General features: G+C 70.5%; 58 protein-coding genes and 3 pseudogenes (2 of these 61 running past the window's edge). 28 read left to right on the plus strand and 33 right to left on the minus strand.

Going from position 1 to position 53,792, the window contains the following annotated elements; genetic code table 11:
• Nucleotides 1-807 carry the end of a S8 family peptidase gene (locus ACFSKW_RS17405; RefSeq protein WP_379573293.1) on the plus strand. It extends 2,592 nt beyond the left edge of the window, so the window shows 807 of its 3,399 coding nt (coding positions 2,593-3,399); its start codon lies off the left edge, out of view; its stop codon occupies nt 805-807.
• A gap of 3 nt (nt 808-810) precedes the next feature.
• Here the strand turns inward: ACFSKW_RS17405 and ACFSKW_RS17410 are convergent, their stop codons facing one another.
• The 5 genes from ACFSKW_RS17410 to ACFSKW_RS17430 form a co-directional block, all read right to left on the minus strand.
• Nucleotides 811-1,773: a helix-turn-helix domain-containing protein gene (locus ACFSKW_RS17410; RefSeq protein WP_379573294.1), complete on the minus strand. Its 963-nt coding sequence runs from the start codon at nt 1,771-1,773 to the stop codon at nt 811-813.
• Nucleotides 1,767-2,018, minus strand: coding sequence for a hypothetical protein (locus ACFSKW_RS17415; protein WP_379573295.1), 252 nt, complete (start codon nt 2,016-2,018; stop codon nt 1,767-1,769). The genes ACFSKW_RS17410 and ACFSKW_RS17415 overlap by 7 nt, the downstream gene beginning before the upstream one ends.
• Before the next feature lie 103 nt (nt 2,019-2,121).
• Nucleotides 2,122-3,393, minus strand: coding sequence for an RNA polymerase sigma factor (locus ACFSKW_RS17420; protein WP_379573296.1), 1,272 nt, complete (start codon nt 3,391-3,393; stop codon nt 2,122-2,124).
• The gene (locus tag ACFSKW_RS17425) at nt 3,390-3,728 is read right to left on the minus strand and encodes a YciI family protein (protein WP_379573297.1); all 339 of its coding nucleotides are present in this window, start codon (nt 3,726-3,728) and stop codon (nt 3,390-3,392) included. Before ACFSKW_RS17425 ends, ACFSKW_RS17420 begins: the two co-directional genes overlap by 4 nt.
• 41 nt (nt 3,729-3,769) lie before the next feature.
• The gene (locus ACFSKW_RS17430) at nt 3,770-4,168 is read right to left on the minus strand and encodes a VOC family protein (protein ID WP_379573298.1); all 399 of its coding nucleotides are present in this window, start codon (nt 4,166-4,168) and stop codon (nt 3,770-3,772) included.
• Nucleotides 4,169-4,445: 277 nt separating this feature from the next.
• On the opposite strand from ACFSKW_RS17430, the gene ACFSKW_RS17435 reads away from it, so the two are divergent.
• The 4 genes from ACFSKW_RS17435 to ACFSKW_RS17450 all read left to right on the plus strand — a co-directional run bounded on the left by ACFSKW_RS17435 (nt 4,446) and on the right by ACFSKW_RS17450 (nt 9,678).
• On the plus strand, nt 4,446-5,612 hold the full coding sequence (locus ACFSKW_RS17435) for a hypothetical protein (RefSeq protein WP_379573299.1): 1,167 nt from the start codon (nt 4,446-4,448) through the stop codon (nt 5,610-5,612).
• Between the two features lie 243 nt (nt 5,613-5,855).
• On the plus strand, nt 5,856-6,632 hold the full coding sequence (locus tag ACFSKW_RS17440) for a DUF899 family protein (RefSeq protein WP_379573300.1): 777 nt from the start codon (nt 5,856-5,858) through the stop codon (nt 6,630-6,632).
• 340 nt (nt 6,633-6,972) lie between these two features.
• Nucleotides 6,973-8,610, plus strand: a complete 1,638-nt coding sequence (locus ACFSKW_RS17445) for a LuxR C-terminal-related transcriptional regulator (protein WP_379573301.1) — start codon at nt 6,973-6,975, stop codon at nt 8,608-8,610.
• Between the two features lie 174 nt (nt 8,611-8,784).
• Nucleotides 8,785-9,678 carry an alpha/beta fold hydrolase gene (locus ACFSKW_RS17450; RefSeq protein ID WP_379573302.1) on the plus strand — a complete coding sequence of 298 codons (894 nt, stop codon included), beginning with the start codon at nt 8,785-8,787 and terminating at the stop codon, nt 9,676-9,678.
• 80 nt (nt 9,679-9,758) lie between these two features.
• Here the strand turns inward: ACFSKW_RS17450 and ACFSKW_RS17455 are convergent, their stop codons facing one another.
• Both ACFSKW_RS17455 and ACFSKW_RS17460 read right to left on the minus strand, forming a co-directional pair.
• Nucleotides 9,759-10,313, minus strand: coding sequence for an HPP family protein (locus ACFSKW_RS17455; RefSeq protein WP_379573303.1), 555 nt, complete (start codon nt 10,311-10,313; stop codon nt 9,759-9,761).
• Nucleotides 10,310-10,783: a carboxymuconolactone decarboxylase family protein gene (locus tag ACFSKW_RS17460; RefSeq protein ID WP_379573304.1), complete on the minus strand. Its 474-nt coding sequence runs from the start codon at nt 10,781-10,783 to the stop codon at nt 10,310-10,312. The genes ACFSKW_RS17455 and ACFSKW_RS17460 overlap by 4 nt, the downstream gene beginning before the upstream one ends.
• 85 nt (nt 10,784-10,868) lie before the next feature.
• Between ACFSKW_RS17460 and ACFSKW_RS17465 the strand changes: the two genes are divergently transcribed.
• Entirely contained in the window at nt 10,869-11,459 is a 591-nt protein-coding gene (locus ACFSKW_RS17465) for a CGNR zinc finger domain-containing protein (RefSeq protein WP_379573305.1), read from the plus strand.
• Nucleotides 11,460-11,762: 303 nt separating this feature from the next.
• Here ACFSKW_RS17465 and ACFSKW_RS17470 read toward each other — a convergent pair whose 3' ends face one another.
• Together ACFSKW_RS17470 and ACFSKW_RS17475 are read right to left on the minus strand one after the other, a co-directional pair.
• Nucleotides 11,763-13,031, minus strand: a complete 1,269-nt coding sequence (locus ACFSKW_RS17470; RefSeq protein WP_379573306.1) for an MFS transporter — start codon at nt 13,029-13,031, stop codon at nt 11,763-11,765.
• 168 nt (nt 13,032-13,199) lie between these two features.
• Entirely contained in the window at nt 13,200-13,982 is a 783-nt protein-coding gene (locus ACFSKW_RS17475) for an MBL fold metallo-hydrolase (protein WP_379573307.1), read from the minus strand.
• 85 nt (nt 13,983-14,067) lie between these two features.
• Here ACFSKW_RS17475 and ACFSKW_RS17480 point away from each other — a divergent pair, with 85 nt between their 5' ends.
• Nucleotides 14,068-14,667: a CGNR zinc finger domain-containing protein gene (locus tag ACFSKW_RS17480; protein WP_379573308.1), complete on the plus strand. Its 600-nt coding sequence runs from the start codon at nt 14,068-14,070 to the stop codon at nt 14,665-14,667.
• Nucleotides 14,668-14,802: 135 nt separating this feature from the next.
• A complete protein-coding gene (locus ACFSKW_RS17485; protein WP_379573309.1) occupies nt 14,803-17,958 on the plus strand; it encodes an ATP-binding protein in 3,156 nt (1,051 codons plus the stop codon).
• On the opposite strand, the gene ACFSKW_RS17490 is transcribed toward ACFSKW_RS17485, so the two are convergent.
• From ACFSKW_RS17490 to ACFSKW_RS17505, 4 genes are all read right to left on the minus strand, one after another.
• A complete protein-coding gene (locus tag ACFSKW_RS17490; RefSeq protein WP_379573310.1) occupies nt 17,940-18,776 on the minus strand; it encodes an ABC transporter permease in 837 nt (278 codons plus the stop codon). The genes ACFSKW_RS17485 and ACFSKW_RS17490 overlap by 19 nt on opposite strands.
• The gene (locus ACFSKW_RS17495) at nt 18,773-19,789 is read right to left on the minus strand and encodes an ATP-binding cassette domain-containing protein (RefSeq protein ID WP_379573311.1); all 1,017 of its coding nucleotides are present in this window, start codon (nt 19,787-19,789) and stop codon (nt 18,773-18,775) included. Before ACFSKW_RS17495 ends, ACFSKW_RS17490 begins: the two co-directional genes overlap by 4 nt.
• Nucleotides 19,790-19,880: 91 nt before the next feature.
• Nucleotides 19,881-20,597, minus strand: a complete 717-nt coding sequence (locus tag ACFSKW_RS17500) for a response regulator (protein WP_379573312.1) — start codon at nt 20,595-20,597, stop codon at nt 19,881-19,883.
• Nucleotides 20,594-21,808, minus strand: coding sequence for a sensor histidine kinase (locus ACFSKW_RS17505; RefSeq protein WP_379573313.1), 1,215 nt, complete (start codon nt 21,806-21,808; stop codon nt 20,594-20,596). Before ACFSKW_RS17505 ends, ACFSKW_RS17500 begins: the two co-directional genes overlap by 4 nt.
• Before the next feature lie 135 nt (nt 21,809-21,943).
• On the opposite strand from ACFSKW_RS17505, the gene ACFSKW_RS17510 reads away from it, so the two are divergent.
• Complete coding sequence (locus tag ACFSKW_RS17510; RefSeq protein ID WP_379573314.1) at nt 21,944-23,143, plus strand: serine hydrolase domain-containing protein; 1,200 nt, start codon at nt 21,944-21,946, stop codon at nt 23,141-23,143.
• A gap of 118 nt (nt 23,144-23,261) precedes the next feature.
• Here ACFSKW_RS17510 and ACFSKW_RS17515 read toward each other — a convergent pair whose 3' ends face one another.
• The 5 genes from ACFSKW_RS17515 to ACFSKW_RS17535 form a co-directional block, all read right to left on the minus strand.
• Nucleotides 23,262-24,047, minus strand: a complete 786-nt coding sequence (locus ACFSKW_RS17515) for an aspartate/glutamate racemase family protein (protein ID WP_379573315.1) — start codon at nt 24,045-24,047, stop codon at nt 23,262-23,264.
• Between the two features lie 81 nt (nt 24,048-24,128).
• The gene (locus tag ACFSKW_RS17520) at nt 24,129-24,938 is read right to left on the minus strand and encodes a 2-keto-4-pentenoate hydratase (RefSeq protein ID WP_379573316.1); all 810 of its coding nucleotides are present in this window, start codon (nt 24,936-24,938) and stop codon (nt 24,129-24,131) included.
• Nucleotides 24,935-25,957 carry a 4-hydroxy-2-oxovalerate aldolase gene (dmpG, locus tag ACFSKW_RS17525; protein WP_379573317.1) on the minus strand — a complete coding sequence of 341 codons (1,023 nt, stop codon included), beginning with the start codon at nt 25,955-25,957 and terminating at the stop codon, nt 24,935-24,937. Before dmpG ends, ACFSKW_RS17520 begins: the two co-directional genes overlap by 4 nt.
• Nucleotides 25,954-26,835, minus strand: coding sequence for an acetaldehyde dehydrogenase (acetylating) (locus ACFSKW_RS17530; protein ID WP_379573318.1), 882 nt, complete (start codon nt 26,833-26,835; stop codon nt 25,954-25,956). Before ACFSKW_RS17530 ends, dmpG begins: the two co-directional genes overlap by 4 nt.
• A gap of 30 nt (nt 26,836-26,865) precedes the next feature.
• Complete coding sequence (locus tag ACFSKW_RS17535) at nt 26,866-27,327, minus strand: RidA family protein (protein WP_379573359.1); 462 nt, start codon at nt 27,325-27,327, stop codon at nt 26,866-26,868.
• A 64-nt stretch (nt 27,328-27,391) separates the two neighbouring features.
• Between ACFSKW_RS17535 and ACFSKW_RS17540 the strand changes: the two genes are divergently transcribed.
• Nucleotides 27,392-28,324: a LysR family transcriptional regulator gene (locus ACFSKW_RS17540; protein WP_379573319.1), complete on the plus strand. Its 933-nt coding sequence runs from the start codon at nt 27,392-27,394 to the stop codon at nt 28,322-28,324.
• 104 nt (nt 28,325-28,428) lie between these two features.
• Here ACFSKW_RS17540 and ACFSKW_RS17545 read toward each other — a convergent pair whose 3' ends face one another.
• From ACFSKW_RS17545 to ACFSKW_RS17555, 3 genes are read right to left on the minus strand one after another with little or no spacing between them, the layout of a single operon-like run.
• Nucleotides 28,429-29,889: a multicopper oxidase family protein gene (locus ACFSKW_RS17545; protein WP_379573320.1), complete on the minus strand. Its 1,461-nt coding sequence runs from the start codon at nt 29,887-29,889 to the stop codon at nt 28,429-28,431.
• A complete protein-coding gene (locus tag ACFSKW_RS17550) occupies nt 29,886-30,233 on the minus strand; it encodes a hypothetical protein (RefSeq protein WP_379573321.1) in 348 nt (115 codons plus the stop codon). The genes ACFSKW_RS17545 and ACFSKW_RS17550 overlap by 4 nt, the downstream gene beginning before the upstream one ends.
• Nucleotides 30,234-30,245: 12 nt before the next feature.
• Nucleotides 30,246-30,728, minus strand: coding sequence for an anthrone oxygenase family protein (locus tag ACFSKW_RS17555; RefSeq protein WP_379573322.1), 483 nt, complete (start codon nt 30,726-30,728; stop codon nt 30,246-30,248).
• 423 nt (nt 30,729-31,151) lie between these two features.
• Here ACFSKW_RS17555 and ACFSKW_RS17560 point away from each other — a divergent pair, with 423 nt between their 5' ends.
• From ACFSKW_RS17560 to ACFSKW_RS17590, 7 genes are all read left to right on the plus strand, one after another.
• Nucleotides 31,152-31,346, plus strand: a complete 195-nt coding sequence (locus ACFSKW_RS17560; RefSeq protein WP_379573323.1) for a DUF5999 family protein — start codon at nt 31,152-31,154, stop codon at nt 31,344-31,346.
• 266 nt (nt 31,347-31,612) lie between these two features.
• Nucleotides 31,613-31,780 carry an ATP-binding protein gene (locus ACFSKW_RS17565; protein WP_379573324.1) on the plus strand — a complete coding sequence of 56 codons (168 nt, stop codon included), beginning with the start codon at nt 31,613-31,615 and terminating at the stop codon, nt 31,778-31,780.
• Nucleotides 31,777-31,977 carry a hypothetical protein gene (locus tag ACFSKW_RS17570; RefSeq protein ID WP_379573325.1) on the plus strand — a complete coding sequence of 67 codons (201 nt, stop codon included), beginning with the start codon at nt 31,777-31,779 and terminating at the stop codon, nt 31,975-31,977. The genes ACFSKW_RS17565 and ACFSKW_RS17570 overlap by 4 nt, the downstream gene beginning before the upstream one ends.
• Before the next feature lie 358 nt (nt 31,978-32,335).
• The gene (locus ACFSKW_RS17575; RefSeq protein WP_379573326.1) at nt 32,336-32,995 is read left to right on the plus strand and encodes a hypothetical protein; all 660 of its coding nucleotides are present in this window, start codon (nt 32,336-32,338) and stop codon (nt 32,993-32,995) included.
• Nucleotides 32,995-34,146 (plus strand): flavin-containing monooxygenase, encoded by a 1,152-nt coding sequence (locus ACFSKW_RS17580; protein ID WP_379573327.1) that lies wholly within the window; start codon nt 32,995-32,997, stop codon nt 34,144-34,146. Before ACFSKW_RS17575 ends, ACFSKW_RS17580 begins: the two co-directional genes overlap by 1 nt.
• Nucleotides 34,147-34,675: 529 nt before the next feature.
• Nucleotides 34,676-35,227, plus strand: a complete 552-nt coding sequence (locus ACFSKW_RS17585) for a carboxymuconolactone decarboxylase family protein (RefSeq protein WP_379573328.1) — start codon at nt 34,676-34,678, stop codon at nt 35,225-35,227.
• A 171-nt stretch (nt 35,228-35,398) separates the two neighbouring features.
• Complete coding sequence (locus tag ACFSKW_RS17590; protein ID WP_379573329.1) at nt 35,399-35,983, plus strand: TetR/AcrR family transcriptional regulator; 585 nt, start codon at nt 35,399-35,401, stop codon at nt 35,981-35,983.
• A 67-nt stretch (nt 35,984-36,050) separates the two neighbouring features.
• Here ACFSKW_RS17590 and ACFSKW_RS17595 read toward each other — a convergent pair whose 3' ends face one another.
• Together ACFSKW_RS17595 and ACFSKW_RS17600 are read right to left on the minus strand one after the other, a co-directional pair.
• Complete coding sequence (locus tag ACFSKW_RS17595; RefSeq protein WP_379573330.1) at nt 36,051-36,182, minus strand: hypothetical protein; 132 nt, start codon at nt 36,180-36,182, stop codon at nt 36,051-36,053.
• 239 nt (nt 36,183-36,421) lie between these two features.
• Nucleotides 36,422-36,940: a TetR/AcrR family transcriptional regulator gene (locus ACFSKW_RS17600; RefSeq protein ID WP_379573331.1), complete on the minus strand. Its 519-nt coding sequence runs from the start codon at nt 36,938-36,940 to the stop codon at nt 36,422-36,424.
• 111 nt (nt 36,941-37,051) lie between these two features.
• Between ACFSKW_RS17600 and surE the strand changes: the two genes are divergently transcribed.
• Nucleotides 37,052-37,927: a 5'/3'-nucleotidase SurE gene (surE, locus tag ACFSKW_RS17605; protein WP_379573332.1), complete on the plus strand. Its 876-nt coding sequence runs from the start codon at nt 37,052-37,054 to the stop codon at nt 37,925-37,927.
• Nucleotides 37,928-38,150: 223 nt separating this feature from the next.
• Nucleotides 38,151-38,633: pseudogene (locus tag ACFSKW_RS17610) on the plus strand (ATP-binding protein); the annotation flags it as partial.
• A gap of 213 nt (nt 38,634-38,846) precedes the next feature.
• On the opposite strand, the gene ACFSKW_RS17615 reads toward ACFSKW_RS17610, so the two are convergent.
• The gene (locus ACFSKW_RS17615) at nt 38,847-39,239 is read right to left on the minus strand and encodes a hypothetical protein (RefSeq protein ID WP_379573333.1); all 393 of its coding nucleotides are present in this window, start codon (nt 39,237-39,239) and stop codon (nt 38,847-38,849) included.
• A 25-nt stretch (nt 39,240-39,264) separates the two neighbouring features.
• On the opposite strand from ACFSKW_RS17615, the pseudogene ACFSKW_RS17620 reads away from it, so the two are divergent.
• A pseudogene (locus ACFSKW_RS17620) lies at nt 39,265-39,588 on the plus strand (transposase); the annotation flags it as partial.
• Nucleotides 39,589-39,687: 99 nt separating this feature from the next.
• Here the strand turns inward: ACFSKW_RS17620 and ACFSKW_RS17625 are convergent.
• A pseudogene (locus tag ACFSKW_RS17625) lies at nt 39,688-40,299 on the minus strand (recombinase family protein); the annotation flags it as partial.
• Nucleotides 40,300-40,583: 284 nt separating this feature from the next.
• On the opposite strand from ACFSKW_RS17625, the gene ACFSKW_RS17630 reads away from it, so the two are divergent.
• The 4 genes from ACFSKW_RS17630 to ACFSKW_RS17645 all read left to right on the plus strand — a co-directional run bounded on the left by ACFSKW_RS17630 (nt 40,584) and on the right by ACFSKW_RS17645 (nt 44,224).
• Complete coding sequence (locus ACFSKW_RS17630) at nt 40,584-42,104, plus strand: N-acyl homoserine lactonase family protein (RefSeq protein WP_379573334.1); 1,521 nt, start codon at nt 40,584-40,586, stop codon at nt 42,102-42,104.
• Nucleotides 42,101-42,769 carry a TetR/AcrR family transcriptional regulator gene (locus tag ACFSKW_RS17635; protein WP_379573335.1) on the plus strand — a complete coding sequence of 223 codons (669 nt, stop codon included), beginning with the start codon at nt 42,101-42,103 and terminating at the stop codon, nt 42,767-42,769. Before ACFSKW_RS17630 ends, ACFSKW_RS17635 begins: the two co-directional genes overlap by 4 nt.
• Nucleotides 42,766-43,698: an amidohydrolase family protein gene (locus ACFSKW_RS17640; protein ID WP_379573336.1), complete on the plus strand. Its 933-nt coding sequence runs from the start codon at nt 42,766-42,768 to the stop codon at nt 43,696-43,698. The genes ACFSKW_RS17635 and ACFSKW_RS17640 overlap by 4 nt, the downstream gene beginning before the upstream one ends.
• A gap of 208 nt (nt 43,699-43,906) precedes the next feature.
• On the plus strand, nt 43,907-44,224 hold the full coding sequence (locus tag ACFSKW_RS17645) for a hypothetical protein (protein ID WP_379573337.1): 318 nt from the start codon (nt 43,907-43,909) through the stop codon (nt 44,222-44,224).
• A gap of 292 nt (nt 44,225-44,516) precedes the next feature.
• On the opposite strand, the gene ACFSKW_RS17650 is transcribed toward ACFSKW_RS17645, so the two are convergent.
• The 6 genes from ACFSKW_RS17650 to ACFSKW_RS17675 form a co-directional block, all read right to left on the minus strand.
• Nucleotides 44,517-45,416, minus strand: a complete 900-nt coding sequence (locus ACFSKW_RS17650; RefSeq protein WP_379573338.1) for an FAD-dependent oxidoreductase — start codon at nt 45,414-45,416, stop codon at nt 44,517-44,519.
• 227 nt (nt 45,417-45,643) lie between these two features.
• The gene (locus tag ACFSKW_RS17655) at nt 45,644-45,817 is read right to left on the minus strand and encodes a DUF1883 domain-containing protein (protein WP_379573339.1); all 174 of its coding nucleotides are present in this window, start codon (nt 45,815-45,817) and stop codon (nt 45,644-45,646) included.
• 191 nt (nt 45,818-46,008) lie between these two features.
• Complete coding sequence (locus tag ACFSKW_RS17660) at nt 46,009-47,121, minus strand: FAD-dependent oxidoreductase (protein ID WP_379573360.1); 1,113 nt, start codon at nt 47,119-47,121, stop codon at nt 46,009-46,011.
• 21 nt (nt 47,122-47,142) lie between these two features.
• Nucleotides 47,143-48,393 (minus strand): FAD-dependent oxidoreductase, encoded by a 1,251-nt coding sequence (locus ACFSKW_RS17665; protein ID WP_379573340.1) that lies wholly within the window; start codon nt 48,391-48,393, stop codon nt 47,143-47,145.
• Nucleotides 48,390-48,770: a hypothetical protein gene (locus tag ACFSKW_RS17670; protein WP_379573341.1), complete on the minus strand. Its 381-nt coding sequence runs from the start codon at nt 48,768-48,770 to the stop codon at nt 48,390-48,392. Before ACFSKW_RS17670 ends, ACFSKW_RS17665 begins: the two co-directional genes overlap by 4 nt.
• Nucleotides 48,767-49,408: a sulfotransferase family protein gene (locus ACFSKW_RS17675; RefSeq protein WP_379573342.1), complete on the minus strand. Its 642-nt coding sequence runs from the start codon at nt 49,406-49,408 to the stop codon at nt 48,767-48,769. Before ACFSKW_RS17675 ends, ACFSKW_RS17670 begins: the two co-directional genes overlap by 4 nt.
• A 91-nt stretch (nt 49,409-49,499) precedes the next feature.
• Here ACFSKW_RS17675 and ACFSKW_RS17680 point away from each other — a divergent pair, with 91 nt between their 5' ends.
• Nucleotides 49,500-50,276: a TetR/AcrR family transcriptional regulator gene (locus ACFSKW_RS17680; RefSeq protein ID WP_379573343.1), complete on the plus strand. Its 777-nt coding sequence runs from the start codon at nt 49,500-49,502 to the stop codon at nt 50,274-50,276.
• A 328-nt stretch (nt 50,277-50,604) separates the two neighbouring features.
• Here the strand turns inward: ACFSKW_RS17680 and ACFSKW_RS17685 are convergent, their stop codons facing one another.
• On the minus strand, nt 50,605-50,784 hold the full coding sequence (locus tag ACFSKW_RS17685) for a hypothetical protein (protein ID WP_379573344.1): 180 nt from the start codon (nt 50,782-50,784) through the stop codon (nt 50,605-50,607).
• 64 nt (nt 50,785-50,848) lie between these two features.
• On the opposite strand from ACFSKW_RS17685, the gene ACFSKW_RS17690 reads away from it, so the two are divergent.
• The 3 genes from ACFSKW_RS17690 (at nt 50,849) to ACFSKW_RS17700 (ending at nt 53,140) form a co-directional block, all read left to right on the plus strand.
• Nucleotides 50,849-51,409, plus strand: a complete 561-nt coding sequence (locus tag ACFSKW_RS17690; RefSeq protein WP_090947018.1) for a PadR family transcriptional regulator — start codon at nt 50,849-50,851, stop codon at nt 51,407-51,409.
• 11 nt (nt 51,410-51,420) lie between these two features.
• Nucleotides 51,421-52,140 carry a VOC family protein gene (locus ACFSKW_RS17695; protein ID WP_379573345.1) on the plus strand — a complete coding sequence of 240 codons (720 nt, stop codon included), beginning with the start codon at nt 51,421-51,423 and terminating at the stop codon, nt 52,138-52,140.
• Between the two features lie 121 nt (nt 52,141-52,261).
• On the plus strand, nt 52,262-53,140 hold the full coding sequence (locus ACFSKW_RS17700) for a recombinase family protein (protein ID WP_379573346.1): 879 nt from the start codon (nt 52,262-52,264) through the stop codon (nt 53,138-53,140).
• Nucleotides 53,141-53,207: 67 nt separating this feature from the next.
• Here the strand turns inward: ACFSKW_RS17700 and ACFSKW_RS17705 are convergent, their stop codons facing one another.
• On the minus strand, nt 53,208-53,792 hold the final stretch of the coding sequence (locus ACFSKW_RS17705) for a long-chain-fatty-acid--CoA ligase (RefSeq protein ID WP_379573347.1). 951 nt of this gene lie beyond the right edge of the window; 585 of the gene's 1,536 nt are visible here — the last part of the coding sequence; its start codon lies off the right edge, out of view; its stop codon occupies nt 53,208-53,210.

A 53,792-nucleotide genomic window follows, 5' to 3' on the forward strand; every position in this document is an offset into this window, starting at 1 on the left:
CAGGCCTACTCCCTGGGCGCCCAGATGGAGACGCAGCGGATCGTGAAGACGCCGTTGCGGCGGGCCGAGTACGTCAGCGCCGACGGCTCCTTCTGGCAGCACATCGTCAACCACCAGTTCACCTGGGACGACATGAACCGGTTGCAGGACGGGCTCACCGAGCCGCCCCGCACCTACCAGCCCGGTCAGCAGGTCAGCGAGAGCTGGCACGCCCCCGTCGTACGGCCCGCCATCCCGGACTGGCTGGCTCCCTCCACCCGCACGGGCGACACCCTGGAGATCCGTGTCCCCGAGTTCGTCGACGCCTCCGGACACGTCTCCCGCGCAGGAGTCGACAACGACAGCACCTCGGCCAGGTTCCTGAGGGACGGCAAGCTCGTGGAGGAACGTGACGCCGCCTGGGGCGCCTTCCCCGCCGTACCTCAGGAAGCCGAGTACCGCCTCGAACTGTCCACCAAACGGACCTCCGAGGAATGGACGAGGGCGATCGCGACCGAGACCGCCTGGACGTTCAGGTCGACCCAGGGCCAGCAGGTGCTGCCGCTGCTGCAGGTCGACTACGACGTGCGGCCAGGCCTGCTCGGCTTCGCCGTACGGCACCAGAAGGGCGTGAGCGGGCTGACCGCCAAGGACCTGCGGCTGGAGCTGTCCTATGACGACGGCGCGACCTGGCGCAGGCAGCCGGTTCTCCCGCTCGGCCACGGTCGCTACAGCGCGGTCGTCCTTCGTCCGCATCCGTCGCTTCGCGTCACCGCGATCGACTCCGGCGGCAACCAGATCAGGCAGACGGTGATCAGGGCGTACTGACCGTCACAGCCAGTTCTCGCGGGCGGCGTGCCAGGCCAGCTGCATTCTGGTCTGGGCGCCGGCCTGCTCCATCAGATGGGTGATCCGGCGCTGGACGGTCCTGTGCGACACCTTCAGCTGCGTGGCGATCGACTTGTCGGGCACGCCCGCCACCAGCAGCGACAGCAGGTAGAGGTGGTCGGAGTCGAGCGGGCTGCCCGGCCTGGTGAGAACGACGGGCGTGGCCCGCTCCCAAAGGCTCTCGAACAGCGCCTTGAGCGCGTCCAGCAGGCTGCTCGGCCTGATCAGCGCCGCGGTGAGCTGGGTCAGCCCGCCGGTGTGCTGGATCAGCGGGAGCACGCCCAGCTCGCCGTCTGCGATGATCATCCGCACCGGCAGGGTGGGAAGGGCACGCGCCTGCTCACCCAGCTCGATCCCGTCGGCGAGGTTGACCAGCATGCCCGGCTCCTCGAGCAGGGCTCGTTCGTACAGGACGCGGTAGCCCACCCCGCGTCGCAGCGCGGCCAGCTCCTCGGTGTTCTCCTGCGAGGTCATCGCCACGTGCCCGGCCCGGCAGAGGCTGACGACCTCGCGGCGGGCGTTGTCCTGCAGCAGGCGCAACTGCTCGCGCAGCGCCGTCCTGCTGGTGATCACCTCGATCAGCTGGGCGGCCTCGCGGCGCCGCGAATGGGCCAGGTACTCCTCTGTGAGCTGCTCCACAGCCTGCCGGGCCCGGTCCACCTCCTCCTGCCGCCTGTGCAGCCTGGCCGCGAGTGCCACGTCGGGCGCGACCGCGGTGAACCTGTCGGACTCTCCTGGTACTGCTCGCGCCAGACCCTTGGCGAGCAGGGAGCCGAGCGCCCGCCGCGCCACCTCGTTCTCGACGCCGAGTTCTTCTGCCAGCTGGGTGGGCTCGACCCCGGCGGTTCTGACCAGGAGCCGGTAGGCGGCCTCCTCCTCGGCGCTCAGCCCTGCGGCGCTCAGCACGTCACTCGAGAGACCCGGTCGCGGATCCCCACCATGATCGGGCCCGAGGTGGCGAACGTCCGCACGAGATCACGCCTTTCCGTGAGGCCGGCCGGTACCGTCGGCTCCTCGCGCGCGAACACCTCGCCGGTCGCGCTCCGCGGGTCGACCCGCGGCAGGGGGCCGCATCCTGTCAGGTCAGGCTCCTCGCATCGGCGGGAGTCGCCGTCGGGCGGCATCGGGATGGGCGGGACCAGGCGGTTCATCGGGGCCAGCGTAGCGAGGAAGCGCGGGTAAAGGGGTGCGCACGTGGCCTAACAGGATCCGTAGGGCTTCGACCTGGTCAGGGGCGCCGGCCGTACCGGGACCTCAGCTCCAGGTGAGCCGCTCGGCCAGCAGCGCCTGCTGGGCGGGGTTGGCGGTCAGCGCCAGCGCCCGCTCGTCACAGGCCCGCGCCTGGTCGGCGCGGCCCAGCTCGCGCAGCAGCTCGGCGCGGGTGGCGTGCCAGAGCGCATACGAGGCCAGATCCTGCTCCAGCTCGTCGAGTTCGGCCAGTGCCGCCGTGGCCCCGTGCACGTGCCGCAGGGCGATCGCCCGGTGCAGCCGGGTGACCGGCGAGGGGGCCAGGTGGAGCAGCATGTCGTAGAGCACGAGGATCTGCGCCCAGTCGGTCTGCTCGAACGAGGCCGCCTCCGCGTGACAGGCCGCGATCGCCGCCTGCAACTGGTACGGCCCCGGCCGGCGATGCGCACGCGCGGCCCGCGTCAACAGCGCGGTCGCCTGCTCGATCGCCTGCCGGTCCCAGCGGGCGCGGTCCTGATCGGCCAGCAGCACCAGACGGCCGCCGGTGTCGAAGCGGGCCGGGCCGCGCGCCCGGTGCAGCCGGATCAGTGCCAGCAGCCCGGCCACCTCAGGCTCATCCGGCGCCAGGTTGGCGAGTAGCGCGGCCAGCCATTCGGCGTCGTCGACCAGGTCGCGCGCCTGCGCGCGTTCGGGCGTGCTGGACAGGTATCCCTCGTTGAACAGCAGGTAGACGACCGCCAACACGGAGCGCAGTCGCTCCGGCAGCTCGTCCTCGGTGGGGACGCGGTAGGGGATGCCGGCTTGACCGATCTTCTTCTTCGCCCGGGTGATGCGCTGCGCCACCGTCGTCTCCGGCACGACGAACGCCGCGGCGATCTGGGCCGTCGACAATCCGCACACCACCCGTAGCGTGAGGGCGATCTGCGCGGCCGGGGCGAGCGCCGGGTGGCAGCAGGTGAAGATGAGCCGCAACCGGTCATCGGCCGCCTCCGGCTCGGGCCAGTCCAGCTGGGCGAGCTTGGCCCGATAGTTCGACTCGCGCCGCAGCACGTCCAGGCCCCGCCGCCGCGCCACCGTGTACAGCCACGCCTGCGGCCGCTCCGGAATCCCCTCGACCGGCCAGCGGCGCAGCGCCGTCTCGATGGCGTCCTGCACCAGGTCCTCGGCCGCGGAGAAGTCCCCCAGCAGCGAGATCAGACTCGCGGCCAGCCGGCCCGCGTGCTCACGTACCACGCGGGCCAGCACCCGCCCGCTCTCGCCGCTGACGCCGTCGAGGTCGCCGAGGCCGTCGAGAGAACGGGCCGGGTGGCCGGTGGGCTGGTCCGCAGGGGGCGTCATGCGACGGGGCGGATCTCCACGATCGGGCACGCCGGCCACGAGCGGGCCAACTTCAACGCCTCGTCCAGATCGGCCACCTCGACCTCGGCGATGCCGCTCACCACCTCCTTGCCCTCCATGAACGGCCCGTCGGTGACCACCGGCTCAGCACCGTCCAGGCGGAGCGTGGTGGCGGTGTGCACCGGCGCCAGATGCGTATGGTGAGTGATCTTGTCGGCGTGCTCGGCGAACCACCGGCCCACCGCCTCATACGCCTGGCGCTGCTCGAGCTCGCCCATCGCCTCGAGTTCGCGGGCGAACTGCTCGGTCTCGATGAACATCAACACGTACTTCACGCTCTGGACCTCCTTCTCGACGATGATGTACCCGGGCGGGCTCAGCCGGCCGGAAGGGCGGCGTACAGGTCGACGCCGCCTCCGTCCGGGTCGGCCACCGTGGCATAGCGCATGCCCCAGAAGGCGTCGAACGGCTCGGCCAGCCCCTGATACCCGGCTTGGCGGAGTTCGGCGTACTTGGCATCGACGTCGGCCGGGGTCTCGAACTCGAAGCACAGCAGGGCGCGCGGGCCGCCGGACGGCTTCGTCCAGCCGGGCAGGAACGGGGTGCGGAAGCTCTCGGTGTCGAGCATCACGTGCATCCCGCCGGGCAGGTCGCAGCCGGCGTGCTCGGGCGAATGCTCGTCGATCTTGAACTCCAGCCCGAGACGGGCGTAGAAGGCGATCGAAGTCTGCAGGTCGGACACCACGATGTCGATGGTGCTGAGCGTCGGATTCATGATCGGGCTCCTGTGGTCCATGGTCGTGCCGGGCGCGCCGCCCCGCCGCGTCGGCGGTGGCGGGAACCGGCCCCTTTACCAGCACGACGATCGGGGCAGGCCCCGATACGACACCTTCGACGCGGACTTTCAACAGCGTTCTGCCCAGTACGGCCCCGGGCCCGTGCCCAAGGTCGTCGCCCATGGCCACGCGGCAGGAGCCGAACCGGCTGGGCGCGGCCCGCGCGCGGGGAAATGCGCTCGCTCGCTTCACCGGCAGCCCGCTAGTGTCGCGCGGATGAATGACGTGCGTCTGCCTCTGCTGTGGCTGTCGGGGCCCACGGGTGTCGGGAAGTCCTCGGTCGGCTGGGAGGTGTTCGCGCAGCTGAGTCGTGGCGGGGTCAAGGTGGCGTTCGTCGACGCTGACCAGATCAGTCTGTGTCACCCCATGCCGGAGGGTATGACGCATCGCATCCGCGCGCGGAGTCTGGCTGCGATGTGGCCGCACTTTCGGCAGGAAGGAGTGCAGTGTCTGGTCCTTGCGGGCTTCGTCGACACTCCCGAGGAGGTTCGTGAGTACACCGCCCTTCTTCCGGACGCCGCTTTCACGTTGTGCCGGCTGCGCGTCGACAGCGCTGAGCTCGAAGAACGGTTTCTCGGGCGGGGGTGGCGTCCGGATCTGGTGGAGGATGCGGTCGCGGAGGCGCAAGCCCTGGAACGCAGCGACTACGCCGACGTGTGCGTGGATACCGACGGCTTCGCGGTATCCGAGACGGCCCGGCTGATCCGTGAGCGAGCCGGGGGATGGCCGGGCGGCCTCCCCAGCGCGACGTTCCACGGTTTCGGCGACCGGCCGAGCCGCACGCCGACACCACAGGTGGACGCCGCACCGGTACCCGTGCTGTGGCTCTGCGGTGCCACGGCGGTCGGGAAGTCGACGGTCGGCTACGAGATCTTCACGCAGGTCTACCGGACCGGCGTGCGAGCCGCCTATGTCGATGTGAAGCAGCTCGCGGCGCTGCGTCCCGTCGCGGACGACGACCTGGACAGCCATCGCCTCAAATCGCGTAACCTCGCGGCCGTCTGGGCGGGATATCGCGCGGCCGGTGCCCGGTGTCTGGTCGTCTCCGGCGAGGCCGACTCCGACGACGCTGTCCGGGGTTACGCCGCGTTGCTTCCCGGAACCGCGTTGACCGTGTGTCGTCTGCATGCCGGGCCGGCAACGCTGGCCGAGCGCGTCACGCGGCGTGGCCGGGGAGGAGGACCGGCCATACCGGGTGACGAACTGCGAGGGCTGGGCCCGGCCGCCCTGCACCGGATCGCCGAACGAGCGGCGCGCGAGGCCGAGGCGCTCGACCGTGCCGGAGCAGGTGATCTGCGTGTCGACACCGAAGGCCGAACGGTGGAAGAGGTGGCCGCGGAGGTACGGGTTCGCAGCGGCGATTGGCCGGATCTCATCGGTTGAACCGTCCGTCCTCCCGAGAGGGCCGCTGCCGGGCAGACCTGCCCGGCCTGACAGCGGATCGTCTTCACCGTCCCCGCCACGGCAGCGACGCACCGCCCCGAGGAAGCGGGCCCGGCGGCACCGCGGCGAGTCGTTTCCGTGCGTTCTGGCCGGGCAGGCGTGAGTGAGCGCCTGCCCCGGCGAGGTGCCTCGCTCATGGCCGGCCGACGAGCATGGTCGCCGGAACGATTCGGGGGGACAGTCATGAAGGATGAATCAACGAACCTCGTCGGGCAGGCGGCCGGCGCCACCAACGCACCGAGCCTGCCCGCGGCCGTCGACCGGGCCACCTTCCAAGCCGAACTGGACAGGCTGCGGGTCCGGGAGAAGGCGCACACCCGGGAAGGCGACGCGATCGCCGCGGCCCGACGGCGCCTACCCATGGTCGAGGTGGCCGCGGACCTCACGCTGACCGGGCCGCACGGGCCGCTCACCCTGCTCGAAGCGTTCGAAGGGCGCCGACAGCTCATCGCATACTACTTCATGTGGAACCCCGGCCGGCCCGCGCCCGAGCAGTGCGAAGGCTGCACGGGGTACACCACCCAGGTCGCGGAGCTGTCCTACCTTCATTCTCGCGACATCACCTACGCGGTCTTCTGCCAGGGGCCCTACGACGAAGGCGTCCGCTACCGCGACTTCATGGGCTGGGACATGCCGTGGTACTCGGCACACGCCTCCCTCGACACGCTCCTCGTGGGGCGCCACATCGGCATGATGCACCTCGTGTGCTACCTGCGGGACGGCGACCGCGTCTTCGAAACCTACTGGACGACCCGCCGCGGCGTAGAGGCGATGGACTACAGCTACGCGCTCATGGACCTCACCGTGTACGGACGCCAGGAGCCGTGGGAGGACTCGCCTCCCGGCTGGCCACAACAGTGGCAGGTCGACGGCTCCAACCTGCGGACCGGCGGACGCCCCATCGCCCAATGGTCGCGACTCGAAGCCGGGCGCTCTGACGACCTCTCCGCCGGGCCCTGATCGTCACGTGCTCCTCAACACCGAGCGCAGCTTCCGCCGGCTCCCGGGCCACCACCAGATGCGGCGGCCGGGTCCTCCTCCAGTGCCGGCCCCTCAACCCCGGCGACCGGCCACGCGTCGCGCCGGACGACGGCGACGAAGCGGACGATCTCGCCGAGCCGAACCCGCTCAGCGCCCTTCCGGTCACGAGGGGCTTCTCACGACCGCGAGCAGGGCCGGGTTGAATAGAGGACATGGTCTCCGGCACGCACGCGTACCGGCATCCGTCCCCGGGGGAGTGTCGAGAATCGGGGAGGGGCCGGGTGTCCGCGGGGGACGGCTCTTGTAGTGGGGGACGGTGATGACGACGGCCGGCATCCTCGATCGGGCGCGCGAGTCCTTCGGCCGGAAGGCGTGGGCGGAGGCCTTCGCTCTCTTGTCGGCGGCGGACCGGGAGTCGCCGCTCCGGCTCGAGGATCTCCAGCGGCTCGCCACGGCCGCCTATCTGGTCGGCAGGGACGCTGACAGCACCGACGTGTGGGCGCGTGCCTATCACGAGTCACTGCGCCGGGGCGAGGCGGCGCAGGCCGTCAGGTGTGCGTTCTGGCTGAGCTTCGAGCTGCTGAACAAGGGTGATCTGGCCCGCGGCGGCGGCTGGATCGCCCGAGGGCAGCGGCTGCTCGACGACGGTCTGCGGGACTGCGTGGAACAGGGGTACCTGCTGTATGGGGTCGCGTTGCGGTGCATCTTCGGCGGCGACTCGGCGACCGCGCACGACACCTTCGGCTCGGCAGCGGAGATCGGCGAGCGCTTCCGCGACCCGGATCTGGTGACCCTCGCCCGGCTTGGCCAGGGCAGGGCTCTGATCCGCATGGGGGAGACCGCTCCTGGTGTGGCATTGCTCGATGAGGTCATGGTCGCCGTCACAGCCGGGGAGGTGTCCGCGGTCATCGCCGGGGACGTCTACTGCACGGTGATCGAGGGATGCCAGGAGGCTTTCGACCTGCGCAGGGCGCAGGAGTGGACGGCGGCGCTGAGCCACTGGTGTGCCTCCCAGCCTGAGCTGATCCTCTACCGAGGGCAGTGCCTGGTGCACCGCGCCGAGATCATGCAGGTGCACGGCGCGTGGTCGGACGCCATGGCGGAAGCCCGGCGCGCGTGCGAACCGCTCTCTCGGCCGACTCGCCAGCCGGCAGTCGGCGCGGCCCTGTATCTGCAGGCGGAGCTGCACCGGCTGCGGGGCGAGTTCGTGAAGGCCGAGGAGGCATACCGCCGGGCCAACCAACTGGGGCGAGAGCCGCAGCCTGGCCTGGCGCTGCTGCAGCTGGTTCAGGGGGACGTCGATGCAGCGCAGGGGGCGATCCGCCGCCTGGTCGCCGAGGCGCGGGACCGGGTGACCCGGTCCAAGCTGCTCGCCGCGCACGTTGAGATCATGCTGGCCGCCGGTGACGTGAAGGCGGCCGGCGTCGCCGCCGACGAGCTGCGGACGATCGCCGCTGACGTGGACATGCCGTTCCTGCACGCGGTGGCCGCGCATGCGACGGGAGCCGTCCTCGTCGGCGAGGGCGACGGGCAGGCCGCTCTGGAGGCGTTGCGACGTGCGTGGAGGACATGGCACGAACTCGACGCGCCGTACGAGACCGCTTGTGCCCGGGTCCTCATGGGACTCGCCTGCCGACTGCTCGGTGACGAGGACGGCGCGGCCATGGAGCTGGACGCGGCGCGCTGGGTCTTCCAGGAGCTCGGGGCCGGGCCCGACGTGGCCCGGGTGGAGGCCTTGTCCAGGAAGACGGCCGCCAGGACGACGAGCCCGCTCACCATGCGCGAGGCGCAGGTGCTCCGCCTCGTGGCGGCGGGCAAGACCAACCGGGCGATCGCCGCGGACCTGTTCCTCAGCGAGAAGACGGTGGCTCGTCATGTGAGCAACATCTTCGCCAAGCTCGGAGTCTCGTCCCGATCAGCGGCCACGGCGTACGCCTACGAGCACGGCCTCGTCTGATCCTCCAGAGAGCCCAGCCGCGGCCGCCGTGATGTCGAGTGTCAGCGAGAACCGACCTGCCGCTACACAGAAATACCCACGCACCGGATTGCGTGATCCTGCCGATGCGTCGTATCGGGCCCCTCACCTAGCGTGATGGTCGAGAGATGGTGAGCGCGTCACGAGGAGGCGGGGATGAAGGGCAAACTCGATGTGAGCGAGCGCGGCCGTGCTCTCGCCGATGACGGTTGCCGTAGGGCGCTGCTGGCCGGGGTCCCGGTCAGGGATCGGCGATTGCGCCTGGCCGGCGTCTCCACCGCGGTGCTGGAGGGCGGTGACGGTCCGCCGGTGCTTCTTCTGCACAGTTCAGGGGAGTTCGCGGCCCTGTGGACGCGTGTGATTCCTGACCTGGTGACGACCCGTCGGGTGGTCGCCCCCGACCTGCCTGGTCACGGCGCCTCGGTGGTGGTCGCCGGTCCGCTGGACGCCGCGCAGGTGCTCGCCTGGCTCGGCGAACTGATCGAACGGACCTGCCCGTCGCCGCCCACCCTGGTGGGGCACGGGCTCGGCGGCGCCATCGCGGCCCGGCTGGCCGGCTACCAGGGAGACCGGCTCGGCCGGCTCGTGCTCGTGGACTCCTTCGGCCTGGACTCGTTCGAACCGGCGCCGAGTTTCGGGGCCGCGTTGACCGACTTCCTCGCCGAACCGACCGAGCACACGCGCGACGGCCTCTTCCAGCAGTGCTTCGTCGATCTGGACGGGCTGCGAGAGCAGATGGGCGTGCGCTGGGAGCCGCTCGGGCGATACGCGCTCGAGCGGGCCCGCACGCCGAGCCAGCAGACCGCACTCGGCCGCCTCATGCCGCACATCGGCGTGCCCGCGATCCCATCGGCGGACCTCGCACGCATCGCCGTCCCCACGATGCTGATCTGGGGACGGCAGGATCTCCAGGTACGGCTGAGCGTCGCCGAGGCCGCGAGCGCCCGCTACGGCTGGCCGCTGCACGTGATCGAGAACTGTGGCGACGACCCGGCCATGGAACAGCCCGAAGCGTTCATGGCGGCGATGCGTCCCGCGCTCGGACGCTGACCGGCAAGGGAGGGAACCTGACGGCCGAGCGGCTGCGCAGCGAGGGCTGATCGGTTCACAGCCGGGCGACAGCTTCCCGGTCAACCCGTACGGCGAAGGCGGGCAAGGCGAGGGGCGATGGCCAGGACGGCCAGGGTGGCCGCACCGGCCGCCAGGGCGAGGGCGGGGACCAGCTGGCCGGTCACGCCCAGTAGCGCTGCCGACGCCGCGGCGGGGGCGTGGAAGGTGCCGGTGACCAGCATCGCCACGACTCCCACCCCCACCGCCAGCATCGCGGCCGTTGTGCCGGGCCCGGCGGCGAACGCCGCGCCGAGCCCTGCCGCGGCTGCCATGAGGTGGGAGAGCAGCACGGCGAGCGGGCGGGCCGCCGGGGTGCCGGGGGTGACGGCGATGAGTGCGGCCGAGGCGGCGAGCGGTGGTGCGAGCGTGGGCTCCCCGGCCACCGCCTGCACGACCGCCAGCGGCGCGAGCAGCACCAGCGTCATCCCCACAGGCCGCATCCGTCCGATCTTGGCCGCCCACTCGCCGCCCCCCACCCGGCCGCCCCCCATCCGGCCGGCGTCCGCCGTTCGGCCCGCCCGCTCTTTCCGGCCGGCGCCCTCGGCGCGACCGTCGTCCAGGCGCGCGATCGTCATGCCGCCGGCCAGTCGTTCTCGGTCTCCGCCACCTTGTTGACATAGTTCGTCATCGTCTGCAGGGCCACCAGCGCGATGATCTCCAGTATCTGCTCGTCGCTCCATCCCGCGGCCCGCGCCTTCGACGGGTCGGCGTTGCCGCGCGTCTCCGTCAGTGCCCGGGCGAACTCGACCGCTGCGGCCTCCTTGGCGTCCTCGGCGCTGCCCTGCTTGGCCAGCTCCACGTCGGCGTCGCTGAGCCCCGCCGCTGTCTTGCCGCTGTAGGTGTGCGCGGCGACGCAGTACGAGCAGGCGTTGGCCGCACCCACGGTCAGCGCGATGCGCTCGAAGGTGGTCTGCGGCAGCGTGCTCTTCTTCAGCGCCCGCGCCAGACCCTGGTAGCCCTCCAGCACGGCAGGCGAGTTCGCCATGACGCGCACCATGTTCGGCACCTTGTCCAGCTTGGGATCCCCATGCGCCGGCTTGATCATCTTCAGCTCCTTCTAACGGAAGCACTCTAACAATTCCGTTAGATTATCACGGCTTTACCGAAAAATACCCGTTAGAATGAAGGGTGTGGACGACGACCCGCTGGCGCTCCGGCTGGCCAGTACCATCCGAGCCCGCCGCGGGGGCCTCACCGACGCCTTCGCGACGGTCGACGGCCTGACCGCCTGGGTCCGCGGCCAGGACCTGTCCCCCTACCTCGACACCGCGACCTTCACCGCCGATGAGCGGATCAGGGTCAGTACGGTCGCCCTCCGTCAGGCCGTGCGCGCCCTCTTCGCCGAGGCCGTCTCCCCTCACCCGCCCAGCCCGGCGGATTCCGGAGCCCTGCCCCCGCTACCCGAGGCGCTCGCGCTGGTCAACAGCGCCGCCGCTCCCATGCACCGCCGCCTCGTGTGGTCGGACGCGCCGGAGCAGCACCTGGAGGTGCACGGCGACCGCCTGGCGGCCGCCCTGGCCAACGCCGCGGTCGACTTCTTCGCAGGACCCGGTCTTCCCCAGGTCAGGGTGTGTCCCGCCCCGAGGTGCGTGCTGTATTTCGTCAAGCGCCACCCCCGCCAGGAGTGGTGCTCGGTGGCGTGCGGAAACCGCGCCCGCGCCGCACGCCACTACCACCGTGACCGCCAGAGGGGTGGTTCCGATGCGGCTGAGTGGTCGTAGGCGATCCGGAAACGGAGTGACGGGTGCGCCGGTCGCCGCCGAGCGCGGCCACGGGCGGGCCCGCTGCGGAGATCGGGGCGTCGGCCAGGGCGACCCGCGTCGGCTACGCCCGGCGGGCGTCATCGGCTCACGGGGCGCAGCGGCCGGCCGCAGTGAAGCGGGGCGTGGCGGGGTCAGGCGTCCGCGGGGCGCCGGGCGGGGGCGTCGCCGTCTCGGCTGACCTGTCCGAACACCACGTCCGCGAAGTGCGTCCTTTGCGTCGTGCCGGCCGAGCCCGGAAGGAAGCGGGCCAAGGGCCGGCGCTCAGCGGCTGCGCGCCGCGACGACGACCGCCGGCAGGATGGCCAGCGCCAGGATTCCGCCGCCGGCGGCCAGGAGTGGATAGCCGGCGGCGGCGACGACCAGGCCCGAGGCCAGGCCACCCACGGCGCCCGCGATGGCGATGGAGACATCGACCAGGCCCTGGGTCCTGGCACGGGTGGCCAAAGGGACGGCGTCGGTGATGATCGCGGTGCCGCTGACGAGACCGAGGCTCCAGCCCACGCCCAGCAACGCGAGAGCCGCCGCCAACACGGCGACGGAACCTTCAGGGGCGAAGGCCGCAACGATCCCGGCGGCCAGCAGGACCAGCGAGGAGACGGCGGCGACCGTGAGCCGGCCGTACCGGTCGACGAGCCAGCCGGAAAGGGGCGCGGGCAGATACATCGCTCCGATGTGGATGGCGATGACGAGGCCGGAGGCGGCGGCGCCGTGGCCGTGGTCGTGCATGTGGACCGGCGTCATCGTCATGATCGCGACCATGACCAGCTGGGTGAGCGCCATGACCAGCGTCCCCACCAGTACTCCGGAGCGGTGCCATCCGACCGGCGGCCGCACCTCGCCGCCGTCACCGCCTGAACGTGCGAACGCCGCGGCGGCGCGCTCGGCCTCCAGCGTGCGTGCCAGCAGCAGCGGGTCGGGACGCAGCCAGATGGCCAGAACCAGGGCGGCCGTCGCGTAGGCGGCGCCTGAGAGAAGGAACAACCCGGCCAGGCGGGGGATGCCGAGGGCGTGAGCGAGGTCGCCGGCGGGCGCGGCGAGGTTCGGGCCGACCACGCCGCCCAGGGTGGTGGCGACCAGCACGATGGACACGGCGCGGGCACGGCGCTCGGGAGCCGCCAGATCGCCACCGGCGTAGCGGGCCAGCAGGTTCGTGGCCGTGCCTGCGCCGTAGACGAACATCGCGACGAACAGCAGCACGGAGCTGCCGGCGACGGCGGCGGCGATGACGCCCGCGCTGCCGACGGCACCGGTCAGGTACCCGGTGGCAAGACCGGGCCGACGGCCGCGAGCCTGAGAGATGCGCCCGACCGCGACGGCCGCCAGCGCGGAACCGGCGGTGGCCAGGGCGCTGAGCAGGCCGGCAAGGCCGGTGGAGCCGAGCATGTCCTGCGCGAGCAGGGGGCCCACGGTCACACCGGCCGCCAGTCCTGCGCCGCTGAGAACCTGGGCGGCGATCAGGACGATCAGGACGCGGCGCTGCGCCTGAGACTGCGGGAGATCCTCGATTCGAGCAGGCACGGTAGTCGTCACAAAAGAGTTCTTTCGTTAGGCGTGACCCGGCCGGGCGGCCCCAGCGGCGGATCGGGTTGTTCTGGAGAAGGCGTGCGGGCACCGCCGTGGCAGGCCGACCCGGGGGCCGCGAGCCGGCCGGCCCTGCCAAGGCGCCGGTCGTTTCGCCTGGCCGGCCCGGCCGCGCGGTCAGCCCCGGGCGCCGAGGTCGAGGCGGTCGAGCAACCCGGCGTCGGTGAAAGCGGCGACCAGTTCGTCGCGGCCCTCGGTGAAGTGCGCCCAGCTGTCGTAGTGGACAGGAACCACCCGGCGGGCACCGAGGATCGTGGCGGCGTCGGCTGCCTGCGCGCTGTCGAGAACGATCAGCGCGCCGTCGAAGAGGACGTCGAAGCGGGGAGCGCCGGCGAACAGGATGGCGGTGTCCACGGGGCCGAACCGTTCGGCGATCTCCTTGACCAGGTCGAGCGAGGCGTTGTCGCCGCTGACGTAGACCGTGGGCAGGCCCGTCCCGGTCAGGACGAATCCGACGACCTGGCCGGTGATCGGTTCGACCTCCTCGCGCGTGCCGGGCCCGTGGACGGCAGGCACGCCCGTGACGGTGATCGTGCCGCCGCCGGGGCGGTCAAGCTCGATCGACTCCCAGTCGGCCAGCCCCCTGGCCCCCGGCCCCAGGCGCCGGCCGCCCCCAGGCGTGGTCAAGGTCAGCGGGACGTCGGCGAGCAGTGTCCGGCCGGAGTCATCGAGGTTGTCGGGGTGCTCGTCATGGGAGAGCAGGACCACGTCGATACGGCCGAGGCCGGCCGGTGCGGCGGAGGAGGGCGCCGTCTTGGTCAGCCGGCCGCCAGGTACGTGGTATTCGCGGGGCGCGTCGAAGGTCGGGTCGGTCAGGAATCGCAGGCCACCGTATTCGAAAAGGGCGGTCGGGCCGCCGAAGACGCGGACGGGGATCTGCTCAGTGGTCGTGCTTGGCATCAAAACCTCACGGATGGGAAGTGGCTTATCCGTGAAGGACGATAGCCGTGTCTCACGGATGCGTGCAAGCCGTACCATGACAGCTATGAGCGAGACCCTGGCCGCCGAATCCGTGCCACCGCCCGCGCCGGGGGCGGGGGACTACCTCGCCCTCGACTTCGTCAACAGCGCCATCGCGCTGCCCGGAGGGCACTTCATCGATCTCCTCGGCACCCCCGAGGCCGTGAATCGGTGGCTCACCGAACACGGCCTCGCGCCGGCCGACGCCGGGGTGCAGGAGATGTGCGCGACGCAGCTACGCTCTCTGCGCGAACACCTCAGAGCGTTGTTCGCCGCCCGCGTCGCCGGGCTGCCCGCCCTGCCCGCGGCACTGTCGGCCGTCAACGACGCGCTGAGCAGGGCTCCCACGGCCGCCCTGCTGTACTGGGACGAGAAGAACGGCCCCTACCGCGCCGCCCCGTGCCCCACCAACGAGATCCTCGACCGCGCTCTCGCGACCCTCGCGGCCAACTCGGCCGACCTCCTCACCGGCCCCGACGCCGAGCGCCTCACCGGCTGCGGTTCCACCCCCTGCAACCGCTACCTGCTGCGCCACGGCCGCCGCCACTGGTGCTCCACCCGCTGCGGCGACCGCGCCCGCGCCGCCCGCGCCTACGCCCGACGCACCCAGCCGAATGCAGACTGACGAACGGTGATCGAGGCGATCCCGCCGTGATGTGCCGACAAGCTGCCCGTGCAAGGGGTCCCGCAGGGGACCGAGCGCCGCGACCGGGCGAGAAAGCGCGAGTCCGGCGCGACAAGTCCCCATAAGCTGGGGTTCATGGCTCCGGTGCTGACCTTGCTCGACGGCGTTCGCTGGAAGGGCTCGCGCGTGGTCGGCGACCGTGCCCAGACCCTGCTGGCGGTCCTCGTATGGCACGGCAGGGCGGGAGTGGGCGACCCGCGGCTGGTCGAGGAGCTGTGGGGTGACGAACCGCCGGCCAACCCGACGAAGGCGCTGCAGGTGGTGGTCTCCCGGGCGCGGGCCGCGACCTCGGCCGACGCCGTCGTGCGTACGCCGCGCGGCTACCGGCTCGGGCTGCCGGACGAGCAGGTCGACGCGCTCCTGGTCGCCGTGCTCGTCGGGCGGGCGCGCGGCGCGCTGGCCGAGGGCGACGTCACCGCCGCCGCCCGCCACGCGCATGAGGCGCTCGACCTCGCTGCGGGCGGTCTGGAGACGTCCACCGGAGCCCTGGCCGAGCTGCGGGCCAGGGCCGCCGGGCAGCTGGCCGAGTCACGCCGCCTGCTGGCCGTCGCCCGAAGCAGGAGCGGTGCGCACGAGGATGCGCTGCCGCTGCTGGAGGAGGCCGTGGCGGCGCAGCCGTACGACGAGGAGCTTCTCGCCTGTTTACTGCGCAGCGAGGCCGCGGTACGCGGTGGCGCGGCCGCGCTCGAACGCTACGACGGCCACCGCGCCGCCCTGGCTGAGCACCTTGGCGCCGACCCGGGGCCCGAGCTCGCCCGCGTGCACGCCGAGCTGCTGGCGGCCGACCGTCCGGTGCGCGAGGGCATCCTGTTCGACGGCTCCTCGCTGCTCGGCCGCGACGAGGACATCAGCGCGCTGCAGGGCCTGCTGCACGCCAACCGGGTGGTCTCCATCACTGGTTCCGGAGGGCTGGGCAAGACACGGCTCGCCCACGTCGTCGGCAGGAACGCCGCGCAGCCGATCGTCCATTTCGTCGAGCTCGTCAGCGTCACCTCGCCCGATGACGTCGTCGGCGAGGTCGGCTCGGCACTCGGGGTCCGCGACTCGGTCAGCGGGCGCCACGCCCTGTCTCCTGACCGGCGTGCCGACATCCGCGCCAGGATCGCCCAGCACCTCGGCCAGGCGCCGGCACTGCTGATCCTGGACAACTGCGAGCACGTGGTGGAGTCCGTCGCCGGCCTGGTGGCCTTTCTCGTCACGACCACACGCGACCTGCGCGTGCTCACCACCTCCCGCGCCCCCTTGTCGATCGCCGCGGAACAGGTCTACCCGCTCGGTGAGTTGGGCTCATGGGACGCGGTGGAGCTGTTCCGCCGGCGTGCCATGGCCGCCCGCCCTGACGCGCGGCTCGACGGCGAGGTGATCCGCGAGATCGTCACCCGGCTCGACGGGCTGCCGCTCGCGATCGAGCTGGCCGCGGCCAAGACGCGGGTGATGTCGGTGGAGGAGATCGGCAGGCGGCTGGCGAACCGGTTCGCCCTGCTGAACGGCGGTGATCGCAGCGCGCCCGATCGGCACAGGACGCTGCTGGCGGTCATCGACTGGTCCTGGAACCTGCTGGGCGAACCGGAGCGTCGGGCCCTGCGCTGGTTGTCGCTCTTCGGCGACGGCTTCACGCTGGACGCGGCCGAGCACCTGCTGGGGCCCGACGCGCTGCACGCTGTTCGGGCGCTGGCCGAGCAGTCGCTGCTGAGCGTCCGGGAGAGCGATGCCGGCGTGCGCTACCGGATGCTGGAGACCGTCAGGGAGTTCGGCCGGATGCGGCTGGCGGAGGCCGGTGAGGAGGCGCCCGCCCGCGCCGCTCAGCGGGCCTGGGCGGTGGCCTATGCCCTGGAGCAGGGGAAGGCGCTCTTCGGCTCCGGCCAGTACGCGGCGGCCGACGCGCTGCGGGCCGAGGAGGGCAATCTGGCCGAGCTGCTGCGCCAGGCGCTGAGCGAGCCGGACACCGCGACGGTGGTCCAGGTGCTGGCAGGCCTCGGGGCGTTCTGGTCGATCCGTGGCGACCACCCCAGGATCCTCGCACTCAGGGGCGCGATCACGCAGACGCTCACCGGCTGGCTGCCACCACCCGAGCTTCAGGACGCCACCAGGGTGGCCGTGATGATCACGCTCATGAACAAGATGATCGCCGACGATGGCGATGATCAGCTACGCGACCTGCTGCGCAGCATTCCCGACCGGGATACGAGCGACCCCCGCGTCGCCGCGATGGCCACGGTGATGCTCGCCTACGACGCCACCGACGGCGAGGCCGGTCTCCGCCGGCTTGACGAGCTGAGCCGCGATCCCGACCGTCACCTGGCGCAGATGGCCGCGCAGATGAACGTCCACGTCCTGGAGAACGCGGGAGAATGGGCCTCGGCCGTCGCGGCTGCCGAGCGGGCTCTGGAACTGACGCGGGAGGACGACGGCCCGTGGAACGTGGCGCTCCTGCACAACCTGCTGGCTCAGCTGACCATGCAACTCGGCGACCGGCCTCGGGCCGTCGGCCACGCGCGGATCGCCCTTCCTGTCCTGAGCAGGCTGGGCGCGACCGACGACCAGACGCAGCTGCGCTCGCTGCTGCTGTTCGCCGCTCTCGCTGAAGGCGACCTGGAGACGGCCGAGGCCGAGCTCGAGCGGATCAGCCGGATCAACGAGAACGAGCCGGTGCTCGGCGGGCTGGCCATCGTGCCGCTCTGCGCCGCCGAGGTCGCCCTCGCCCGCGGCGACGCGGCCGACGCCCTGGGGCAGCACCGCCTGGCCGTCCAGCGCGCGCGTGACCTCCGCCTGCCTGACGTACCTCACACGGGCTTCGAGCCGTGGCTGGTCGTCGCGGAGGCCCTCGCACTGACGGCGCACGCCTACCACGCCGGACCCGCCGACCTGCCGTACGGCAAGGAGCTGTTCCGTTCCGCCGTCACTCGGATCGACGCGGTGCTGAACGCAGGGATCCCCTTCCTCGACTATCCGGTGTGCGGCACGATGCTCTTCGCTTTCGGTGTCTGGGGGCTGCTGCGCGGCGGCATGGCGCCCGGCGACGCCGTCAGGTCGCTGGTGTTGGCCGAACGGTTCGGCTACAACCGCACCATGCCGAGCATGGCCTTCGAGCGGATCGAGCCGCGCGCCGAGCGGGCCGCGCCCGGCGCGGTCGCGGCCGTCCATGCCGAGTACGGCGAGCGGCGCGGTCCCGCCCTGCTCGGCGAGGCCCGTGCCCTGGTCGAGGGGATACGTCAGATGTGCCGCTTGTAGCTGCGGACCGACAGCGGGGCGAAGACCGCGATGACGACGAGCCCGGCCAGGACCGTCCAGCCCACGTCCCCGCTCATGGTGCCGCTGTTGGCCAGGTCGCGGGCGGCCGTGACCAGGTGCGAGACCGGGTTGATCCGGACGAACGCGGCTAGCCAGCCCGGCAGGCTCTCCACCGGGACGAACGCGTTGGACAGGAACGTCAGCGGGAACAGGATCATCATGGAGATGCCCTGCACCGCTTGGGCGCTTCTGGCGATCGTGCCGACCCAGGTGAAGATCCACGCCAGAGACCAGCCCGTGAAGATCGCCAGCAGGACCGCGGCGAGCACGCCGGGAGCTCCCCCGCCAGGGCGGTATCCCATCACCAGGCCCATGCCGAAGGTCAGCACCGCCGCGATCGTGTAACGCAGCAGGTCGGCCACCATCGGGCCGGCGAGCGGCGCGATCCTGGCGATGGGCAGCGACTTGAACCGGTCGAACACCCCCTTCTCCATGTCCTCACGCAGCTGCGTGCCGGTGGCCATGCACGTGGTCAGCACGGTCTGGGCGAGAATGCCCGGGATCATCAACGGTAGGTAGTTCTCCACGTTCCCGGCGATGGCGCCGCCGAAGACGTAGGCGAACATCGCGGTGAACAGGATGGGCTGCAGTGCCACGTCGAAGAACTGCTCGGGATTCCTGCGCATCTTCTTCAGCGCCCGCCACGCCATGGTCAGCGTCTGGCTGACGGTCTCGCTCGCCGAGACGTGCCGCCGCGCGGACGCCACCCGGTCGGCGGCCCGCACGGTCTCGCGGGCAGGTGCGACAGTGGTGCTCATCGGTTGTCCTCCATGTCGTTCTCGCTGCCTGTCCCGTGGCCGGTGAGCGCCAGGAACACCTCGTCCAGGCTGGGCTTGGCCACGCTCACCGAGACGATGGAGACCCCGGCGGTCCGCAGCGCGATCAGCACGTCGGCGGCCAGGTCGGCCCGGTCCAGCGCGACGTTGAGCCGCCCATGCTCGGGGCTGAGGATCGGGTCGGAGCCGAGCACCCGCCGGACGACCTCCACCGCGAGCGGCACCGCGCCCGGCTCGGCGAGGAGCAGCTGCAGGGTGGAGTCGCCGACCGCGGTCTTCAGCTCGTCGGGAGTCCCCTCGGCCACCTTGCGTCCGTGGTCGATGACCGCGATCCGGTCGGCGAGCTGGTCGGCCTCGTCCAGGTACTGCGTGGTCAGCAGCACCGTGCAGCCGTCGGCGACCAGAGCGCGGATCGTCTCCCACATCTGGCCGCGGGTGCGCGGGTCCAGGCCCGTGGTCGGCTCGTCGAGGAAGATCAGCGGTGGCCTGGTGATCAGGCTGGCGGCCAGGTCGAGACGCCGCCGCATGCCGCCGGAGAACTGGGCGATCGGCTTGTCGGCGGCCTCCTCCAAGCCGAACCGGGCCAGCAGCTCCACGGCGATGTGCTTGGCTCGCTGGGAGGTGATGCCCTGCAGCCGGCCGAAGAGCCAGAGGTTCTCGCGAGCGGTCAGGTTCTCGTCGACCGAGGCGTACTGCCCGGTGACGCCCACCAGCTGCCTGATCATGTGCGGCTGGCCGGCCACGTCGACGCCGAAGATCTCCGCACGCCCGGCGTCGATCTTCAGCAGGGTCGCCAACATCCGCAGCATGGTGGTCTTGCCGGCGCCGTTCGGGCCGAGGACGCCGAAGATCTCACCCGGCCGCACGGCCAGGTCGATCCCGGCGACGGCACGATGCTCGCCGAACGTCTTGACCAGCCCCTCGGCCAGGACGGCGAGGTCGTTCCCTGCGGGCATCGGTCCGCCACCGGAACGGTCAAGCTCTGTCATAGTCATGGCTCGACGTTCCGCGACGCCGGTTTCATGGTGCCCTCACGCCGGTTTCACGGTTCTCGCCGTGACGGGCATGGTCGTCGCCCCTCAGGCTTCACCCGTCAGGCGGCCACGGTCGACGACCCTGTCCGTTCCCCGATGCTCGGGCGTCGTGGGAGCGGACGAGGCCGGACTCGTAGGCGAGGACGACGGCCTGGGCACGGTCGCGCAGCCTGAGCTTGGAGAACACCCGGTTCACGTGCGTCTTCACGGTGGCCATGCTGAGGGACAGGAGTGCGGCGATCTCCTGGTTCGCCAGCCCCCTTCCGATCAGCGTGAGGACCTCGCGCTCGCGCTCCGTGAGCGACGACAGCTCGGCCCGGGGCGCCGACGGCTGCGAGGGTGTCCGCACGAACTCCTCGATCAGGCGCCGGGTGACCGAGGGAGACAGCAGCGACTCGCCCTCCGCCACGATGTGGATCGCCTTGACGAGCTCCTCGGGCGCCACGTCCTTGAGCAGGAAACCGCTCGCCCCCGCGCGGAGGCCGCGGAAGACGTACTCGTCCAGGTCGTACGTCGTGAGCAGCACCACCTTGCACCCGGCGGACGCCCCCGCCCGGGTAATGAGCCAGGTCGCCTCGATCCCGTCCATGCGTGGCATCCGGATGTCCATCAGCACGACGTCCGGCCGGGTACGGCGCGCCTCGGCGACGGCCTCGTCACCGTTCGCCGCCTCGCCGACGACCTCCATGCCCGGCTGTGCCTCGATCAGCATCCGGAAGCCCGAGCGGACGAGCGCCTGGTCGTCGACGAGGAGGATCCGCAGGCTCAACGGTCCTCCCTCGCGCAGGTCAGGGGGAAGCGGGCGTGGACGGAGAAGCCGGTCTCCGTCGCGCCCGCCTCGAACTCGCCTCCCAGCATCGTGACGCGCTCACGCATGCCGATCAACCCGTGACCGCCGTCCCGCGAGGCCGGACCGGTGTCGCCGGACGCCCGCGCCGGAGACGTGCCTCCCTCGTCGATCACCTGGACCTCCAGCGAGGACAGGCCGTAGCTGATCGTCACATGGGCGGTCGGCGAGCCCGAATGCTTGACGGTGTTCGTCAGCGCCTCCTGCACGATCCTGTACGCGGACAGGTCGACGCCGGGCGGCACGTCACGTCGTTGCCCCCGCTCCCTCACGGAGACGCGCACCCCCGCGCCCCCGACCTTCTCGACGAGCTCGCCGAGCGCGGCAAGTCCCGGCGCCGGCCGCAGGTCCGTCTCCTGGCCGGCCGCCCGCAACGCCCCGAGGGCCCTGCGGAGCTCGACGAGGGTGTCCTTGCTGACCTGCTCGATGGTGGCGAGGGTCTCGCGGGCCAGGTCGGGCCGCTGCTCGGCCACGGCCCGCGCCGCGCCCGCCTGGACGGCGATGACGCCGACGCTGTGGGCGATGACGTCGTGGATCTCCCGCGCCAGCCGTCCGCGCTCCTCCAGGACGGCGACGCGCCCGCGCTCCTGCTGCTCCCGCTCGGCCCGCTCGGCGCGTTCCCGCAACAGCTCGGCCTCGCGCCGCCGGTAGCGGCTGTTCTGTCCCGCGACCCAGCCGCCGCCGAGCAGGAGGAACTGGTTCACGACGTCGGCGAAGCCGGACTCGTCCGGCATCACGGGAAGGTTGATCAGGACGAGGGCGACCGCGGCGATGACGGCTGCGGTCACGGCGAGGCGCCGCCGGCCGTACGCGGACACGGAGTAGACGGCCACGAGGATGGAGAACGTCAACGTGTACGGGTCAGGGGGGATGTCGACCACGTTGTAGACGGTGGCGGGGACGCCCACGGCGGCCACGACGGCGAACGGGTAGCGCCGTCGCAGGACCAGCGGGAGCGTCATGGCCACCGTGAAGGCCGCGCTCCACCACGCGTCCGAGGCCGTCACGTCCGGGCGGTCGGCGTTGACGGCGATCTCGGCCAGCGTGATCGCCGCGAGCACCGCGGCCAGGCCGGCGTCCACGGCCCACGGGTTCAGCCGTTCCAGCCGGCGGGCCGTGGTGCGGAAGTCCATGGACCTCAATCTAGGCGGGACAGCGGCGGCGGACGTCAACCCTGGGGTTGAGGCGGACTCCAAACCCTCGGCTGACGACGGGGCCACCCGCCCGTCGCGACCATGGGCCGCACACGAGACGAAGGTGGCGATGACATGCGGGAGACGATCGAGCCTGCGGCGCGAGGGCACGAGAGGAGAACGAGGCCACGACGCCGCCGGCTGGTCAAGGCCATCGCCGTGGTGCTCGTCGCCGCGCTCGCGCTCTACGGGTGGGCGTGGGCCTCACTCGACCGGTCGACGATCGCGCGGGCGCTGGTGTGGTACGACTCGGACGTGGGAGACCAGTACAGGTTCCCATCCCGGCTGATCCCCGCGGGCAAGGACGCCGGCCCCCTTCCCTCGGGCACCGAGATCGCGGCTGCCGGCGGCGCGGCGTTCGACGACTTCCTCCGCGAGAGCGACACCAGCGCGTTCCTGGTCGTCCACGGGGACCGGCTGGTGTACGAGCGCTACTTCGGCGGCGCCGACCGGCGGACCCGCCAGACCTCGTTCTCGGTCGCGAAGTCGTTCGTGTCGACGCTCGTCGGGATCGCGATCGCCGAGGGGCGGATCAAGAGCGTCGAGGACCCGGTGACCGACTACCTGCCGGAGCTGGCCCGACGGGATCCGCGCTTCGCCCGGATCAGGCTGCGCGACCTGCTCACGATGTCGTCGGGCCTCCGGTTCTGGAAGACGGACCTTCCGTGGCCATGGGACGACGACACGTTCACCTACTACGGAGTCGACCTGCGGGACGTCGCCCTCAACGGGACCCGGGTGGAGCGCCCGCCCGGGCAGGAGTGGCACTACACCAACTACAACCCGCTGCTCCTCGGCATGGTGCTCGAGCGGGCCACCGGAATGACGGTCTCGGCGTACATGTCCTCGAGGCTGTGGCAGCCGTTGGGAGCCGAACGGGACGCCACCTGGAGCCTCGACTCGCGACGTTCGGGGTTCGAGAAGATGGAGAGCGGCCTCAATGCGACCCCCGTGGATTTCGCCCGCTTCGGGCTGCTGTTCCTGCACGACGGCGAATGGAACGGCAGGCGCGTGGTCCCGAAGGCCTGGGTGGAGGCCGCCACGGCCGCCGACACCACCACCGACCCGGCCGATTTCTACCAGTACTTCTGGTGGGTCGACGTCGAGCGGCCCGGCCGCTTCTACGCCTTGGGCAATCACGGGCAGTACATCTACGTGGCACCCGACGCCGACACCGTCGTCGTTCGCACCGGTGGCGACTGGGGAGTCGACAACCGGGAGTGGCAGGCCACCTTCCGCGGCGTCGCCGACCGGCTGGCCCGGCGATCCTCGTAGGCCGCCCGCACGGACGGCCTCGATGCCCCCCGTGCGGGCATCGAGGTCCGGTCCCCGGTCGGGGGTGGCCGCGTCGTCCGCGCTGCAGGGGCGGCCGAGGTGCCCGACGGCACGGGCTTCATCGACTGACGTCGTGACGTGGTGCCGATCCATCCGGGCCCTGCTGCCGCGCGTCGGAGCTCCGGTAGGGCCCGCCGCGCCAGGAGGGCAGGGGCCGTGCGCCGGTGGCCACCTCATACGCGGCGCCGGCCAGGAGGCGGGTGGAGTCGAGCGTCGGGAGCGGCGATACATCGGGGGTCACCAGGAGCGGAATCTCCGTGCACACCAGCGCGACGGCATCGCATCCTCGATCGGCCAGGTCGGAGATGACGCGCACGTACTCCTGGCGCGAGGCGTCGGTGAACACGCCGTTGACCAACTCGTCGAAAATGATCCCGTTGATCAACTCTTGGTCATCCAGGTCCGGCAGTTCGGTCGCGATCCCGCGGGCCGCGAGCGCGCGAGGGTAGATGGGGCCGCTCATCGTGTACTTGGTGCCGAGCACGGCGACACGGGTACGGCCGTCACGGGCAGCCTGGTCGGCGACCACCTCGGCGATGTGCAGGCCCGGCAGGGGGAGATCGGGGCCGGGGCGTTCAAGGGCCATGTGGGCGGTGTTGTCCGGGCAGGCGAAGAAGGTGGCGCCGGCGCGGGCCAGTCGGTCGACGCTCACGGCCAGCGTCCGTCTGACAGCGTCATGGTCGCCTGCGTCCCACGCGGCCATGCTGTAGCCGAAGGCGATGTAGTCGAGCGTCACGTCTGGGTGCTCGTGACGTCCGGTACGGCGGAATGCTTCCTGGCAGTACGCCAGGAAGCTGAGCGCCGCACCTTCGGTGCTGTGGGCCAGAATGCCGAAGTGGTTCATTGCTTCCTCCTCGAAGGGTCCACCTGCGACGGCGAGCGATGCGACGTCCAGGGGCAGATGCGTGGGAGTGGGTGGAGCCGGTCAGCCAAGTACGGCTGTCACGCTGCCCATCCCGGCGATCGTCGCCGTCACCCTGTCTCCACGCGCGATCGGCACGGCTCTGGTCATCGAGCCGGACATGACGACGTGTCCAGGCTCGAGTGCGACACCCAGCAAGCCGATCGTATTCGCCAGCCATACCAGGGCGTTGAGCGGCGACCCGAGAACGGCGGCACCCGTGCCGCGTTCGACCGTCGTGCCGTTCAGACGCAGTGAGCAGTCAGCCGTTCGCAGGTCGGATTCGGCGAGCGCGGTGGCGTCGCCACCGAGGATCACCGCGCCCGTGGAGGCGTTGTCGGCGATCGTGTCGACGATGGTGACCTGCCAGTCCTGGATACGCGAGTCGACGATCTCCAGCGCGGGCAGGACGTACGCCACCGCCCGCCGCGCGTCGGCGATCGTCACCCCCGGCCCGCGCAACGGGGCCTTGAGCACGAAGGCGATCTCCGGTTCGATCCTCGGCTGCAGGAATCTCGACGCGGGGATCGGTTGGTCCTCCCGGTAGAACATGCTCGTGGTGAGGTGGCCGTAGTCCGGCTGCGCGACGCCCATCTGCTGTTGCATGGCCGCCGAGGCCAAGCCGATCTTGTGGCCGCGCACCGCGTCACCGGCGGCGGTCCAGACGCGGACCTGTTCCTGCTGGATGCGGTAGGCGTCGACCACCGTCGCACGGGGATAGGTCGTGCTCAGAGCTACGAGAGGACTGCCGTTCTCGTAGGCGGTCAGCAGCGCCGACGCCGCCGCTCGGATCGTTCCGACGGTCAGATTGCCGCCGCTCATGACGCCGCTCATGATGTCTCGACGGCACTGAGGCGGCCTGACAGCTCCGCCGCCACATCAATGATCATGTCTTCCTGCCCGCCGATGACGTTACGCCGCCCCAGTTCGATCAGGATGTCGCGGACGGGCACGCCGTACTTCTCCGCCGCCCGTTTCGTCGGGTGGAAGAACGTCGAGTAGAGACCGGCGTAGCCGAGCAGCAGCGCGGTCTCGTCGATGATCTGTGGCTGTGCCATCAAGGGCGTCATGATGCGCTCGGCGACGTCGATCAGCGTGAAGACGTCGACCCCCGGATCGTGGCCCGCGCGATCGAGGGCCACCGCGAGGACTTCCGTCTGCGCGTTACCGGCGCTGGCGCCCAGGCCGCACAGGGACCCGTCGACAAAGGTGGCGCCGTTCTCGACGGCGGCGAGGGCGTTTCCGATGCCCACACCCAGGTTGTTGTGCGCGTGGAAGCCGAGGTCGCAGCTCACCGTCTCGCGCAGCGCGGCGACGCGCCGACCCGCCGCGCTGGGGACCAACGCGCCGGCGGAGTCGACCACGTAGATCACCTGGGCGCCGTAGGATTCCAGCTTCGCCGCCTGCGCGGCGAGCGCGGCCGGCTCCAGCTTGTGACTCATCATCAGGAAACTCATCACGCGCATGCCCTGAGCGCGGGCATGACGGATGGGCTGCTCGGCGCAGTCCGCCTCGGTGCAGTGCGTGGCCACCCGCACCGTACCGGCCCCCGCCTCGCGGCAGGCATCGAGGTCCTTGAGCGTCGAGATCCCCGGCACGTACAGCACCGCGATGTCCGAAACCCGTACCGCCGCGACCGCCGCACGCACGTACTGCTCGTCAGTGGCGGCGGCGACGCCGTACTGGATGGACGAGGCGCCGATGCCGATGCCGTGCGCGACCTCGATCACGGGGATGCCCGCGGCGTCGAGCCCTCGAGCCACGGTCGCGACCTGGTCGGCGGTGAACCGGTGCGAGACGCTGCTCATGCCGTCGCGCAGGCTGGTGTCGACGAGAGTGATGGGTGTGTTCACGCGGTCGTTCCTTCTCTGGTTCTGGTCACCGCGATCTGCTCGGCGACCATCACGGCCGCCGCGGTGATGATGTCGAGGTTGCCCGCGTACTTCGGCAAGAAGTCTCCGGCTCCCTCCACTTCCAGCATCACGGTGACCAGATCCGCATCGATATCGATGAAACGCAGCCGGTAGCCCGGCACGTACTGCTGGACGCGCGCCACCGCATCCAGGACGGCCGCCTCGATCGCCGCGGCGTTCCTGTGGCGCACACGGGCGTACACGGTGTCGCGCATGAGCATCGGCGGCTCGGCCGGATTGATCACCGAGATGGCCTTGGCCTCGTCGGCTCCTGCGACGGTCATCAGCGCGCGACCCGTCTTCTCGCTGAACTCGCTCAGGTTCCGCCGGGTGCCCGGGCCCGCGCCGGCGCTCGCGATCGCGGCGACGATCTCGCCGTACGACACGTCGGCGACCTCATTGATGGCGTGCAGGATCGGGATGGTGGCCTGACCCGCACAGCTCACCATGTTCAGGTTCGGCGCGTCGAGGTGGCGGTCCAGATTCACCGTGGGAACGACGTACGGGCCTACCGCCGCCGGCGTGAGGTCGATCGCGGTGATGCCCGCTTCGGCGTATCGGGGCGCCGCTTCGGCGTGTACGTACGCCGATGTGGCCTCGAACAGCACCGCGGGAGGCTCAGCTTGGGCGAGCAGCCAATCGACGCCGTCCGCCGATACCTCCAACCCCATGTCCGCCGCCCGCCGCAGGCCTTCGCTCTCGGGATCGATACCGATCATGTACCGGGGTTCGATGAACTCGGATCGGCGCAGTTTGTACAGCAGGTCGGTGCCGATGTTCCCGGAACCGACGATGGCGGCCACCATCTTCGCGGCCATCTCGAACTCCTTTGTGACTCTGGTCGCCGCTCAGGCGACCTTGAAGATGACTTCCACCTCGACGGGCGCGTCGAGGGGCAACGCCGCCACGCCGATGGCGGAGCGAGCATGCGAGCCGGCGTGTCCGAAGACGCCGCGAAGCAGATCCGAGGCGCCGTCAGCAACCTGTGGCTGCTCGATGAAGGTCGGCGACGACGCGACGAACACCACGACTTTGACGATCCGCCGCACAGCCGAGAGATCGCCGATCTCATCCCTCAACGCGGCCAAGGCGTTCAAGGCGCATTGGCGTGCGCACTCGTAGCCCCGCGCCGTGGTCACCGATTCGCCGAGCTTGCCTTGGGCGAGCAGCGTGTCCTCGCGCAAGGGCACCTGGCCGGAGGTGTGGACGAGGTCTCCGCTGCGTACGGCGGGAACGTAGGCGCCGGCCGGTGTCACGGTCGGGGGCAATCGCAGCCCGAGTTCCACCAGACGTCGTTCTGGACTTGGCATGGCTTCATGCTGCGGCACGAACGGTCCGCCTGGTAACTGCAAGGCATCGATTAGCATGGCCTCCATGCCTTGGAGGTATGACCTTCGCCTGCTCAGCTACCTGGTCGCGATCGCGGAGGAGGGCTCGGTCAGCGGTGCCGCCCGGCGGTTGAACCTCAGCCAGCCGACCGTGAGCCGGCAGTTGCGTGAGCTGGAGCAACGCCTCGGCGTCGACCTGTTCGTCCGCTCGGGCCGTGGGCTGACGCCGACGACGGCCGGCGCCGCCCTTCTGCAACGGGCCACGCGCGTGCTGGCCGAGGCCGATGCGTTGCTCAACGACGTACGACTGGCCGCCCAGGGCTTGACCGGCCGGCTGACGATCGGGTTCACCGCCTCGGCCATCCACGGTGCACTGGGCAGGGTCCTGGGCCGATTCCGCACCGAACTGCCCGACGTCGACCTCCGGCTGGTGGAGGTGTTCGACGACGTCGAGCTCACGGCAGGGGTTGTGGACGGCACCTTCGACGTTTCGGTGCAGCGGCTGCCGATCCACGACACCCGCCTGGCCGGCAGGGCCTGGATTCGAGAACCGCTCTCCCTCTTCCTGCCGGCCGCGCACCCGCTCGCCAAGCGCCGTGACCCCGCCCCGGTGACCGTGCTCGGCGACCTCCCCCTGATCCTCTGGCCGCGGGAAGCGTCACCTCGTGCCTACGATGAGGTCCTGGCGCTGTGCACCCGAGCGGGAGTCGTGCCGCGAATCGGCGCGGAGGCGCGAACAGTGCAGACGATCCTCGCCCTCGCCGCCGCAGGATTCGGTGGTGCGGTCATGGCCGACTCCTACCGGGTGCTCCACCGCGAAGGCGTCGTCGCTCGTCGACTCGCCGGCACAAGCACGGTGGTGTACCTGGTCTGGCGGAAGGACGATGCCAATCCGCTACTGGCCCGGTTCTGGGCGATCGTCAACGCCACCGCGCTCCCCGGAGACCCGGAGGATGTCGAGGCACCCGCGCGTCTGTGAGCGCGGGCGACAATGACCGCGCGGGCGGCCTCGGCGGCTCTGTGCGGGTCGCGGCCGTCTCCTCCGTTGACGTGGGCACGTCAGGAAGGCGTGAACGTCTCTCATCAGACCACCTCGAAGGTGCTCATCATGGCCATGTCCTCGTGCTCGAGGTTGTGGCAGTGCATGACGTAGCGGCCCCGGTAGCCGGTGAAGCGGGTGATGATCTCCACGGTCTGCGCCTCTCGCAGCTCGACGGTGTCCTTCCACTCCGGCGGCCCACTCGGGCGCTCGCCGCCGGCCGACAGCACCTGGAAGCTCGCCAGGTGCAGATGCACCGGATGTGCGACGTCGCTGGTCAGCCGCCAGATCTCGACCTGGCCGAGCTTCGGCCGGGCATCGACGCGCCGGGCGTCGAAGGGCTTGCCGTTGATCAGCCAGCCGGTGTGACCGTGCATATCGCCACTGGTGAACTCGAAGTCGCGGGTCACCGCCGCCTTGGCAGGGTCGAGGTGCTCGACGCGTGACAACGTCTTCGGGATCGCCGAGTCGTCGCGAGCGTCGCGTTCGACGGTGAAGCGCATCACTCGTGCTTGAGCTCCTTCGCCCAGGAGGTTGTGCAGCTCGATGTGATCGCCCACTCGATACGCGGCGAAGTCGACGACCACATCGGTGCGCTCGCCCGGCGCCAGCCGTACCCGATCGACGGTCCGGGGGGCCGCCAGCAGCCCGCCGTCGCTGCCGATCCGCACCAGCGTGCCTCCGGGCGACAGGGCCAGCTCGTAGGTGCGCGCGTTGGAGCCGTTGAGCAGCCGCAGCCGGTACCGGGCACGGTCGACACCGAGGCGCGGCCAGGGTGCGCCGTTGACCAGGATGACATCACCCAGCACGCCGCCCATGAACGCCTCCTGGGCGCCGGGCCCGTCGGGACGCGCCGGGTAGGGCATGGTGCCGTCGGCATGGAAGGAGCGGTCGCAGATCATGAGCGGCACGTCCCGTTCGCCCGACGGCAGCGGCAGCGCCGCCTCTTCCTCGTCCGCGACGAGGAAGAACCCGGCCAGGCCGCGCCATACCTGCGGTCCGGTGTAGTCCATGCGGTGGTCGTGGTACCACAGCGTGGCCGCCCGCTGCTCCAGGGGGAAGGCGTAGTCGCGGTGAGCACCCGGCTGAACCAGATCGGTGGGGTACCCGTCGGACTCCGGTGGTGTGTGCCCGCCATGCAGGTGCGTGACCGTGGGCGCGCCGAGACCGTTGGTGACGCGCACGACCGTCCGGCGGCCGCTGTTCGCCCGGATGGTCGGTCCGGGGAACTGCCCGCCGTACCCCCAGATCGGGGTGCGCAGCCCGGGCAGGATCTCCACGTCGACCGCGCGCTGGACCAGATCGTAGTAGTCGGTCGTGGCATCGGTCCTGGACGGTTCCGCTGACGCGGGCAGCGGCAGGGGCACTGTGTACGGCGCAGGCAGCGGGGCTGTGCTCGCCAGAAGTCTGGGCAGCGGGGTACGGCCCGGCAGCGAGCAGCCCGACACGCTCAGCACCGCGCCCAAGCCCAGCAGCCGCAGCGCCTGCCGCCGGTTCATCGTCATGCCGCGACCGCAGTGGAGCGGCGGACGGACCAGGCACGGCCGAGTTGCAGCAGGCTCACCCCGAACATCAGAACGCCGAGCGGGACGTGCAGCGTCTTGACGTGCGCGAGGCCCAGCGCCATCTGCGCCAGCGTCATCACCAGCATGCCGGCCGCGGGCGGGATGGCGCTCAACCGTCGTGTCACCAGCGCGGCGACCAGGTGCAACAGCACGGCGGCCGCCACGGCGATCGCCGAGGCGCTGTGCATCGTCCGCCCGTCGGGCGAGGACAGCAGCAGACCAGCGGTGACCGCCTGGACCAGCAGGGCGACCGTCTGCGTGGTGATCGCGATACGCATGAACATGGGCGTCTTCCTTTATCGGAGGGAACGGATGGTGGGCTGGACGAAGACGGCAACGCTGACTATCAGCACGAAAGCGGCCACTGCCGTCAGGGTGCGCAGGGTGTGGAACAGCTCCCACCTCTGCAGGATCTCGACGTAGCCAGGCGTGTCCGACGTGGCGGCCCACTGCCGGATGTGCGCATGCAGGGGAACGTTGCCGAACACCGTCACCAGCAGTGAGGTGAGCGCCAGCGCGCCCGCGCCGATCGCGAGCCGGCGTGACAGGCCGCGGGTGACGACCGCCAGGCCGAACGAGGTGAGGATCGCCAGCGCCATCGCGCTCCGCATGACCGGCTCGTTGACCTTCATCATCGTGGTGTGGAAGGTCAGGCGCACATCCAGCGGGACGGCCGCGAACGTGGGGACCACGTTGGCGGCCCCGTACCCGAACGCGCCCGCGAGCAGGCCGGTGGTCAGCAACGCGGCCCCTTGGACAGATCTGACTGGCGTTCTCATGACCCGTAATCGTCGTCCGGTCGCCGAGCACGGTCGTCCCACCAGGGGAGATTCCCGCCGTACGACGGCGGGATGAAGAATGCGCCGATCTACGACACCGGGAGTAGTCCCGCCCACTGTGAGGGACGGCCATCGACCGCTCCCTCGGATGCCGCGATCGCCATCCGCTTCACACCCGGTGTTTCGCCTGCGACCTTCACGAAGGACTCACGCACGCGGGCGCGTGCCGGAGACCGGCCGTTGTGCGAAGCCTTCCTTCGCCCCTACACGAGCAAAACCAACTTTAAGCAACAAGTCCCTTGACACATCCACGCAGACGGACTTCCACTTGAAGGAAGACGTTTGATTGCGTTGAATACGGCCCTTTGTGATCAGCGTACTCACCAGAATCAAACGCATTCCAAAGCATGGAACGGGGGAGTCATGTGTCAGCACCAGCCGCATTGCCCGCCCGCCGACGCACCCGATCGCGAGGCGGCTCGGCTCATCGCCTTCCACCCCGAGCAGGGATGGTGGCTGCTCTGCAACGGAGTGGTCGTCTTCGACGACACCGGCGAGTTGCTGCCTGACGGGCGCAGCATCCCCGCCCGCCGCAGCCCGTGCGAGCGTGCGGCATGAACTCGCGCTCCGGCTCCGCCACCGAGTGGATGAGCACGTTCCGCCTCTAGGCCGCCCTGCCGTCGTTCCTGACGCCGGCGATCGGCGCGGGCGGGTACGCGCGCCGTTGGCGCAGGCTCGCCTGCGCCCTCAACCGCCTGCGGAAGCCGGCCTCCGGACACATCGCCTCATGGTGGTTGACCCGCAAGCCGGCCTCCGTGCGCAGAGCATGCGACCTGGCGCGAGGCTTCCTGGCCGGCCGGCGGCTCGGCTCCCATGGCGCCGTCATGGAGTTGCTCGTCGGCGAGTTGGTCGCCAACTCGCTGCAACACACTCAGGAAATGATCCGGCTCACGCTGTTCTTCGAGGATGGGCTGCTCCGCTGCGAGGTCGAAGATCCCAGCGCCGTCTGGTGCCGGCCGGGCCACGCCACCGCAAACGACGCTCGCCCTTGACCTGCCCGCTGTCGATGAATCGGGCCTCGCGGCGCATGCCGAGCTTCTCCAGAACGCGGCCGGAAGACGACGAAGAGTCGGCCCAGGGAGGCTTGCCGTTCAAGCTGCGTGCCGGGGTTGTGGGGATGACCAGGCGGCATTCCGGTTTCGAGGCGGCCATGGAAGATGCGCTTCGGCGCCTGAAGATCGTCGCATGACCGGGTCATGATAATCGTAGTCAAGCTTCAGTGAACGCCGCTACCACCCTGTGAAGACGCCGTCATTTGACTAGAGTTGCTCTCTAGTGGTTTCATTGGAGCGTGCCTCCAGCGAAACCGCGGTGCCGAGGCATCCTCGCGAACGGCGGATTCGCTGCTGGCGCGAGACCGTCACTCGAACCGCTCTCCGACCCCTTCCGCCTCGCCGGGCATTCGCGCTTCCAGCGGTTCCTGGCAAGCGGCGTTCGCATGAGTGCGCGTCGGCGGTGATGCACGCGCCCACGAGGGCGACGACCATCCCGCCTATCCCTGGGGAGCTGTTCCACCACGGCATCAACCTTTTCGACTTGAGGAGCACATGATGGCCCATCCGGCACAGTCGACTGTCGACCCCGCAAGGGGCCGGCGGACGTCCGGCACGATCGGTAGGACGACGGCGCTCATCGGCGGGCCGGTGTTCCTGCTCGGGACGGCATTGCATCCAGCACGTGATGGGCAGAGCGTCGCGGCGGTCGGTCAGCTCTACGGATTGACGCACGATCTGCAGGCCCTCGGCCTGGTGCTACAGGCGGTCAGCCTGGTCGGCATCCTCGCGTCCAGGGTCGTCACGCTGGGGCGGCGCGGGCCGCTGGGATGGTACGCGGCCATACTCGGGACCTTGACGTGGTTCGGGGTCATCGTCTTCGACGGCTCCCACAATCCGGCGGTGGCCCGTTACGCCCCCGAGATCGTCCACACTCCCGCCGATCTCGGCGCAGGCGGGGCGCTCCTCGTACTGCCGGCGCTGCTGCTGTTCCCGCTCGGGTACGCGGTGCTGGGTGTGCTGCTCGGACGGCATGGAAGGGGGTGGCCGGGCCTGCTGCTCGGTCTCGGCGCGATCGTGTACACCGTAGGCGGACTGGTCGTCTTCGTCGCCGGTCCTCACTCGCCGCTCATCCAGAGCCTCGAGGTCGTCGGCGCCGCTCTGTACGCGGCCGGATACATCGCGCTCGCCTGGACCGTCCGGGGCATGACGTGATGCCGCCGCCCGTCGTGATCGTGGGTGCCGGATCCGCCGGTCTGGCCACCGCCGCCATGCTTCGGCGGAATGACGTCGACGCCGTGATCCTGGAGCGGGGGGACAGCGTGGCGAGTTCCTGGCGGTCACGCCACGAGGAGCTCCGCCTGAACACCGTCCGCTGCATGTCGGACCTACCCGGCCTGCGCATACCGCGCTCCGCGGGACGTTGGGTGGCCCGCGACGACTACGTCGCCTACCTCCACGAGTTCGCCCGGCGTCTGCGGCTCGACGTCCGGACTGGAGTGGCGGTGCAGCGCGTCGACCGCTTCCCCGCCGGCTGGCGAGTGGCGACCTCCGCGGGCGACTACGAGACCGATCACGTCATCATCGCGAGCGGGCACGACCGGGTACCCCGGCTGCCTGGCTTGCCCGGCCAGGAGCAGTACGCCGGGCCCGTGGTCCACGTCGCCGAGCTCCGGCGGGCCGCAGACCTCGAAGGTCTGCGGGTCCTGCTGATCGGCGCAGGAAACTCCGGCGTGGAGATCGCCGGCCACCTGGTCGACGCCGGTGTGGACAGCTTGTGGGTATCGGTCCGCACCCCACCGAACATCCTCCCCCGCGAAATCGCCGGCCTGCCACTTCATCCTGTGACCCCCTGGCTGCGGATACTTCCCGAGCGTCTGCGTGACGCGGCGGCCCGATCGGTGGCCAGGCTGGCCTTCGGCGACCTTTCCCGCTACGGGCTCTCCGCACCGGCGCTGGGCCCCTACGCGCGAATGCGGACCACCGGCGTCACCGTCGCGGTCGACCAGGGCTTCGTCGGGCATCTCAAGGCGGGGCGGCTTGAGATCGTGCCGGAGATCAGCCGGTTCGAAGGCCAGGACGTCGTCCTGCGGGACGATCGCCGCGTCCGCCCCGACCTCGTCCTGGCTGCGACCGGATATCGCCCAGGCCTGGAACCCCTGGTGGGCCACCTGCGTGTGCTGAACGCCGAGGGGCTGCCGGCCGCGGGGTCACCGCCGGGGCTGTGGTTCATCGGTTACCGCACCGCGATCGAGGGCAACCTCCGACAGCATCCCATCGAGGCGCGGCGTATCGCCCGCGCGATCGCACGGGCACGATCGCGAACCCGCGAACGACATCTGGCCGGTGTGGAGCAGGGAAGGTGAGGCCTTGCGGGATCCGCTCGTCATCGCCGTCGCCGGGGCGTTGATCGTTTCGCGATCCCGCGCGGTGGACCTCCGCGCCGCCCCGTCAATCCGAACGACCGTCGCGAGCTGATGGCGCGGATCTGACGCTCCTGATCCGGCCCAGCCCCACCCCGACCCCAAGAGCGCCGACGTTGAGCGGCCAGACGTCAGAAGGCGGCATCGTGCCCTGTCTCGCGAAGGACGCCGGCTTCACATCGGATCACCTCGCCGTCCTGAACCAGGCAGACCCCGAGCGGCATCCTGACCGGGCGGCTGGACCTGCGGCCTGCCGGCGTCCTCGGCCCGTCGCTGGGCGGCATCGCGGGCGCAGAAGCCTCCCGGCGGGAGCCACGCATACAGGCCTGTCCTGTGATGGACGCTCCCATGCCTCCACGCCGGCCTGCGGCAGCCGACGGGCGCGGCTCGAAGGTTGGTCTCAGGCGGAGAGCAAACCCCATCACTAAATCTCAACTCTAGTGAATCGATCACCTATCACGAAGGAGTCACCATGACCCGTGTCCACCTCATCGACCCAGCCGCCGCCGACGGCTCCGCAGGTGAGCAGCTCGCCGCCACCAAGCAGGTCATGGGAGCCATCCCGAACACCGCCAAAGCGCCGGCCAACAGTCCCGCCGTGCTCAAGGGCTTCCTCGGAATGCACGGCGCGCTGAAGGGCGGCGTACTGCCGGCCGCACTCCGAGAGCGCATCGCGCTGGCGGTCTCCGAGATCAACCGGTGCACCTACTGTCTGTCGGCACACACCTACGTCTCCCGCATCATGAAGCTTTCCGAGGAGGAGATTCACGCCGCCCGCCTCGGCCACAGCGCCGACCCCAAGGCGGCCGCCGTGCTACGGCTGGCCGTCGCCATCACCCTCAACCGTGGTCGGGTCGACGACGATCGCTTCGCCGCGGCTCGCGACGCCGGCCTGACCGACGAGGAAATCGTGGAAACCATCGCCAACGTCGCCCACAACATCTTCGCCAATTACGCCAACGAGGCCCTGGGCGTCGAGCTGGAACTGCCGGTCGTGCCGCCTTTCGACCACGCCAGTGCCTGATCCACACCTCTGGCCGGGCAGCGTGATGGAGGATTCCGCCCGGCCAGGCCGACCCCTGGGCTAGAGTGACACTACAGTTCGTCAAATGAGGGGTTGGGGATGGCGACGTCGAGGCCGCAGCAGCCCGCGCCCGGAATCCGAGCGGCCAAAGCCGCCGCGACGCGGGCACGCATGCTGGCCGCCGCCCGTGTGCTGTTCGTGAGGCAGGGCTACGTGGCGACGACCATGCAGGCCATCGCGAAGGAGGCGGGCGTTGCCGTCCAGACGCTCTACTTCACCTTCGCCACCAAACGGGCCATTCTCAAAGAGCTCCTCGACGTGGAGGTCGCCGGCGACAACGCACCCGTGGCCACCCTCGACCGGCCCTGGGTCGCCCAGGCCATGGCCGCGCCGCCGGTCGAACAGATCCGCCTCCTGGTGACGGAGACCGCGGAGATCCTTGCCCGCGTCGGCCCGATCCTCGAGGTGGTTCGCTCGGCCGCCACGGTCGATCCTGAGATCGCCGAACTCTGGCGGATCAACATCGAGCAGCGGCACACCGTCATGGCGACCTTCGCCGGCGCCTTGTCGGCCAAGACCACATTGCGCAACGGGATCAACGCGCTGCGGGCAGCCGACATCATGCTTGCGGTACTCGCGCCTGAGGTCTACCACCTGCTCGTCCATGAGCGCGGCTGGAGCGCCGAGGAGTGGCTGAGCTGGGCCACCGATGCCCTGACCGGTCAGGTTCTACCCGCCACGGGCCCATCGACATAGAGCAGCCGCTCGGCCCGCTCACGCCACGCCCTGTCATCGGCCCGGACAGGCTCCGCCGACCCGGTGTTCACCAGTGCCAGGTGATCATCGCGTCGGCCCGTTGCCGGACCAGCCACTCCTGAAACGCCAGCCGTCCCGCGGCGGCGATCACCTCCGGGTCGGCGGGGTCCGCGCTTTCGCGGTGTCGCAGCCCGCCCACGAGCAGGCCGTCGCCGTGCAGTACCGGGCCGACGATCGGCCCGGCGGCGAGCTCCCTGAGCGGCTCGGGCAGCGAACAGCAACGCGTCGGCCGACTCGAGGTCGAGCCAGTGCGCGTCGTCGACCAGCACCACCACCGGCCCGTCCTCGGCCAGTTCGCCGAGCAGGGTGAGCGTGGGCGACGCGCCGCCGTAGCGCGAGCCCGAAACCACCGGGCCCCTCGCCCGCGGATGACGGAAGTCACGTGCCCGCGACGGCGTGGTACAGCAGCTCGGTCAGCTCGTCGGCGTATGCGGGCTCGCTCACGTCCCGCCCGGTGGCCACGCGAAGGAAGACCGCGCCCACCAGCATCTCGAGGAAGACCTGCTGCTCCACCCCCTGCCGCACGCCGGGCTGTGCCAGCGTCCCTGCCAGGTGCGCACGGCGGGGCCGCACCAGCTCGAGGCCGAAGCGCCGCTTGTCCGGAAGGTCGGCCATGAGCCCCAGGAACGCCTGGACCACCTCCGGCCGGCCGAAGCGGGCTACCACGGCGTCCACCCACGCCCGCAGGTCACGTCGCAGATCCCCCGACACCCGCGGTGCCGCGCGCTCCGACTGGCCGAACAGCGCCTGCGCGACGATATCCGCTTTGGATCGCCACCGCCGGTACACCGCGGGCCGGCTCACGCCCGCCCGCCGCGCGATGGCGTCGATCGAGGCCTGCTGGTAGCCCACCTCGGCCAGCAGCTCCAGCGTCGCCTCCAGCACCCGCGCCTCCACGGCGGGATCCCTCGGCCGCCCCTTGACAGGAGCACTGTCCGATCTCACCATTACGTTCCAAACTGTAACGTAAACCACACCTCAGGCGCGAAGGTGGGACGGGAGCACCCCATGGTCCAACGCGCCCTCATCGCCCTGCTGTTACTCCTGACAGCCTTCCTCACCGGATCATCCCCCGCGCAGGCCCACACGCGGCAAGCGCTCAGGATCCTCCTCACCAACGACGACGGCTACGGCTTCCCGTTCATCCAGGGCCTGCGGCGGGCCCTCACCGCGGCCGGGCACGAGGTGACCATCGTTGCCCCGGCAGGCGATTCCAGCGGGAGCGGCACCGCGTTCAACGCCAGGTTCGGCACCACCATCGAGGCGGCGGAGAAGTCGCCGGGCGTCTGGTCGGTCAACGGCAGTCCCGGCGACGCGGTGGCGTTCGGCCTGCGGGTCGTCTTCGCCGAGAACCCGCCGGACCTTGTGGTCTCCGGGCCCAACGCGGGGCAGAACGTCGCGGCCGTCGTCAACCACTCCGGCACCGTCGGCGCCACCGTCGCCGCGCTGGACAACGGCGTGCCCGCGGTCGCCTTCAGCACAGCCCTTGACCTCACCACGAACCCGCCGTCCTTCCCCAGCGCTCAGCAGTCCATCGCCTTCGCCGTCAAGGTCGTCGACCGGCTGGCGAGCTCGCGTCACGTCCTGCCCCCACGGACGGCACTCAACGTCAACTACCCCGTCAAGCCCAACGGCACGGTGAGCTTCGCCCGGCTGGGCACCTCGTCGTTCGTCTCCACCGGGTACGCTCCCGCGCCTGAGGTCTGCGCCGCCTGCTATCGCATCCTGCCGGTGGTGGCCACCGAGCCGGACCCGGTCCGCGACGCCGACCGCACGCTGCTCGACGCCGGGCACGTCACCATCACGCCCCTCGACGGCAGTTGGGAGGCCTCACCGGCCGTCACGGCGCTCCTGCGCATGCGGCTGGCGGGCCTGACTCCCTGAGCCCACACCAGCATGGGGCACGCCCGCGCAGGTCGTGAGCGAGCACAGCGGGGCACACGTGTGCCCCGCTGTGCTCTTGATGACCACCCGATCCGCCTGTGGCCCCTGCCGGCGGTAGGCGAGCCCCTGTCGATGTCGTGGGTGGCGAACACCAGGAAACTTGGCCTGGTGTGTGTCCTGGGTGTATTCAGAGTCGTGCAATTGGGATAAAAGGCGGGGGGCCGTGGACCAACGTAAGCGGGGCGCCGGGCACGGTGAGAACGTCGGGCTGCTCGGGCGGGGGCCGGAGTGTGCTCTCCTCGATCAGATGATCGCGGCCGTCCGCATGGGGGAGAGCCGCGTGCTCCTGGTGCACGGCGCCCCGGGAGTCGGAAAGTCGGCGCTGCTGGAGTACGCGGAGAACGCGGCGACCGGCATGCGGGTACTGCGCGCGGCCGGTGTCGAGTCCGAGATGGAGCTGGCTTTCGCCACCCTGCATCAGCTGTGTGCGCCGCTGCTGGATCGGCTGGAGAACCTTCCCACGCCGCAGCGCGATGCGCTCGAGACGGTGTTCGGGATGCGAGGAGGAACGGCGCCCGAACGCTTCCTGGTCGGGCTGGCGGTACTGAGTCTGCTGTCGGACGCCTCGGAGGGGGAACCCCTGCTCTGCGTGGTCGACGACGCGCAGTGGATGGACCGGGCCTCGGCGCAGGTCCTCGGCTTCGTCGGCCGGCGGCTGCTGGCGGAGTCCGTCGCCCTCGTCTTCGGCTCTCGCGAGCGGTCCCAGGACCTGCTCGGACTGCCGGAGATCGAGGTCACCGGGCTGAAGCCCGCGGACGCACACGCCCTGCTGAACTCGGTGACGCACGTCCGGATCGATCAACACATCCGCGATCGGTTCGTGGCCGAGACCCGGGGCAACCCGCTTGCCTTGCTGGAGCTACCGCGCGAGTTGGCCGTGACCCGGATGGCGGGCGGATTCGGCCTCCTGGACGCCGACACGCTGCCGGGCCGGATCGAGCGGAGCTTCCTGGCCCGGATCGAAGCCTTGCCCGAGCAGACCCGATTGCTCCTGCTGGTCGCCGCCGCCGAGCCGGTCGGCGACCCCTCGCTGGTGTGGCGTGCCGCCGAACGGCTCGGCGTCACCCCTGCGACGGTCCTGGCGAACGGGACCGACGGGCTGCTGTCGTTCGACGTACGGGTGATCTTCCGTCACCCGCTCGTGCGGTCGGCCGTGTACGGGTCGGCGAAGGAGGAGGATCGCCGGGCGGTCCATCTCGCGCTGGCGGAGGTCACCGACGCGCAGGTCGACCCTGACCGCCGTGCCTGGCACCTGGCGTCCGCGACGGCCGCGCCCGATGAGAGCGTCGCCGCCGAACTGGAACAAAGCCGGGGAGGGCTACGACAGCTCCGGGTTCACCATCGACTGGGACAATCAGACAGTCACCTGCCCGCAGGGCAAGACTTCCACCCACTGGGCGCCCTGGCGCACCAAGGCCGGCGAGGAGGCGATCCATGTCGACTTCTCCAAGACCGACTGCACTCCCTGCTCCGTCCGCGCCAAATGCACCCGTTCCAAACGCGAACCCCGCCAGCTCACCCTTCACGCACGCGAAGTCCACGAGGCCCTGCAATACAACCGGGCCGCTCAGCACACCGGAGCCTGGAAACAGCAGTACGCCCTCCGCTCCGGCATCGAAGGCACTATCTCCCAGGCAGTCCGCGGCGAAGAAGCCGAACAGGATGCGGCCAGGGCCGGTGGGGTCGTAGATGCCGGGCAGCGGCCCAGCGAGCATCTCCAGCACCAGGCCGTGTGCGGTGAGGTGGTCGGCCAGGGCGGTGAGCTCGGCGGCATCGCGGCCCAGGCGTTTCATCTCATAGATGGTGAGGATGACGCGGCGGTGCGGGGCGTGGGCCTTGATCTGGCGGGCCAGGGTGAGGGCAGCCTCGAACTGGGGGCGGACCCGCATCCGGCTGCTGATCTTCTCGGCGAAGATCTTGTCTCGGCCGATACCGTGCGCGGCCAGCGCGTCGAGTTGGGACTGCAGTTCCTGGGTGAGGGTGGAGCAGCGGGCGTAGCCGATGCGTATGTCGGCGCTCGGATTGTCTGGCGCGACGGCGGCCGGGGTGGGCGTGCCGGGTCGCCAGGGCTGGCCGGGGCCGCGGTCGGCGGGGGTGGGCACGCGCAGTAGTTTGGCCAGGCGGCCCACCTTGGTGAAGCGGCCGGTGTGGTAGGTGCCGGCGACCGCGCCGCCGCGGGAGCGGCAGGGCGAGCCGGGTTCGGCCCGGCAGCGGGGGCAGGGGTGGCGCTCGACATCGTCGGCGTCGTCGCCGGCGTCGCGGGCGGGGGTCTTGTCGGGGGCCGTCATGCCTCCGAATGTTCTCACAAACATTTCTCAGAAGACGGTGCTCTTTGCGTGAGAACGAGTTCTGAGAAGGAATCGGAGATCGCTTACAGTGTCCGGACACATTCGTGATCTTGATCTGCCAATGGACCGTTTCTGAGAAGAGAGTGCGAGGGGACATGGCCGGCCCGCCTGGGGGCGCGGGCGCAGGAACCGTCGCGGAATGGACATCGTCAGGGTTAGCGGTGGGCGCCGGGACTGCGGCGCGAGGTGATCTCGGCCGCGCTATTATGCAAACGCATCCGTATGCGTTTACGAAATGAGGTGGCCGGATGCTGAAGACCCTGAGCAAGATCGGGTTACTCGTCGCCGCCCTCGCGGTGGGCACTGCCTGGCTGGTTGTCCTGCGGTTGAAGGACGTGCCGGCGCCGCTGCTGACGGTCTATGGGCTGCTGCTGGCCGGATCGGTGGTCGGGTCGCTGTGGCCCGATGTGCTCGGCCGGCTGTCCACGCGGCGCCGGGTGCTGGCGTTCCTCGGGGTTCCGGCTGGCCTGGGCACGCTGGGGCTATACCTCGCGGTCGTCTACTACGTTACGGACCTGCCGGTGCTGCTCGCCCTAGCCGCCGCGGCCTGCCTGGTCTGGGCGGCGGCCGCCCTCCTGCGCGGACGCTGGGCGGCGGGCGTCCGGGGCGCCCGGCCTTCCCGACGCGCCTTCCTGCTGGGCGGTGGCGGGCTGGCGCTGGGTGTGCTGAGCGGACTCTCCGTCGACCTAGCCGAACGGCAGCGCCGCGCGGCGCTGGCGCGAGGCGAGCCGGAGCGGCAGGCGGCCGTGCGCACCCCGGGCGCGCGGCGGCGGATCGTCGACGACGCCGTGCGGGTGTTCCCGATCCACACCGGCGACACCATCGTCACCTACGGCCAGTTCTACGGCGGTCTGGACGGCTGGGAAGGGCTGAACGGCTACGTGCGCACCCTGGTCGACAAGGCGCAGATCGCGGTGCCCGTCTACGCCTACCTCATCGACCACCCGCGACACGGCTTCATGCTGGTCGACACCGGCGTCAACTGGGAACAGGCCCACGATCACGACGGGTATTACGACATGACCTCGCGCCTGCTGACCGAGCGCGACGAGTACCGGATGAGTCCCGGGCAGGACCTGCGGGTCCACCTGGCCCGGCTCGGCTACGACGCCAAGGAGATCACCACCGTGTTCCTCACCCATGTCCACGACGACCATGCGGGAGGGCTGCGCTACCTGCCCCAGGCGACGGTGGTGATGGACCGCCGCGACTGGGAGCACGGCGTGTCCTACCCGTACTCCTTCGACCTGGTCAAGGACAAGCTCTCCTTTCCCGCCTTCAACTCCGGCGCCTTCGGTGCCTTCCCCACCGGCCAGGATCACTTCGGCGACGGCAGCCTCATCCTGCTGCCCACACCCGGCCACTCGCCCGGCCACATGTGCGTGCTGCTGCGCATGGACGTCGGCGGTGTGCTGTTCATGGGCGACACCCTCTACACGCTGCCCCACCTGGCTGTCGACCAGGTCCGCCAGATGACCATCGGCGGCGCCGACACGATCCACCAGATCGAGGCGGCCCGGCGCATCCAGAAGCTGCTGGCCTCCGATCCCGGCACCGTGCCGCTGTTCGCCCATGACAACACCCGGTACCAGTCCGACCTGGTCGCCGCCGCGTTCGACCAGGGTGTGCTCGGAAAGGAAGGGCTGCGGGAGTTGCGTACGCACATGGAGGCCGTCCTCACCCCGGACTGGCGGTTGCGGCCGGGGCACACTCCCCACTACGTTGCGCCCGCGTCCGGCACCGGACTGGGGCGGGTGGAGTTCCGATGACCTCTACGCGGCGCACCCGGGGCAGGCCACGCGACCCCGAGGCCGACGATGCGATCATGAAGGCGGCGCTGGAGCTGTTCGTGGAACGCGGTCTGGAGGGCGCCAACGTCGAACAGATCGCCAAGCGCGCCGGCGTGGCCAAGGTGACCGTCTACCGGCGCTGGTCGTCGAAGGAGGAACTCCTCACCCAGGCGATCGAGCAGGCCCGCACCCTCGCCCCCGAGAACGACATCTGGGCCGGCGCCGACGCGGCGGCGCAGCCGGTCGACGAACGGCTCATGGACTCCTGGGCGCACACCCTCGGCGACGCCCGCTTCCGCGCGATCCTCGCCCAGCTCATCGGCTCCAGCGTCACCCAGCCGTCGCTGCTGGCCACCTACCGCGAGCAGTACATCCAGCCCCGCCGCCGGCTGATCCACACCGCGCTCGAACGCGCCCGCCGCGACGGGCTACTGGCTGAGGACGCCGACCTCGACACCGTGATCGACATGGTCGTCGGCGCGGCGATGTACCGCATGCTCATCGACCCGGACGAACCAGCCGACCCCGCCGCCACACGCCAGTACCTGGAGGCCGTCCTCCACCAGGCCGACCGGCTGCTGCGGCACCCCGACATGCCCCATCGACAAGAAGATCGACAGGAAGAAGGACAGGACCCCGCATGACCGGATACATCGACGTCCAGCAGCACATGATCCCCGCCGACTACGCGCGCTGGCTGCGCGAGCATGGGATCCACGCTGCCGGCGGGCGCGAGCTGCCGGAGTGGAGCCCGGCCCTGGCGCTGGAGCTGATGGACCGGCAGGGCATCGCCGCCGCCGCCCTGTCCGTCAGCATGCCCGGCGTGCATCTGGGCGACGGCGCCGACGCCGCGACCATGGCGCGCACCGTGAACGAGTACGGCGCGAAGCTGGCCCAGGCCCACCCCGGCAGGTTCGGGCTGCTCGCCACGCTCACCCTGCCCGACGTGGACGCCGCCGTCGCCGAGGCGGCGCACGCGCTCGACGAACTCGCGGCCGACGGGGTGATCGTGCTGGCCAACAGCCGCGGCCTCTACCTGGGCGACCCGGCCCTGGACCCGCTCATGACGGCCTTGGACGACCGCGCTGCCGTGGTCCTCGTGCACCCCGCCGACCTGCCAGGACCGGCCGTGCCCGGCATCCCGCCGTTCGCCGCCGACTTCCTGCTCGACACCACCCGCGCCGCCTTCAACCTGGTCCGCCACGACGTGCCGCGCCGCTTTCCGCACATCAGGTTCATCCTGGCGCACGCCGGCGGCTTCCTCCCGTACGCGGCGCACCGCCTGGCCCTGGCCGTCTTCGCCGAGACCGGCCGGGACCTGGACCACATCCTGGACGATTTCGCCGGCTTCTACTTCGACACCGCCCTGTCCGCCAGCCCGGCCGCGCTGCCCTCGCTGCTCGCCTTCGCCAAACCGGGGCACGTGCTGTACGCCAGCGACTGGCCCTTCGTCCCCGAACTCGCTGTCTCCTACTTCAACGGCCACCTCCAGAATTCCGCCCAGGACACCACCGACATCGGCCACTGCAACGCCCGGCCGCTGTTCCCTCGCCTGTCTGAGGCCAGACGCTGATCTCCGCTGGCGGCTGCCAGTATGACGCCCAGCTGTGTCACCTTCGTCGACGTGCTGGGCGGCCTAGCGCTAGCCCCGTTTTCCGCACGTGAGGGATCTTCAGCGGAGATCTCGTGGATCGATATCGAGGAGATCCAGGAGACGAAGTTGAAGATCGGTAGGTTGTGGAATGGTCGGGGATGACTGGCCGGTGCCTGGGATCAGGCGGATGCCGGCCAATGCATCCAGGATGAGCCGGGCGGTGGGGATGGCGGGCCGGCCAGCGTATATCCTGTGCGGCTCGCGAGCCGCCGAAGCGTGCAGCCTGGATCTGGAGGACTTCGACCTGCGCACCGACGATGAGCACGTCCGCGTCCACGGCAAGGGCGGCACCGTCCGCACCGTCCTGCTCGACGACCGCGGCTACGTCGCGCTCCTCAAGCTCTACCTCGCCCGCGCTGGCTACAAGTTCGGGCCCGTCTTCCGCGCCAGCATCAACGGCAAGGGCGGGCCGCGCCGAAATCCGCGCCGCCCGCCGACGCCGTGACCGCCGCTGACCTGCCGCCAGAACCCTTCACACCGTCAGCCACAACCAAGATCAATCTCAGTGATAACTACTGTTCCTGGGTTCCTCAACCCCGGAAATCCCCGGACTCACCTGATGGCCGTGGTGAACGCCGCCGCCACGACGAGCCCGGCCTGCCCCGTGTGCAGCGCGCCGATCGCCCAGGCTCGCACCGGCCGCCCGGCCCGCTACTGGGCCCGCCGCTCGGGTCGGAACCACCAGAGGAAAGGTAGCTCTGAGTAACCGGGAACTCCCGGACAGCTTGACAGATCGGCTACTGCCGCAGGGCCAGCGCCGCGGTCTCGCGGGCGCAGCCCCAGGACAGGCTGACGCCGTGGCCGCCGTGGCCGTAGTTGTGCACCACCCCGTCCTCGCTCTCCACCCGTACGGAGGGACGGTCGGGACGCAGGCCCACCCACTCGGCGATCACCTCGGCCTCGCGCAGCAGTGGCTGGACCCGGCGGCAGCGCTCCAGGATGCGCTCGCTCACGTCCGGATCGGGGGTGAGCTCCCAGCGGTCGGCGATCGCGATGCCGCCGCAGAGCACGCGGCCGGGGTGTGGGACGTAGATCGTCGACTCCGGCTCGGTGGTCAGCTCCAGGAACACCTCCTCCAGGCCCGGGTTGGTCACAGCCACGAGCTGGCCCAGCATCGGGCGGACGCTGTCGTCACCGGCCAGCTCGCGGGCGCCGAGGCCGGAGCAGTTGATCATCCCGGGTTCGAGCGCCGTCACCTCGCGGATCTCGATCTCGATGCCCAGCCTGCTGGTGAGGTAGCGCAGGTAGACGGGCATGTCGATGACCGGCATCGTGCCGTGGAAACCGGCCGGGTATCCCTCGGGCAGGTCCGTGGCCGGGCGCAGGCCGGGGATCAGCGCGGCCTGCGGCGGCAACCGGTCGGCGGGCGGGAACTGGCCGACCGTGAGGGTCTGCGCCATCCGCACGCCGGTGCCCGGCTGAGTGGCGAGCTCGGTGAACTCGCGCAGGGACTGCTCGGTCCAGGCCAGTGTCCTGTCCATGGGCGGTTGGAACGACGGGCCCCACATCGCGCCCGCCAGCGCCGACGTGGTCTCCTCCGGGGGCGCGGCCGCCCACACCCGCACCTCGGCGCCCGCCTCGGCCAGGCAGATCGCCGTCGTGAGCCCGCTGACTCCCGCTCCGACCACCGTCCACATGGACTCCATTATCCAGGCGTGCCCGTGGCGTGGGCGAGTATCGCCGCACAGCGCCGCTGGCTGGCCCGCAGCTCCCCGACGTCGAGTGCGTGGCGTCCGGTGCCGATCCGTAGCGATCTACTACGCTCTGCGAGGTCCGTCGTATCCGTGTGTTCCCGCCACCCGGCGCCGACGAGCCCGTGGAGTCTCCTACTGATTGGTAACGGCCGCGGCCCGTTGGCGTCCGGTCAGTCGTCGAAGAGCTGGGCGACGGAGACCTTGACCCGGTCGTAGCTGTCGACGACCAGGTACCAATAGTCGTCGTAGGGCACCCGCAGGACGATGGGGCTGACGTCGTAGAAGCCGCCGTGGTACTGGTACTCCTCCTCATCGAGGTACGCCTGGTATTCCTCGCTGTCCATGAGGCAGACCCTGCCGGGCTACGGGCCCGCGAAGGTCGCGGCGATGATGGCCCATCTGTGGCATCGATGAAAAGCGCAGAGTCGGTGGGTTGGGAGAGCAGCAGCGGCAGCGGTTGCTGCTGGCGGTCGAGGGCTGATTGATGTCCCGGAGCCGTGCAGCGTTGGGCAGGACACGCTGCCTGTAGGTGCGTTCATCGGCGAGCGTAGTCGGGGGCGTGCTCCGGGCGCGGGCCGTAGGCGATGAGCCGGGACGGGAGTTTCTTGAATGCGGGGAAGTGGCGTGCCAGGAAGACCAGCGGCCTGGGCGGTCGGGCGCCTTTGCTGGCGAAGGCGGGGACGAACATGGTGCGGTGCAGCATGCGTTGGACGGCCTGGACGATGGCGGTCGGCCGCCATCTGCGCTGTTGAACCTTGGCCAGGTCGGCGGTGGTGACCTGGTGGCGCCGTAGGGGTTCGGCCAGGATCGTCGCGGCCGCCACGGCGTCCTGGATGGCGAGGTTGATGCCCATCCCTCCGGCGGGGGACATGGCGTGCGCGGCGTCGCCGATGAGCAGGGCGCCGTCGGCGTACCAGCGGTTCAGCCGGTTCAGCCGCACATCGAGCCGGTGCAGGTCGTCCATACCGGCGATGTGCTCCACGCGGTCGGCGTACTGCGGAAGGAGGTCGGCGACGCGCTCGCGGAAGCGTTCGACGCCTTCGGCACGCAGGCGAGCGTCGGCGCCTTTGGCGGTGAAGTAGGCGATCTGGTAGTAGTCCTCGCGGGTGAAGCTGAGCGCGATCTGGTCGCCTTTGAACTCGCCGACGAGTCTGGCGATCTCGTCCTGTTCCCTGGCGTGTCTGGGTAGCCGGAACCACCACGTGTCGAACGGAACCGGGTACTCCTTGGGCGTCAGGCCCAGCTCCTGGCGGACGGTCGAGTGGCGGCCGTCGGCGGCCACGGTGAGCTGCGCGCGAATCTCGCCTTCGGCGCCCTCCCGGGTGCGGTAGCGGACGCCTGCGACTTTGCCGTTCTCCTGTATCAGGCCGGTGACGGCGGTGTTCATCCGCAAGGTGAAGGTCGGCTCGCCGGCCGCCGCGGCGGCCAGGAAGTTGAGCAGGTCCCACTGCGGGATCATCGCGATGTAGTTGTACGGCGCGGGCAGACCGGCGAAGTCGCTGAGTGTGATCCGGCTGCCGTCCGGGAGCGGCGCCTGCAGATCGCCCAACCGGCTCTGCGGCAGTCGGCGGAACTCTTTGCCCAGGCCGAGCTCGTCCATCAGCCGGACGGTCGAGGCGTGCACGGTGTCCCCGCGGAAGTCGCGCAGGAAGTCGTTCCTTTCGTTCGATCATGGGCTTTTCCGTTCCGGGCGGGCGAACGCGGGGGCGTGCTCGGGGCGGGGCCCGAAGCCGACGAAGCGGGCGGGGATCTTGCGGAACCCGGGGATCACGCGGCTGAGGAAGAGCATGGATTTCGGCGGCCCGGAGCGTTTGCCCGCGAACTGCTTCTCGAACATGACCCGCTGCAACAGCCGCTGACCGTTCTGCACGATCACGGTGGGCCGGTACCTGCGCCGTTGCACGGCCGCGAGATCCGCGAGGGTGACGGCGTGCCGGCGTAACGGCCCGGCCAGGATGGTGCCGGCGGCGACCGCGTCCTGGATGGCCAGGTTGATGCCCACCCCGCCGGCCGGGGACATGGCGTGCGCGGCGTCGCCGATGAGCAGCAGCCCATCGAGGTACCAGCGGTCGAGCCGGTTCAGCCGGACGTCGAGCACATGCACGTCGTCCATGCTCGCCAGCCCGCCCACCCGGTCGGCGAAGTCCGGGCGCAGGTGGGCGATGCGCTCGCGGAACCGCTCTATCCCCTCGGCCCGCAGCCGCGCGTCGGAGCCCTTGGCGGTGAAGTACGCCACCTGGTAGTAGTCGTCGCGGGCCAGCGAGATCAGCGCCTCGGGGCCCCGCGCGACCGGTGTCACGGTGGCGGGCTCCTCCCGCTCGCCGGCCGGCCTGGGCAGGCGGAACCACCAGACGTCGAACGGCACGCGGAACTCCTTGGGCACCAGGCCCGCGTCGCGGCGCAACGTGGAGTGCCTGCCGTCGCAGGCGATCGTCAGCTCGGCGCGGATGCGCCCGTCGCGGCCGTCCGCCGTGCGATACCGGACCCCGGTGACCTTCTCGCCGTCGCGCAGCAGCGCGGTCGCCTCGGTGTTCATGCGCAGGGTGAACCCGGGCTCCTCGCTGGCCGCCTTGGCGAGGAAGGACAGCAGATCCCACTGCGGCACCATCGCGATGTAGTTGTACGGCTCCGGCAGCGCCTCGAAGTCGCCCAAGGTCACCATGCTCCCGTCGGGCGCGGGCAGCGCCAGGTTGCCCAGGCGGCTCTGCGGCAGGGCGCGAAAGCCGTCGCCGAGGCCGAGCTCGTCCATGAGCCGGACGGTGGCGGGATGCACGGTGTCCCCGCGGAAGTCGCGCAGGAAGTCGCCGTGTTTCTCCAGGACGGTGACCTCGATGCCGGCTCGGGCCAGCAGCAGGCCCAGCATCATGCCGGCCGGGCCGCCGCCGCACACCAAGACGCCGGTGCTCTCATTGACTGTCATGACCGTTCCTTCCGGCGAAGTCCGTACTGGCTGAACAGGGCGATGACCACCAGGCGCAGGGCCACGTTGGCCCAGATCGCGGGGTCGGCCGCGGCGCGGGCGAACGCGTACGCCTCGACCGCGGCAGTACAGGCGTGGAACACGATCACGGTCCACGTGAGGAGACGCGCCGCTTCGGGGCCCCGCAGGCTTGTGCCGGCTAACGACAGGAACGCCACGGCCAGTTCGGCGGCCCCCAGGAGGTAGCACACGAGGTAGGCATCCGGCGTGACGCGCACGCCGACCGCGCCGGGGATCAGGCCGGGCGCGGCGATGAGCACCACCCCCGCAGCGAAAGTGACCAAGGCGTGGAGGGTGAGCAGGATGCGGAGGTTCACCTCGGTTCCCGCAGGCGGCTGAGGGCGGCTTGCCGGTCGTTGAGGCGCGGGTAGGGCTCGTCCGGTACGGGCACGCCGAGGAAGTCGCACAACGGCTCCCAGCCCTGACCGGTCTCGTAGATCAGGACGCGGTCCGCGGGGAGCGCCCCGGTGACGTCGGCGGTGTGCCGCCGGAACATCTCCACGGCGTGGCTCTCCTCAGGCATCGGGTCGGCCGGTGTCGTGCCGAAGGCGTCGCGCCAGATGTGGTCCAGCAGCGGTCGCATGCCGGTGGCCACGGGCTGGAATTCGGCAGGCGCCGCGCCGGGGTCGTGCAGCAGCGCGAAGACAGTGTCGCGGAGGCTGGCGTACCAGGCGTGGGGGTCGCGCACGGTGAGGATGACCTTGGCGTCGGGGTAGGCCTGCGCGAGCGGGCGCCAGAAGTGGGCGCTCGGCCAGTCCACCGCGGCCCGGTAGCCCCGCAGCACGCCGGTCCAGTCGACGGGCCCGTTCAGGGTCTGGCGCCATCGCTGCGCCCGCTCGGGATGGGCGGCGATGTCCTGCATGTGGTGGCAGGGAGCGAAGCCGAGCCGCTCCAGCGCCGCCTTCAAGGACGTGGTGCCGGTACGGGGCAGTCCCGCGCCGATCACATCGATCATGGTCGCTCCTTGGAAATTCACCGTTCGATGAAACTGTACTGGAGACGATACACAGATGAGGTTCAGATAGGAAGCAGTACCATTGGACGCCGTGGACAAAGCTCTGGTAGATGCCGCGCTGGCGGCCGCCGCACAGCTCGGCAAGGACGTGGCCGAAGTACCGCTGAGTGCGATCGCCGCAGCGGCGGGCATCTCCCGCAGCACTCTGCTGAGGAGGCTAGGCGGCTCCCGGACGCTGCTGGACGAGGCGGTCCGGCAGACCGGCGTCGATCCCGGCGGACGGCCACCGGTCCGCGAGCGGGCGATCGAGGCGGCGGCCGTGCTGATCACGCGCGACGGACTCGGCGCGGTCACGATGGACGCCGTCGCGGCGGCCGCGCAGTGCTCGCCGACCAGCCTGCATGCCATCTTCGGCGGCCGCGACGGCCTGCTGGCCGCCATGTTCGACCGCTACGTGCCGGTGCCCAGCCTGGAGATGCTGGCCGCCGGCTCCCCGCACTCGATCGAGGAGACCGTCCACGCCGTCTACGGCGCGCTGGTCGAGGCGTTCTCGCGGGAGCCGCGAGTGCTGCCGGCCATCTTCGGCGACCTGTTCAGCCGCCCCGACGGCACGGCCGCCCGGATGCTGAAGGCCAACCTGCCGAGGATGTTCGCCAGCCTCGGCACCCTGCTGACCTCACAGATCCAGGCCGGACGGCTGCGGCCGATACCGCTGCCGCTGCTCATTCAGCTCATGGTCGGCCCGCTGGCCGGGCACATGCTGCTCCGCCCCGCGCTGCGGGAGGCGCTGGGCGACGACGTGCTGCCGCCGGTGGAGGAGGTCTCACGGACATTCGCCGAGGCGTTCCTCCGCGCCGCCGCCCGCTGACGCAGGACCCGCTCAACATCGGCCCGGATGAACGCCGCATCCTCTGATTCCGCCACCGGGCAAGAATCGCCTGCTCAAGACCCACCGTCAGCAGATGTGACAGTAACCCCGGTTCGCCGTACCGCTACTACTGACAGGCCAAGCCACCCGGCGCCGAGCAGGTCTTCGGCACCCTGATGCCGCACCGCCGGCCCGCGACTACGAGACCCGATCGGCCGGCTCCGAGCCGATGATCTATTGGTCGATGACCGACGACATGGCCCGCCGCTTGACCGGAACGGCCACCCCGACCTGGCGCGATCCCGCACCAGGCGGTCACTTCGGGGCGTCACCCGTAGGGCGGATCGAGCGCCTGATGGCCGGCCGGACGGTGGTGATGGTGGCCCACCGGATGCGGACGGTCCAGCGCGCCGACCGCATTGCCTTCCTGGACGGTGGCCGGGTCGTCGAGGAGGGCGATCACGAGGAGCTGGTATGCCGCGGCGGCCGCTACGCCGATTTCCTCCACGTTGGTGCGGTAAGCTCCCGGTAGTAGCTAGCCAAATTTGGCTAGCTAAGTTCGGGAGGGTTCGATGAAGCCGGTACGGCTGCTGGTCCTGGGCGCGCTGCGCAGGCGCGGGCGCGCCCACGGCTACCAGGTCCGCGCGGATCTGGAGTCGTGGGGCGCGCACGAGTGGTCGACCGCCACCTCGGGCTCGGTCTATCACGCGCTCAAGAGCATGGCCGGCCAGGGCCTGCTGGTGACGCACGAGACGGTCGCCTCCGAGGCCGGGGGGCCGCCGCGGATCGAGTACGAGCTGACCCAGGAGGGCGAGCGGGAGTACCTCGACCTGCTGGGTCAGGCGCTGGCCGACCGCGAGCCGAGCCTGGACGTGCTGGGCGCCGCTGTCGGCCTCATCGAGGACCTTCCCCGGGAGCGGGCCCTGGAGTTGCTGCGCGAGCGGGCCCGCGCCATGCGCGAGTGGCGCGCGAGCATCACCGCGTACCTGCCCGAGGGCACGGATCTGGCGACCTGGGGCCCGGTGGGCGAGGTGCTGTCCCTGTGGCTGAGCACCGCCGACGCCGGCGCCCAGTGGACCGACCGGATGATCCGCCGCCTGGAAGAGGGCGCGTTCACCATGGCCGGCGAATAGGAGTTCCCCCGATGGCCAACGAGATCGCCATACCGCTGCTTCCCTGCCGCTCCATCGACGAGATGGTCGACTTCTACACGATGCTCGGTTTCCGCCGGATCTACTACCAGGTTCGGCCGAACCCGTACGTGTTGCTCAAGCGCGAGGATCTCCAGCTGGGCTTCTTCGGCATGCCGGAGGCGTTCAAGCCCGAAGACTCCTACGGGACCTGCGTGATCGTCGTGCCGGACACCGGAGAGCTGTTCGAGGCGTTCGCCGCGGGCATGCGCGCGGCGCACGGCAAGCTCCTGGTCTCCGGCATCCCCCGGATGACCCGGCCACGCAGGCGGAAGAACGACGGCGACCACTCCGGCTTCGCTGTCATCGACCCCGGCGGCAACTGGATCCGCTTCATGGCCGCCCGCCCCCTGCCGGAGAAGGAGGCGGCCACGAGCAGGCTCACCGCCTCGCTGAACCGGGCGGTCGTGATGGGCGACTCCCACGGCAAGCACGAGCGGGCGGCCGAGATCCTGGACGGCGCCCTGGAGCGGGACAAGGACACCGCGTCGGCGGCCGAGCTGCTGGAAGCGCTGGTCTACCGGGCCGAGCTCGCCGTCCGCGCCAAGGACCACGCCGCCGCCGGGCACGCCCTGGCCCAGGCGCGCGCCCTCACCCTGACCGAGGCAGAACGCGAGCAGCTCGCCCAGCCCCTGGCGGCCATCGACGACCTCGAGGCCGTGCTAGGTGTCTGACCGGGTACGGCGCTTGCGCGGGGCCGCCGAGCGGGGCGGCTGCGCGCGCATGTGGAACACCGTTTCATAGGCCGGTGCAAACGGCGTGCCTTCTGAAACGATCCCATGAAACACTTCCGAGGTGAGCGACGACGACTTCCGGCGCGTGGAAGCCCATGACTGCCCGATGACCTCCTGCTCCGCCCCAGCCGGATCGCCTTGCCGGACCGGCAAGGGCAAGGTTGCCGTCCAGTACCACACCGCCCGCTTCCGGCTCGTCCCCTCCTTGGCCAAGACGCTCAGCGTGGCCACTCCACCCGTGCGCAAGCCAGGCTCGCTCTGGGTCGAGTTGCCCCGCCCCCCTGCGGCTGGTGCCGAACCGGCGGGACGCATGCGGATCGGCTACGCCCGCGCCTCCACCGTGCGCCAGTCTCTGGACACCCAGCTGGATGCGCTCAAGGCCGCACGCGTCGCCCGCGTCTTCGCCGAGAAGATCTCCACCCGTGCCGTCGTCCGCCCCGAACTCGAGCGGGCCGTCGCCCTGGCGGCGGAGATGCGGGCCTCCGGTCTGGCGGTCACCCTGGTGGTGCACGAGCACAAGCGGCTGGGGCGCGGCATCGAACTGGCCGCCTTGGCCGAACAACTGCGCGCGGCGGATATCGGCCTGGAGTTCCTATCTGGCGAGCTGCAAGGCAGCCACGACCCGACCGGGATCGTCTTCACCGTGCTGGCCGCGCTGTCGGGGATGGAGCGCGAGTACATCCGCGACCGCACCCTGGAAGGCCACGAGTCGGCCCGCACCCGGGGCAAGACCATCGGCGGCGCCACCGTCACCGACGAGGCCATGCTGTCCATGGCCCTGCACCTGCGCGGCCAGAACCTCAGCCTGCGCGACATCGCCGCCCGGCTCGTGATCACCAGGGGCAAGAAGAAGGGCCAGCACCCCTCCCCGGCCACCGTGCTGCGTATGCTTCGCGAACACGACGAGATAGCTAGAGCTTCTGCCGTACAAGGGTCATGACCTGGGCGATGGCGCTCGTGGCCTCGCTGATCGAGTGCCTGGTGCGCCACTTGACAGCTGAGCACACCTAGCGCAGCTCGCGTTTGAGGATCTTGCCGGTCGCCGTCATCGGCAGGCGCTCGCGGAACTCGATGATCCGCGGGTACTTGTAGGCCGCCATGTTCTCCTTGCACCAGGCGATGAGCTCGTCCTCGCTCGCCGTCGCGCCGGGCGACGGGATGATGTAGGCCTTGATCTCCTCGCCGTGCGAGTCGTGGGGCACGCCGACCACCGCCACCAGCGAGACCGCCGGGTGCGTCATCAGCACCTCCTCCAGCTCGCGCGGATAGACGTTGAAGCCGCCACGGATGATCATGTCCTTGGTGCGGTCGATGATGGCGTAGTAGCCGTCCTCGTCGCGCGTGGCGATGTCGCCGGTGCGGAACCAGCCGTCCCGCATGACCTCCGCGGTGGCCTCCGGCCGCCCGTGGTAGCCCTTCATGACGTTGTGCCCGCGGATGGCGATCTCGCCGGGACCCTCGCCCTCGATGGTGTTCCAGCCGTCGTCCACCAGCCGCATCTGCACGCCCCAGATGGGGAAGCCGACGGTGCCGGGTTTGGTGGGCCGCCCGAGCTGGTTGAAGCAGGCCACAGGGGAGGTCTCCGACAGGCC

The organism is Nonomuraea mangrovi (genome assembly GCF_042681425.1).
Lineage (GTDB): Bacteria > Actinomycetota > Actinomycetes > Streptosporangiales > Streptosporangiaceae > Nonomuraea > Nonomuraea mangrovi.

Bases quoted from the DNA above. Each gene is read 5' to 3' on its own strand.
- ACFSKW_RS17690 (WP_090947018.1), top strand. From the start codon at position 50,849: ATGAAGCCGGTACGGCTGCTGGTCCTGGGCGCGCTGCGCAGGCGCGGG.
- ACFSKW_RS17495 (WP_379573311.1), bottom strand. From the start codon at position 19,789: ATGACTATGACAGAGCTTGACCGTTCCGGTGGCGGACCGATGCCCGCA.
- ACFSKW_RS17665 (WP_379573340.1), bottom strand. From the start codon at position 48,393: ATGACAGTCAATGAGAGCACCGGCGTCTTGGTGTGCGGCGGCGGCCCG.
- ACFSKW_RS17675 (WP_379573342.1), bottom strand. From the start codon at position 49,408: ATGATCGATGTGATCGGCGCGGGACTGCCCCGTACCGGCACCACGTCC.
- ACFSKW_RS17435 (WP_379573299.1), top strand. From the start codon at position 4,446: ATGAATGACGTGCGTCTGCCTCTGCTGTGGCTGTCGGGGCCCACGGGT.
- ACFSKW_RS17460 (WP_379573304.1), bottom strand. From the start codon at position 10,783: ATGATCAAGCCGGCGCATGGGGATCCCAAGCTGGACAAGGTGCCGAAC.
- ACFSKW_RS17485 (WP_379573309.1), top strand. From the start codon at position 14,803: ATGGCTCCGGTGCTGACCTTGCTCGACGGCGTTCGCTGGAAGGGCTCG.
- ACFSKW_RS17490 (WP_379573310.1), bottom strand. From the start codon at position 18,776: ATGAGCACCACTGTCGCACCTGCCCGCGAGACCGTGCGGGCCGCCGAC.
- ACFSKW_RS17530 (WP_379573318.1), bottom strand. From the start codon at position 26,835: ATGGCCGCGAAGATGGTGGCCGCCATCGTCGGTTCCGGGAACATCGGC.
- ACFSKW_RS17505 (WP_379573313.1), bottom strand. From the start codon at position 21,808: ATGGACTTCCGCACCACGGCCCGCCGGCTGGAACGGCTGAACCCGTGG.
- ACFSKW_RS17415 (WP_379573295.1), bottom strand. From the start codon at position 2,018: ATGAACCGCCTGGTCCCGCCCATCCCGATGCCGCCCGACGGCGACTCC.
- ACFSKW_RS17440 (WP_379573300.1), top strand. From the start codon at position 5,856: ATGAAGGATGAATCAACGAACCTCGTCGGGCAGGCGGCCGGCGCCACC.
- ACFSKW_RS17455 (WP_379573303.1), bottom strand. From the start codon at position 10,313: ATGACGATCGCGCGCCTGGACGACGGTCGCGCCGAGGGCGCCGGCCGG.
- ACFSKW_RS17430 (WP_379573298.1), bottom strand. From the start codon at position 4,168: ATGAATCCGACGCTCAGCACCATCGACATCGTGGTGTCCGACCTGCAG.
- ACFSKW_RS17565 (WP_379573324.1), top strand. From the start codon at position 31,613: ATGGAGTTGCTCGTCGGCGAGTTGGTCGCCAACTCGCTGCAACACACT.
- ACFSKW_RS17650 (WP_379573338.1), bottom strand. From the start codon at position 45,416: ATGTGGACGGTGGTCGGAGCGGGAGTCAGCGGGCTCACGACGGCGATC.
- ACFSKW_RS17545 (WP_379573320.1), bottom strand. From the start codon at position 29,889: ATGACGATGAACCGGCGGCAGGCGCTGCGGCTGCTGGGCTTGGGCGCG.
- ACFSKW_RS17515 (WP_379573315.1), bottom strand. From the start codon at position 24,047: ATGAACCACTTCGGCATTCTGGCCCACAGCACCGAAGGTGCGGCGCTC.
- surE (WP_379573332.1), top strand. From the start codon at position 37,052: ATGGTCCAACGCGCCCTCATCGCCCTGCTGTTACTCCTGACAGCCTTC.
- ACFSKW_RS17655 (WP_379573339.1), bottom strand. From the start codon at position 45,817: ATGGACAGCGAGGAATACCAGGCGTACCTCGATGAGGAGGAGTACCAG.
- ACFSKW_RS17540 (WP_379573319.1), top strand. From the start codon at position 27,392: ATGCCTTGGAGGTATGACCTTCGCCTGCTCAGCTACCTGGTCGCGATC.
- ACFSKW_RS17630 (WP_379573334.1), top strand. From the start codon at position 40,584: ATGCTGAAGACCCTGAGCAAGATCGGGTTACTCGTCGCCGCCCTCGCG.
- ACFSKW_RS17475 (WP_379573307.1), bottom strand. From the start codon at position 13,982: ATGCCAAGCACGACCACTGAGCAGATCCCCGTCCGCGTCTTCGGCGGC.
- ACFSKW_RS17480 (WP_379573308.1), top strand. From the start codon at position 14,068: ATGAGCGAGACCCTGGCCGCCGAATCCGTGCCACCGCCCGCGCCGGGG.
- ACFSKW_RS17575 (WP_379573326.1), top strand. From the start codon at position 32,336: ATGATGGCCCATCCGGCACAGTCGACTGTCGACCCCGCAAGGGGCCGG.
- ACFSKW_RS17590 (WP_379573329.1), top strand. From the start codon at position 35,399: ATGCTGGCCGCCGCCCGTGTGCTGTTCGTGAGGCAGGGCTACGTGGCG.
- ACFSKW_RS17640 (WP_379573336.1), top strand. From the start codon at position 42,766: ATGACCGGATACATCGACGTCCAGCAGCACATGATCCCCGCCGACTAC.
- ACFSKW_RS17645 (WP_379573337.1), top strand. From the start codon at position 43,907: ATGCCGGCCAATGCATCCAGGATGAGCCGGGCGGTGGGGATGGCGGGC.
- ACFSKW_RS17535 (WP_379573359.1), bottom strand. From the start codon at position 27,327: ATGCCAAGTCCAGAACGACGTCTGGTGGAACTCGGGCTGCGATTGCCC.
- ACFSKW_RS17520 (WP_379573316.1), bottom strand. From the start codon at position 24,938: ATGAGCGGCGTCATGAGCGGCGGCAATCTGACCGTCGGAACGATCCGA.
- ACFSKW_RS17510 (WP_379573314.1), top strand. From the start codon at position 21,944: ATGCGGGAGACGATCGAGCCTGCGGCGCGAGGGCACGAGAGGAGAACG.
- ACFSKW_RS17445 (WP_379573301.1), top strand. From the start codon at position 6,973: ATGACGACGGCCGGCATCCTCGATCGGGCGCGCGAGTCCTTCGGCCGG.
- ACFSKW_RS17555 (WP_379573322.1), bottom strand. From the start codon at position 30,728: ATGAGAACGCCAGTCAGATCTGTCCAAGGGGCCGCGTTGCTGACCACC.
- ACFSKW_RS17635 (WP_379573335.1), top strand. From the start codon at position 42,101: ATGACCTCTACGCGGCGCACCCGGGGCAGGCCACGCGACCCCGAGGCC.
- ACFSKW_RS17695 (WP_379573345.1), top strand. From the start codon at position 51,421: ATGGCCAACGAGATCGCCATACCGCTGCTTCCCTGCCGCTCCATCGAC.
- ACFSKW_RS17560 (WP_379573323.1), top strand. From the start codon at position 31,152: ATGTGTCAGCACCAGCCGCATTGCCCGCCCGCCGACGCACCCGATCGC.
- ACFSKW_RS17550 (WP_379573321.1), bottom strand. From the start codon at position 30,233: ATGTTCATGCGTATCGCGATCACCACGCAGACGGTCGCCCTGCTGGTC.
- ACFSKW_RS17580 (WP_379573327.1), top strand. From the start codon at position 32,995: ATGCCGCCGCCCGTCGTGATCGTGGGTGCCGGATCCGCCGGTCTGGCC.
- ACFSKW_RS17450 (WP_379573302.1), top strand. From the start codon at position 8,785: ATGAAGGGCAAACTCGATGTGAGCGAGCGCGGCCGTGCTCTCGCCGAT.
- ACFSKW_RS17420 (WP_379573296.1), bottom strand. From the start codon at position 3,393: ATGACGCCCCCTGCGGACCAGCCCACCGGCCACCCGGCCCGTTCTCTC.
- ACFSKW_RS17585 (WP_379573328.1), top strand. From the start codon at position 34,676: ATGACCCGTGTCCACCTCATCGACCCAGCCGCCGCCGACGGCTCCGCA.